49 protein-coding genes (2 of these 49 cut by a window edge) are annotated in these 57,671 nt (G+C 71.1%); 27 read left to right on the forward strand and 22 right to left on the reverse strand.

Annotation, left to right across the window (positions count from 1 at the left end; all coding sequences use genetic code 11):
* Positions 1 to 1,098, reverse strand: the 5' portion of a protein-coding gene (locus IW248_RS06540; RefSeq protein WP_196930072.1) for an ABC transporter substrate-binding protein. It extends 492 nt beyond the left edge of the window; only the first 1,098 of its 1,590 coding nucleotides appear in the window; it begins with the start codon at positions 1,096 to 1,098; the stop codon falls past the left edge of the window.
* A gap of 271 nt (positions 1,099 to 1,369) precedes the next feature.
* On the opposite strand from IW248_RS06540, the gene IW248_RS06545 reads away from it, so the two are divergent.
* Together IW248_RS06545 and IW248_RS06550 are read left to right on the forward strand one after the other, a co-directional pair.
* Positions 1,370 to 2,941, forward strand: a complete 1,572-nt coding sequence (locus IW248_RS06545; protein WP_196926129.1) for a carboxypeptidase-like regulatory domain-containing protein — start codon at positions 1,370 to 1,372, stop codon at positions 2,939 to 2,941.
* A 55-nt stretch (positions 2,942 to 2,996) separates the two neighbouring features.
* Complete coding sequence (locus IW248_RS06550) at positions 2,997 to 3,512, forward strand: signal peptidase II (protein ID WP_196926130.1); 516 nt, start codon at positions 2,997 to 2,999, stop codon at positions 3,510 to 3,512.
* On the opposite strand, the gene IW248_RS06555 is transcribed toward IW248_RS06550, so the two are convergent.
* Genes IW248_RS06555 through IW248_RS06570 form a run of 4 tightly spaced genes read right to left on the reverse strand, consistent with a single transcriptional unit; the run spans position 3,501 to position 7,012 of the window.
* Positions 3,501 to 4,115 carry a LutC/YkgG family protein gene (locus IW248_RS06555; protein WP_307787795.1) on the reverse strand — a complete coding sequence of 205 codons (615 nt, stop codon included), beginning with the start codon at positions 4,113 to 4,115 and terminating at the stop codon, positions 3,501 to 3,503. The two genes, IW248_RS06550 and IW248_RS06555, sit on opposite strands and share 12 nt — an antisense overlap.
* A complete protein-coding gene (locus IW248_RS06560; protein ID WP_196926132.1) occupies positions 4,112 to 5,557 on the reverse strand; it encodes a LutB/LldF family L-lactate oxidation iron-sulfur protein in 1,446 nt (481 codons plus the stop codon). The genes IW248_RS06555 and IW248_RS06560 overlap by 4 nt, the downstream gene beginning before the upstream one ends.
* Positions 5,554 to 6,264 (reverse strand): (Fe-S)-binding protein, encoded by a 711-nt coding sequence (locus IW248_RS06565; protein WP_196926133.1) that lies wholly within the window; start codon positions 6,262 to 6,264, stop codon positions 5,554 to 5,556. The genes IW248_RS06560 and IW248_RS06565 overlap by 4 nt, the downstream gene beginning before the upstream one ends.
* Positions 6,265 to 6,292: 28 nt before the next feature.
* On the reverse strand, positions 6,293 to 7,012 hold the full coding sequence (locus IW248_RS06570) for a GntR family transcriptional regulator (protein WP_196926134.1): 720 nt from the start codon (positions 7,010 to 7,012) through the stop codon (positions 6,293 to 6,295).
* 112 nt (positions 7,013 to 7,124) lie between these two features.
* Here IW248_RS06570 and IW248_RS06575 point away from each other — a divergent pair, with 112 nt between their 5' ends.
* The 6 genes from IW248_RS06575 to IW248_RS32925 all read left to right on the forward strand — a co-directional run bounded on the left by IW248_RS06575 (position 7,125) and on the right by IW248_RS32925 (position 13,192).
* On the forward strand, positions 7,125 to 7,964 hold the full coding sequence (locus IW248_RS06575) for a fumarylacetoacetate hydrolase family protein (protein ID WP_196926135.1): 840 nt from the start codon (positions 7,125 to 7,127) through the stop codon (positions 7,962 to 7,964).
* A gap of 26 nt (positions 7,965 to 7,990) precedes the next feature.
* Positions 7,991 to 8,752 carry an SDR family NAD(P)-dependent oxidoreductase gene (locus IW248_RS06580; protein ID WP_307787796.1) on the forward strand — a complete coding sequence of 254 codons (762 nt, stop codon included), beginning with the start codon at positions 7,991 to 7,993 and terminating at the stop codon, positions 8,750 to 8,752.
* A gap of 12 nt (positions 8,753 to 8,764) precedes the next feature.
* Positions 8,765 to 9,676, forward strand: a complete 912-nt coding sequence (locus IW248_RS06585; protein ID WP_196926137.1) for a hypothetical protein — start codon at positions 8,765 to 8,767, stop codon at positions 9,674 to 9,676.
* 177 nt (positions 9,677 to 9,853) lie between these two features.
* Positions 9,854 to 11,185: a carbohydrate-binding domain-containing protein gene (locus IW248_RS06590; protein WP_307787797.1), complete on the forward strand. Its 1,332-nt coding sequence runs from the start codon at positions 9,854 to 9,856 to the stop codon at positions 11,183 to 11,185.
* Between the two features lie 259 nt (positions 11,186 to 11,444).
* Positions 11,445 to 12,446: an RNA polymerase subunit sigma-70 gene (locus IW248_RS06595; protein ID WP_372432756.1), complete on the forward strand. Its 1,002-nt coding sequence runs from the start codon at positions 11,445 to 11,447 to the stop codon at positions 12,444 to 12,446.
* Between the two features lie 5 nt (positions 12,447 to 12,451).
* Complete coding sequence (locus IW248_RS32925) at positions 12,452 to 13,192, forward strand: DUF6069 family protein (RefSeq protein ID WP_231396205.1); 741 nt, start codon at positions 12,452 to 12,454, stop codon at positions 13,190 to 13,192.
* An 80-nt stretch (positions 13,193 to 13,272) separates the two neighbouring features.
* On the opposite strand, the gene IW248_RS06605 is transcribed toward IW248_RS32925, so the two are convergent.
* Positions 13,273 to 16,527, reverse strand: coding sequence for a glycoside hydrolase family 97 N-terminal domain-containing protein (locus tag IW248_RS06605; RefSeq protein ID WP_196926140.1), 3,255 nt, complete (start codon positions 16,525 to 16,527; stop codon positions 13,273 to 13,275).
* Positions 16,528 to 16,909: 382 nt separating this feature from the next.
* Here IW248_RS06605 and IW248_RS06610 point away from each other — a divergent pair, with 382 nt between their 5' ends.
* The gene (locus IW248_RS06610; RefSeq protein WP_231396206.1) at positions 16,910 to 17,884 is read left to right on the forward strand and encodes a metallophosphoesterase; all 975 of its coding nucleotides are present in this window, start codon (positions 16,910 to 16,912) and stop codon (positions 17,882 to 17,884) included.
* A gap of 18 nt (positions 17,885 to 17,902) precedes the next feature.
* Here IW248_RS06610 and IW248_RS06615 read toward each other — a convergent pair whose 3' ends face one another.
* The gene (locus IW248_RS06615) at positions 17,903 to 18,676 is read right to left on the reverse strand and encodes a FadR/GntR family transcriptional regulator (protein ID WP_196926141.1); all 774 of its coding nucleotides are present in this window, start codon (positions 18,674 to 18,676) and stop codon (positions 17,903 to 17,905) included.
* A gap of 135 nt (positions 18,677 to 18,811) precedes the next feature.
* On the opposite strand from IW248_RS06615, the gene IW248_RS06620 reads away from it, so the two are divergent.
* The 8 genes from IW248_RS06620 (at position 18,812) to IW248_RS06655 (ending at position 26,220) form a co-directional block, all read left to right on the forward strand.
* Positions 18,812 to 20,101 carry an ABC transporter substrate-binding protein gene (locus IW248_RS06620; RefSeq protein WP_307787799.1) on the forward strand — a complete coding sequence of 430 codons (1,290 nt, stop codon included), beginning with the start codon at positions 18,812 to 18,814 and terminating at the stop codon, positions 20,099 to 20,101.
* A 147-nt stretch (positions 20,102 to 20,248) separates the two neighbouring features.
* Positions 20,249 to 21,130, forward strand: a complete 882-nt coding sequence (locus IW248_RS06625; protein WP_231396207.1) for a carbohydrate ABC transporter permease — start codon at positions 20,249 to 20,251, stop codon at positions 21,128 to 21,130.
* Entirely contained in the window at positions 21,127 to 21,942 is an 816-nt protein-coding gene (locus IW248_RS06630; RefSeq protein ID WP_196926143.1) for a carbohydrate ABC transporter permease, read from the forward strand. Before IW248_RS06625 ends, IW248_RS06630 begins: the two co-directional genes overlap by 4 nt.
* A 7-nt stretch (positions 21,943 to 21,949) precedes the next feature.
* Positions 21,950 to 23,098, forward strand: coding sequence for a galactonate dehydratase (gene dgoD / locus IW248_RS06635; protein ID WP_196926144.1), 1,149 nt, complete (start codon positions 21,950 to 21,952; stop codon positions 23,096 to 23,098).
* Between the two features lie 31 nt (positions 23,099 to 23,129).
* Positions 23,130 to 24,359, forward strand: coding sequence for a D-mannonate dehydratase ManD (gene manD / locus IW248_RS06640; protein ID WP_196926145.1), 1,230 nt, complete (start codon positions 23,130 to 23,132; stop codon positions 24,357 to 24,359).
* Positions 24,349 to 24,918: a gluconokinase gene (locus tag IW248_RS06645; RefSeq protein WP_124818169.1), complete on the forward strand. Its 570-nt coding sequence runs from the start codon at positions 24,349 to 24,351 to the stop codon at positions 24,916 to 24,918. The genes manD and IW248_RS06645 overlap by 11 nt, the downstream gene beginning before the upstream one ends.
* A gap of 178 nt (positions 24,919 to 25,096) precedes the next feature.
* Complete coding sequence (locus IW248_RS06650; RefSeq protein ID WP_307787802.1) at positions 25,097 to 25,675, forward strand: sigma-70 family RNA polymerase sigma factor; 579 nt, start codon at positions 25,097 to 25,099, stop codon at positions 25,673 to 25,675.
* A gap of 83 nt (positions 25,676 to 25,758) precedes the next feature.
* Positions 25,759 to 26,220 (forward strand): hypothetical protein, encoded by a 462-nt coding sequence (locus IW248_RS06655; RefSeq protein ID WP_196926147.1) that lies wholly within the window; start codon positions 25,759 to 25,761, stop codon positions 26,218 to 26,220.
* Positions 26,221 to 26,304: 84 nt separating this feature from the next.
* Here the strand turns inward: IW248_RS06655 and IW248_RS06660 are convergent, their stop codons facing one another.
* On the reverse strand, positions 26,305 to 31,767 hold the full coding sequence (locus tag IW248_RS06660) for an ATP-binding protein (RefSeq protein WP_196926148.1): 5,463 nt from the start codon (positions 31,765 to 31,767) through the stop codon (positions 26,305 to 26,307).
* A gap of 335 nt (positions 31,768 to 32,102) precedes the next feature.
* Between IW248_RS06660 and IW248_RS06665 the strand changes: the two genes are divergently transcribed.
* From IW248_RS06665 to IW248_RS06675, 3 genes are all read left to right on the forward strand, one after another.
* Positions 32,103 to 33,359 carry a phosphodiester glycosidase family protein gene (locus IW248_RS06665; protein ID WP_196926149.1) on the forward strand — a complete coding sequence of 419 codons (1,257 nt, stop codon included), beginning with the start codon at positions 32,103 to 32,105 and terminating at the stop codon, positions 33,357 to 33,359.
* Between the two features lie 136 nt (positions 33,360 to 33,495).
* Positions 33,496 to 34,593: a winged helix DNA-binding domain-containing protein gene (locus IW248_RS06670; protein ID WP_196926150.1), complete on the forward strand. Its 1,098-nt coding sequence runs from the start codon at positions 33,496 to 33,498 to the stop codon at positions 34,591 to 34,593.
* A 222-nt stretch (positions 34,594 to 34,815) separates the two neighbouring features.
* Positions 34,816 to 35,550: a cellulose binding domain-containing protein gene (locus IW248_RS06675; RefSeq protein ID WP_196926151.1), complete on the forward strand. Its 735-nt coding sequence runs from the start codon at positions 34,816 to 34,818 to the stop codon at positions 35,548 to 35,550.
* A 55-nt stretch (positions 35,551 to 35,605) separates the two neighbouring features.
* On the opposite strand, the gene IW248_RS06680 is transcribed toward IW248_RS06675, so the two are convergent.
* Positions 35,606 to 36,403 carry an SAM-dependent methyltransferase gene (locus IW248_RS06680; RefSeq protein ID WP_196926152.1) on the reverse strand — a complete coding sequence of 266 codons (798 nt, stop codon included), beginning with the start codon at positions 36,401 to 36,403 and terminating at the stop codon, positions 35,606 to 35,608.
* A 303-nt stretch (positions 36,404 to 36,706) separates the two neighbouring features.
* Between IW248_RS06680 and IW248_RS06685 the strand changes: the two genes are divergently transcribed.
* The gene (locus IW248_RS06685; protein ID WP_196926153.1) at positions 36,707 to 37,072 is read left to right on the forward strand and encodes a hypothetical protein; all 366 of its coding nucleotides are present in this window, start codon (positions 36,707 to 36,709) and stop codon (positions 37,070 to 37,072) included.
* Between the two features lie 55 nt (positions 37,073 to 37,127).
* On the opposite strand, the gene IW248_RS06690 is transcribed toward IW248_RS06685, so the two are convergent.
* Positions 37,128 to 37,784 carry a response regulator gene (locus IW248_RS06690; RefSeq protein WP_196926154.1) on the reverse strand — a complete coding sequence of 219 codons (657 nt, stop codon included), beginning with the start codon at positions 37,782 to 37,784 and terminating at the stop codon, positions 37,128 to 37,130.
* A complete protein-coding gene (locus IW248_RS06695; protein ID WP_196926155.1) occupies positions 37,781 to 38,314 on the reverse strand; it encodes a sensor histidine kinase in 534 nt (177 codons plus the stop codon). The genes IW248_RS06690 and IW248_RS06695 overlap by 4 nt, the downstream gene beginning before the upstream one ends.
* Before the next feature lie 163 nt (positions 38,315 to 38,477).
* Here IW248_RS06695 and IW248_RS06700 point away from each other — a divergent pair, with 163 nt between their 5' ends.
* Entirely contained in the window at positions 38,478 to 40,559 is a 2,082-nt protein-coding gene (locus IW248_RS06700; RefSeq protein ID WP_196926156.1) for a PQQ-dependent sugar dehydrogenase, read from the forward strand.
* A 25-nt stretch (positions 40,560 to 40,584) separates the two neighbouring features.
* Here IW248_RS06700 and helR read toward each other — a convergent pair whose 3' ends face one another.
* From helR to IW248_RS06720, 4 genes are all read right to left on the reverse strand, one after another.
* Positions 40,585 to 42,720 (reverse strand): RNA polymerase recycling motor ATPase HelR, encoded by a 2,136-nt coding sequence (gene helR / locus IW248_RS06705; protein WP_307787804.1) that lies wholly within the window; start codon positions 42,718 to 42,720, stop codon positions 40,585 to 40,587.
* Between the two features lie 153 nt (positions 42,721 to 42,873).
* Positions 42,874 to 43,254, reverse strand: a complete 381-nt coding sequence (locus IW248_RS06710; RefSeq protein WP_196926158.1) for a YccF domain-containing protein — start codon at positions 43,252 to 43,254, stop codon at positions 42,874 to 42,876.
* 48 nt (positions 43,255 to 43,302) lie between these two features.
* Positions 43,303 to 43,917 carry an STAS domain-containing protein gene (locus tag IW248_RS06715; protein ID WP_196926159.1) on the reverse strand — a complete coding sequence of 205 codons (615 nt, stop codon included), beginning with the start codon at positions 43,915 to 43,917 and terminating at the stop codon, positions 43,303 to 43,305.
* On the reverse strand, positions 43,914 to 44,243 hold the full coding sequence (locus tag IW248_RS06720) for an STAS domain-containing protein (RefSeq protein WP_196926160.1): 330 nt from the start codon (positions 44,241 to 44,243) through the stop codon (positions 43,914 to 43,916). Before IW248_RS06720 ends, IW248_RS06715 begins: the two co-directional genes overlap by 4 nt.
* Before the next feature lie 153 nt (positions 44,244 to 44,396).
* On the opposite strand from IW248_RS06720, the gene IW248_RS06725 reads away from it, so the two are divergent.
* The 4 genes from IW248_RS06725 (at position 44,397) to IW248_RS06740 (ending at position 47,714) form a co-directional block, all read left to right on the forward strand.
* Positions 44,397 to 45,086: a response regulator transcription factor gene (locus IW248_RS06725; protein ID WP_124818135.1), complete on the forward strand. Its 690-nt coding sequence runs from the start codon at positions 44,397 to 44,399 to the stop codon at positions 45,084 to 45,086.
* Positions 45,083 to 46,438 carry a sensor histidine kinase gene (locus IW248_RS06730; RefSeq protein WP_196926161.1) on the forward strand — a complete coding sequence of 452 codons (1,356 nt, stop codon included), beginning with the start codon at positions 45,083 to 45,085 and terminating at the stop codon, positions 46,436 to 46,438. Before IW248_RS06725 ends, IW248_RS06730 begins: the two co-directional genes overlap by 4 nt.
* On the forward strand, positions 46,435 to 46,995 hold the full coding sequence (locus IW248_RS06735; protein WP_196926162.1) for a GerMN domain-containing protein: 561 nt from the start codon (positions 46,435 to 46,437) through the stop codon (positions 46,993 to 46,995). The genes IW248_RS06730 and IW248_RS06735 overlap by 4 nt, the downstream gene beginning before the upstream one ends.
* A 122-nt stretch (positions 46,996 to 47,117) precedes the next feature.
* Positions 47,118 to 47,714 (forward strand): hypothetical protein, encoded by a 597-nt coding sequence (locus IW248_RS06740; protein WP_196926163.1) that lies wholly within the window; start codon positions 47,118 to 47,120, stop codon positions 47,712 to 47,714.
* Between the two features lie 48 nt (positions 47,715 to 47,762).
* Here the strand turns inward: IW248_RS06740 and IW248_RS06745 are convergent, their stop codons facing one another.
* The 7 genes from IW248_RS06745 to IW248_RS06775 form a co-directional block, all read right to left on the reverse strand.
* Entirely contained in the window at positions 47,763 to 49,679 is a 1,917-nt protein-coding gene (locus IW248_RS06745; protein ID WP_196926164.1) for a glycerophosphodiester phosphodiesterase family protein, read from the reverse strand.
* 102 nt (positions 49,680 to 49,781) lie between these two features.
* Positions 49,782 to 50,519, reverse strand: coding sequence for a cellulose binding domain-containing protein (locus tag IW248_RS06750; RefSeq protein WP_196926165.1), 738 nt, complete (start codon positions 50,517 to 50,519; stop codon positions 49,782 to 49,784).
* A 74-nt stretch (positions 50,520 to 50,593) separates the two neighbouring features.
* Complete coding sequence (locus tag IW248_RS06755) at positions 50,594 to 50,974, reverse strand: DUF742 domain-containing protein (protein ID WP_196926166.1); 381 nt, start codon at positions 50,972 to 50,974, stop codon at positions 50,594 to 50,596.
* A complete protein-coding gene (locus IW248_RS06760; RefSeq protein ID WP_196926167.1) occupies positions 50,952 to 51,401 on the reverse strand; it encodes a roadblock/LC7 domain-containing protein in 450 nt (149 codons plus the stop codon). The genes IW248_RS06755 and IW248_RS06760 overlap by 23 nt, the downstream gene beginning before the upstream one ends.
* Complete coding sequence (locus IW248_RS06765; RefSeq protein WP_196926168.1) at positions 51,398 to 53,371, reverse strand: nitrate- and nitrite sensing domain-containing protein; 1,974 nt, start codon at positions 53,369 to 53,371, stop codon at positions 51,398 to 51,400. Before IW248_RS06765 ends, IW248_RS06760 begins: the two co-directional genes overlap by 4 nt.
* On the reverse strand, positions 53,368 to 55,932 hold the full coding sequence (locus IW248_RS06770; protein ID WP_196926169.1) for a LuxR C-terminal-related transcriptional regulator: 2,565 nt from the start codon (positions 55,930 to 55,932) through the stop codon (positions 53,368 to 53,370). Before IW248_RS06770 ends, IW248_RS06765 begins: the two co-directional genes overlap by 4 nt.
* A gap of 5 nt (positions 55,933 to 55,937) precedes the next feature.
* Complete coding sequence (locus IW248_RS06775) at positions 55,938 to 57,197, reverse strand: Hsp70 family protein (protein WP_196926170.1); 1,260 nt, start codon at positions 57,195 to 57,197, stop codon at positions 55,938 to 55,940.
* Between the two features lie 300 nt (positions 57,198 to 57,497).
* On the opposite strand from IW248_RS06775, the gene IW248_RS06780 reads away from it, so the two are divergent.
* Positions 57,498 to 57,671: the 5' portion of an IniB N-terminal domain-containing protein gene (locus tag IW248_RS06780; protein WP_124822038.1), read on the forward strand. It continues 714 nt past the right edge of the window; only the first 174 of its 888 coding nucleotides appear in the window; the start codon lies at positions 57,498 to 57,500; the stop codon falls past the right edge of the window.

Here is a 57,671-nt window from a genome sequence, read left to right on the forward strand (position 1 = left end):
GAACCGGGCCGGTCGGCCGTCCTTGACGCGCACCCCGCCGGGACCCGGGGTCCAGCCGGCAGCGTCGAGCAGCGCTCCCGCCGCCGTCGGGTCGGCGGTGGGCTTGCCGACGATCGACGGATCGGCGAACTCGGAGGTCGGCGGGATCGGGCCGAACGCCGGTTCGCCGGCGCCACCGAGGAGCCCGGACACCATCGCGGCCCGGTCGACACCCAGGTTGAGTGCCCGCCGGACCGCCGGGTCGGCGAGGACCGGGTTGCCCGTCGGCAGCATCACGCCGCGGTAGTCGGCGGTCGGCACCCGCTGCACCCGGTACGTGGCGTCGGCGTCGAAGCCGGAGGCCAGCTTCGGCGGCAACTCGGCGGCGTCGAACTCGCCGGCCCGCATCCGCTGGGCGCGGACGTTGTCGTCGGCGACGAACGCGACCACCACCCGGTTGTTCTTCGGCCGGCCGCCGAAGTAGCTCTCGTTGGCCGTGAGCACCAGGCGGTCGCCCGGCGTCCAGGACTCGACCCGGTACGGCCCGGTCCCGATCGGCTTGCGATTGAACCCGGCGGTGTTGATGTCCTGCCCGCTGAGCAGCTTGGCCGGCACGATGCCGAGGGTGAGTCGCTGCAGGAACGGCGCGTACGGGTAGCGCAGCCGGAACACGACGGTGGCGGCGTCGGGCGCGGTCACCGATTCCACCATGTCCAGGTCGGAGCGGAGCGTCGAGTCGACAGTGGGATCCAGGACGGCCTGGTACGTGAAGACCACGTCCTGGGCGGTCAGCGCGGTGCCGTCGTGGAACTGCACGCCGTCGCGGAGCTTCGCGGTCACGGTGCGCCCATCGCGTGACAGCTCCGGCAACGCCGTGGCCAGACCGGCGACGAGGCGGTTGTCGTCGTCCCGGGTGACGAGGCCGTCGAAGATCAGCGAGGCGCCGTCGACGCCGTAGTTGAGCACTGGGTTCAACGCGTCCGGCTCGTCGGAGGTGGCGACGACGAGCGTCGCGCTGCCGGATGTGCCGTCGGGCGTGGCCGGGGCCGAGCATCCGGCGAGGACGAGCATCCCCGCCGCCGCGGTCGACGCCACGAGGCGTCGGAAGGTCGGACGCATCCGGGTCACAGAGGGCTCCTGTGGTGTGGGGAGGAATCAATGGTTGGGTGGGCGCGGCGCCGCAACCGTTGATCAACACGGTCGCACAGTTGCAAGTCTTTGGCAATTACCAGAGCCATGCATTATGGCGTTTCCGCGCCTCACGCAGATGCCTCGAAAACCGACACTGTCCGTGTTCGTCACCTGACATGCAGTGGTGAGAGCCGTGGTTAGGCTGCCGTGATGTGCGCGAAGCGAGCCGGGCTTCGCCGATTCCGGAGGTGCCAGCACGATGGACAGTCGAGTAGCACGTCCCACCAGATATACCGGAACTCTCCTGCTGGCGGCGCTGACCGCGCTGTTGCTGCTCGGGGTCGACGCGGTGCTGGGTCCGGTCGCGCCGGTCCGGGCCGGTGGCGCCGCCGCGACCGTCAGCGGCACCCTGACCGAACGTTCCGGCCGACCGGCCGGCCAGGTCAGGGTCACCCTCGCGCCGGACTCCGGCGCCCAGCAGCCGACCTACTCGACCACCACCGACCGGGCCGGCCGGTGGCGGGTGTCCGGGGTGTCGGCTGGGCGCTACCGGATCACCAACCAGCTGCCCGGCGTGTTCCGGCCCCGCTACTACCCGAGCCGGCTCGGATTCCCCTGGGGAGCTGTCACCGTCCCGGCCCGTGGCCGGCTCGTCGTCAACGACGTGCTACCTCCGGCCGGCCGGATCCGGTTCGTCGCGGCCGACGCGGCCACCGGCGCCGAGGTGCGGGACTTCTGTGTGCAGGACCCGCTGGAGCTCGGCTTCACCTGCACCAAACCCGCCGGAGCCTTCCCGAACGGGTACCTCGACCTGGAGGTGCCGCCCGGCCACTACCGGTTCACCGGCACCGCGAACGACGGCGTACACGAGGGCGGGATGGTCGAGGCGACCGCGGTCGCCGGGCGGGTGACCCACGCGACGCTGCCGGTCCAGCCGCCCGGCAACGAACTGCGCGTGACGCTGCGGGACCGGGCGACCGGCGCGCCGGTGCCCAACACGGGAATCATCGCCATCTCGGTGGACAAGCGGTTCCCCGACATCTATGACGCCAACGAGATCTCCGACGAGAACGGGGTGGTGCGGTTCCGGAGCCTCTACCCGGACCGGTACAACATCTGGGCCGGCGGCTCGGCCAACGGGCACGGCGCGCAGTGGGTCGGCCCGAAGGGTGGCACCGGCGACCGGGCCAAGGCACTGGTGGTCGAGCCAGGGCCCGGGATCACCACACTGCCCGACATCCTGCTGGACCGGGCGGGGTCGATCACCGGGTCGATCACCGACGCGGTCACCGGCCAGCCGGTGTCGGTGACCGTCGCGCTGACGACCTACGACCCGTTCTGGTACGAGACCACCTGGAAGGTTTCCGGCAACGGCTCGTACACCTTCAACGGGCTCGGCCCGTACGAGTGGTCGCTGGCGTTCATCCCACCGGGCAACGGCGGCGCCAACAGCGTCTACGCCACCCAGTGGTCCGGTGGGGCGCCGAACAGCGTCAAATCGACCCGGGTCAAGGTCGTCGCCGGCGGCACTACCGTGGCGAACGAGCGGATGCGCGCCGGCACCGCCGTCTCCGGCCAAGCCAACGGCCTTCCGGTGTACGGCTACAGCTACCCCGTCTACGTCTACAACGCCGACACCGGCGACATCGTCGCGGTCGACGAGAACGTCGAGGACGGCCGGTACGACGCCCGACTCCTGCCTGGCCAGCGGGTCCGCTTCTGCCTGCACGCCGACCGCTGCTACCCGGACTACGTAAGGCAGGTCGACGCGTCCGCCATCCGGGTGGGCACCTCGCCGTTCACCGTCGACTTTCCCGGCCGGCGGGGCTGAGCCGGGCCGGGCGCCGGCGCCGCCCGCGCACCAAACCGTGAGCTAGGGTTCCGGGATGTTCCGCGCCGTCGTGTTGATCGCTGCTGTGGTGCTCGCCGCGGATCAGCTCACCAAGTACTGGGCCGAGTCCGCGCTCTCCGACGGGCAGACCATCACGATTCTCGGTGACCTGCTGCAACTGCGGCTCCTGTACAACCCGGGTGCCGCCTTCTCGATCGGTTCCGCGTACACCTGGATCTTCGCGGTGTTCGCGGCGGCGGCGGTGGTCGCGGTGACTGTCGTGGCGTGGCGGGTCACGTCGCGCGCCTGGGCGGTGGCGTTGGGCCTGGTGCTCGGCGGGGCGGCGACGCACCTGCTGGACCGCCTCTTCCGGGAGCCGGGGTTCGCTCGCGGGCACGTGGTGGACTTCATCGACTACGCCGGGTTCTTCGTCGGCAACGTCGCCGACATCGCCCTGGTGGTCGGCGTGGGCATCGTCATGCTGCTCAACGTGCGCGGCGTTCCGCTGCGCGCGACGGCCGGGCCGGGCGAGACCCGCAGCGACGAGCAGGTGTCGTCGTCAGGCGCCTGAGCTGCCCGGCGGGCTGATCAGGACGACCTCCAGCCGGCGCGGGCCGTGCACTCCCTCGACACGGTTGAGCTCGATGTCGCTTGTCGCGGACGGACCGGAGATCCAGGTCAGCGGGGCGCGCGGGTCCAGTCGGGTGAACGCCTCCGGCAGCAGACCGACGACCTGGTCGGTGCGGACGACGCAGATGTGCCGGTCGGGCACCAGGGTGAGCGCGCGCCGCCCCTGCGCCGGGCCGGCGTCGAGGATGATCGTCCCCGTGTCGGCGACAGCGACGGCGCAGCCGGTCAGGACCGCGTCCAGGTCGTCGAGGGCGGCCGGTGACAGCGGGGGAGCGTCGCGGTGCAGCTGCCCGGCGTAGCCGGCCAGCCAGTCGGCGGGGACGTCGGTGGGGACGGCGAGCCGATCGACCTCGCCGAGCAGCCGGGGTAGGGCGCCGATGCCGTGGTGGACGACCGCCCGGTAGTCCTCCAGGCGGTCGACGAGGGCTGCGATCAGGTCGGGTCGGTCGTCGACCCGGCGGTACCCGCGGGGCACCTGCACCGGCGGCGGGCTGTCGGCCAGGGCCGTCCGGAGCCGCGCCAGGATCTCGTCACGTGCGCTCACTGCTTTCCCCACCATTCCCGGAAGGTCTGCGGCGCGGGCAGCGGCAGGTCTCGCGACCGGGTCCACGCCGAGGCGGGCCAGGGCAGTCGCCGCAGCGTCCGGGCGCCGGTGCGCCGCTCACGGTACGCCCCGAGCGGCCCCGCGCCGGCCCGGGCCAGCCGCAGGGCGACGGCCCAGCGTCGAGGGCTGCGCATCACCCAGGACAGGACGCGCATGGTGGCCCGTTCGGCCGGCGGGTGCGGTGCCTGCTGGCGGAGGTGGACCAGGATCTCCGGAATGTTGATCTTCACGGGGCACACGTCGTAGCAGGCGCCGCAGAGGGTCGACGCGTACGGCAGCGAGGCGTTGTCGGCCACGCCGGTCAGCTGCGGCGACAGGATCGCGCCGATTGGCCCCGGGTACACCGAGCCGTACGCGTGCCCGCCGGCCCGCTCGTACACCGGGCAGACGTTGAGGCACGCGGAGCAGCGGATGCAGGACAGCGCGGGCCGCCCGACCGGGTCGGCGAGCACGGCGGACCGGCCATTGTCGACAAGCACGACGTGCACGTCCTGCGGGCCGTCGCCGGGGGTGACGCCGGTCCACATCGAGGTGTACGGGTTCATCCGCTCGCCGGTCGATGATCGCGGCAGCAGTTGCAGGAAGACCTCCAGGTCGGTGAAGGTCGGCAGCAGCTTCTCGACGCCGACGACGCTGATCAGCGTCTCGGGGAGGGTGAGGCACATGCGCCCGTTGCCCTCGGACTCCACCACCACGAGGGTGCCGGTGTCGGCGACGGCGAAGTTGGCGCCAGAGACGGCGACCCGGGCGGAGAGGAAACGGCGTCGCAGGTGGACGCGGGCGGCCTCGGCCAGCGCGGCCGGTTCGTCGCTCAGGTCGGCCGGCGCGTCGGACATGCGACGCTGGAAGATCTCCCGGATCTGGGCCCGGTTGTAGTGGATCGCCGGCACCAGGATGTGCGAGGGGGTGTCCTCGCCGAGCTGCACGATCAGCTCCGCGAGGTCGGTCTCGTACGCGGCGATCCCGGCGGCCTCCAGCGCCTCGTTGAGTTCGATCTCCTGGGTCGCCATCGACTTGACCTTCACGACCTCGTCGGCACCGGCGGCCCGGGTCAACGCGACAACGATCCGGCACGCCTCGGCCGCGTCGCGGGCCCAGTGCACTGTGGCGCCGGCAGCGGTGGCGGACGCCTCGAACTGCTCCAGCAACTCCGGCAACCGACGTTGGACGTCCGCCTTGATCGCCGAGCCGGCGTCCCGCAGGGCCTCCCAGTCGGGTACCTCGTCGACCACCCGCGCTCGCTTGGCGCGGATGGTGCGGGTGGCCCGGTGCAGGTTGGCTCGGAGTTGCGTGTCGGCGACGGCCGGCTTGGCTGCGGTGGGGAAGGGTAGCGGCGTGCGGATCCGCCCGCTCCCGGTGGCGGGTGCGACCGGATGGCTCATGAGGTGGCTCCCGTCTCGGCGAGAATCTCGGCGTAGTGCACGGCCCGGACACCAGAGCGGTGGCGGTCGAGGCCGCCGCCGATGTGCGCCAGGCAGGAGTTGTCGGCAGCGGCGAGCACCCGTGCGCCGGTGTCGCGGACCCGGGCGCACTTGTCGGTGAGCATCGCCGTGGAGACGTCCGGGTTCTTCAGGGCGAACGTGCCGCCGAAACCACAGCACTCCTCGGCGTCGCCCAGCTCGACCAGCTTGATCCCGCGCACCTGGCGCAGCAGGGTCAGCGGCCGGTCGCCGAGGCGCAACATGCGCAGGCCGTGGCAGGTCGGGTGGTAGGTGACCGTCTCCGGGAACTCGGCGCCGACGTCGGTGACGCCGAGAACGTCGACGAGCAACTCGGACAGCTCGTACGTGCGGGCGGCCACCGAGGTGGCGGGCGGGTGCAGACGCGGGTACTGGTCGCGGATCATCGCGGTGCACGACCCGGACGGCACGACGATGGCGTCGTAGGAGTCGAAGACGTCGACGTAGTTGCGCACCATCGGCATGGCCTCGGCCCGGTAACCCGTGTTGGCGTGCATCTGCCCGCAACAGGTCTGGTCGGCGGGGAAGTCGACGGTGTGGCCGAGTCGCCGCAGGATGCGGGTGACCGCGATGCCGGTGGCCGGGAACGCGAGGTCGTTGACGCAGGTGATGAAGAGGGCGATCCGCACGGCGGCTCCTCGGATGTGTGGGGGTGGGTCACGCCGAGTCGCGCGGTGTTCCGGGGGTGGGTGGCTGGTCGAAGGCGGGCAGGTGGCGCTCCCGGGCGGCGCTGAGGTGGGCGCGCATCGCCTCGGTGGCGGCCGCCGCGTCGCCGGCGACGATGGCGGCGGCGATGCGCTGGTGCTCGGTGTTGGTGTCCGGTGCGCCGGCGACCGGAAAGTACAGCCGGTGCAGGTGCAGGTGTGAGTGCAGCCGCGTGATGGTGTCCCGCAGCAGTGGGCTGCCGGACACCTCGGCGATGAGATCGTGGAATTTCGCGTCCAGCGCGGTGAAGGCGGCGTGCCGGCGATATCCGTCGCCGGCCTCCACGTCGATGCTCGCCGCCGCCTCGGCGCTGATCCGGTGGCGTGCTTCGGCGGAGGCGTGCGTGGCGGCCCGTCCCGCGGTGGCGCCCTCCAACAGTTGGCGGACGTCGAACAGGTCGTCGAACTCGGCGCGGCTCAGCAGCGGCGTGGTGGTGTAGCCGGAGAGCGGGCGTTTACGGACCAGGCCGTCGGCCTCCAGCCGGGCGAGGGCCTCGCGGACCGGGGTGGGGGAGACGTCCAGCTCCCGGGCGAGCGCGTCGATGTTGACCCGCTCGTCGGGGGGAAGGATGTGGTCCATGACCAGCGTCTTTATCGACTCGTAGACGTCCTCGGTGAGGGTGAGCCGACGGGCGGGACGGAGTCGGCCCTCGCGAGGTTCCTGCTGGGCCATCTCGCCTCCTCGGCCACCCCTTGACTGTGCCGGTGTGAGCGAGTACACACTAGCAAGGCAACATCCTATAGGAAATAGGGGCTTTGCGTCCTATGCACTGGAGGTCGGGTTCGTGAGATTCATGCGCGTCGGGCCGGTGGGGCGGGAACGCCCCGTGCTGTACGTCGACGGTCGGCACTTCGACCTCTCGTCACTCACCGCCGACATCGACGGCGAGTTCCTCGCCGGCGACGGCGTCCGGCGGGCCCGCGAAGCCACCGACCTGCCCGAGATCGACGTCACCGGTCAGCGGGTCGGCGCACCGATCGCCCGGCCCGGGGTGGTGCTCTGCGTCGGGCAGAACTACGCGGCGCACGCCGCCGAGTCGGGTGCCACGCCGCCCACCGACCCGATCATCTTCTACAAGGCGCCCAACACCGTCGTCGGCCCGTACGACGAGGTCCTGATCCCGCGCGGATCGACGAAGACCGACTGGGAGGTCGAGTTGGCGGTGGTGATCGGCCGACGGGCCCGCTACCTCGCCTCGCCGGCCGACGCTCTCGGGCACATCGCCGGGTACGTGCTGTCCAACGACGTCTCCGAACGGGACTTCCAACTCGCCGTCTCCGGCGGCCAGTGGTCGAAGGGCAAGTCCTGCGAGACGTTCCAACCGCTCGGCCCGTGGCTGGTCACCGCCGACGAGATCGGCGACCCGCAGGCGCTGCGGCTGCGCTCCTGGGTCAACGGCGAGCCCCGCCAGGACTCCAGCACCAAAGACATGATCTTCGACGTGGCGTACCTTGTCTGGCACCTGTCCCAGTTCACCGTCCTGGACCCGGGCGACGTCATCAACACCGGCACCCCGCAGGGAGTGGCGCTCTCCGGCCGATTCCCGTACCTCACCGCGGGCGACGTGATGGAGATCGAGATCGACGGCCTCGGCCGGCAGCGCAACCCGCTCCGGGACGCCTGATGCGGTGTGACGGTCTCGTGGCGGTGGTGACCGGAGGCGGATCGGGGATCGGTCTCGCCTGCGTGCGGGCGTTCACCGCTGCCGGCGCCCGAGTGGGTGTCCTGGATCTGGAGCTGGCCGGTCTGCCGGAGCATCCCGGCGTACTCGGCGTCCGGGCGGACGTGGCCGACAGGTCCTCCCTCAGCGCGGCCGTCGCCTCGGTCGCGGAGGCGTTCGGCGGCATCGACATCCTGGTGAACAACGCAGGTATCTCGGCCGTGGGCACTGTGGAGGAGGACGACGACGAGCGGTGGAGCAGGGTGCTCGACGTCAACGTCTCCGGTGTGGCCCGAACCAGCGCCGTCGCCCTGCCGTACCTGCGCCGGTCGTCGTCCGCGGCGATCGTCAACATCTCCTCGATCGCGGCGACCGTCGGCCTGCCCCGACGCGCCCTGTACTCGGCGTCGAAGGGCGCCGTGCACGCCCTCACCCTCGCCATGGCCGCCGACCTGGTGACGGAGGGCGTCCGGGTCAACTGTGTCGCCCCCGGCACCGTCGACACGCCCTGGGTGACCCGCCTGCTCGCCGGCGCGGCCGACCCGACGGCGGAGAAGCGGCAGTTGGCGTCCCGGCAGCCGACCGGCCGCCTGGTGACCGCCGACGAGGTGGCCGCCGCCGTCGTCTACCTCGCGTCGCCCGCGACCAGGTCGGTGACCGGTTCGTCGCTGCCGGTGGACGGCGGCATGTCCGGCCTGCGCCTACCCGCCCGGGTCCCGCCCGCGGCCGATCCTGGCGAACCGGGCGCGTGACATGATTGCGCCATGGGGAAACAGCAGGACGTCGGCGCGGCCGACAGTCACAGCGAGTCCGGCACCACCGCCCACCGTCCGATCGGTGGCGGCGATGACGCTCGGCTCGCCCTCGCACAGGACCCCACAACGCCACAAATGACCCTTATCGACCTGGCCTCCGACCCCTCGGCCCTGGTCCGCAAGGCGGTCGCCGCTCGGGCCGACGCTCCCGCGCAGGCCCTGCGCCCCCTGACCCGCGACCACGATCGTCAGGTCCGTGAGGCCGTGGCAAGGAACCCCTCCACCTCGGTCGCCAACCTGATGCGCCTGGTCAAGGACGCCGACCGGTGGGTCCGCTGGGCGGTCGCCGGCAACCCGGCCTGCGACGAGTCGATCCGCCAGGTCATGTCGGAGACCTCGGACAAGGAACTTCGTGGTCTCCTCGCGGAGAGTCGGGAGCTGGAGCCGGAGCTGGCCGCCAGGCTGATCGACGACGTCTCACCCGAGGTGCGGGAACGACTCGCCACCCACACCCACGACCCCGACGTGATCACCGCCCTGCTGGCCGATCGCACCGCTCGCGTACGCAAGGGGGTTGCCCGCAACCCGCGGACCACCGACGAGCAGCGCAGCGCACTCGCCGCGGACCCGGTGGTCGACGTCCGTGCCGCGCTCGTGCGGGCCGTCGAGCTGAGCGAGGCGGACCTGACCCGACTGGTCGACGACCGCGCGGTGCAGGTTCGAATGGCGATGGCGACGTCCGAGTTCGTTCCGTCGCACATCCGGCAGGCGCTCGCCCGCGATGCCGACGAGATGGTGGCCAGCGCGGCTCGGGACTACCGCCCCGGCGCCGGCAACGCCTCCGCCGTGCGGGCGCCCCGCATCGCGCACCGGCCCTCCGCCGCCGGCGCGAATCGATCGGGTGGCGGCACCAACCGGTAGGACCGCGCCGCGTCCCGGGCCGTGCAGAACGGAACGTACAGCTCGGGTACTCAGGCTGGCCTCGAAGCATTCACATGCGTCGTCCCGATCCTCTCTACGCTGCGAATGCCCAGCTTGTGGGCAGATGTCGGCAAGGGAGGATCAGCAGTGCGCATCAGGAGATCCAGGTCCAGGTTCGTGGCGACGGCCGCGGCGCTGATGGTCGCCGTGGCTGGCGGAACACTCACCGGGGGTACGGCGAGCGCTGCCGAGCCCTCCCAGTTCACAGTCGTGGACGGGGCGATCCGTACGGCGACCGGCACCCCAGTGCCGTCCTCCGGCACACACGCCTCGCTCTGGGGCAACTCCAGCTACGCCACCACCAGCATCAGCGGCTCCGGGCGTGTGCTGATCGGAGCCATCGGGGACAACTGCCAGGGCTGGCCGACCGTCCGGGTGACGGTCGACGGTGTCGCCGTCGGCCAGACCACCATCGTCAGCGCGACCAGCTACGGCACGTACCCGGTCGGCGCGGCGGTCGGCGGCGGGCAGCACACCGTGCGAATCCAGCTCATCAACGACTTCCGGGCCGCCCCCTGCGACCGCAACGTCCACATCGCGTACGCGCGGATGGAAACCGCGAGCGCCACCGACACGAAGTTCAGCTTCGCCGTCCTGCCGGATACCCAGCAGGAGGTGCTCAACGGCTCGGACACCCGGTTCCGCAACCGCACCAACTGGCTGGTGCAGAACCGTTCCGCGCTGGACCTGCGCTACGTGACGCACTCGGGTGACGTGGTCAACTGGGACACCCCCGACCACTCCCAGTACGTCATCGCCCGCGACGCGATGAGTCCGATCGAGACCGCTGGCCTCCCGTACTCGCTGGCGATCGGCAACCATGACACCCAGGCGACCGGCGAGGGTGGTTCCGCCCGGGACCCCGCCCGCACCCGCGAACTCGTCCGCGACACCACCGTCTTCAACCGGTACTTCACCGCCGGCCAGTACGGCGCGGTGAAGGGCCAGTTCGAGACCGGCAAGGTGGACAACTCGTACTCCACCTTCGAGGCCGGCGGGGTCCAGTGGATGGTGCTCACACTGGAACTCTGGCCCCGGGTCGCGGCCGTGAACTGGGCCAGGAGCGTCGTCGCCGCCAACCCCCGGCACAACGTCATCGTCGTCACCCACGACTACATCGACGGCAGCGGCAACATCGAGCAGAGCGCCTCGTACGGCGCGACCAGCCCGCAGTACCTCTTCGACAACCTGATCAAGCAGTACGCCAACATCCGGTTCGTCTTCTCCGGTCACACGGGCATCGCCGCCAACCGGGTCGACACCGGAGTCAACGGAAACAAGATCTACACGTTCCTCCAGACGTTCCACTCCAACACCACCAACCCGGTACGCCTGGTCGAGGTCGACACCGCCGCCAACTCGCTGCGGACCTGGATCTACGCCCCGTACAACAACCAGTCGTTCACCGAGTACGACAGGTCCTTCACAGGGCTCGGGGTGGTCCGCTGACGCTGAGGTGGCGCTCCGCCGAGCGGCGGATGCGCCCGCGAGCGTGATGACTCACGGGCATCATGACGCCCGTGAGTCATCACGCTGGTCGGGGCGTCCGCCCCACGACGACGACCGTGCGGGTTGGTGAGGCCAGCTACCGTCGGTGGCTGCGGATCAGCTCGGCCGCCACTCACTATCTCGATCAGACCCGGGTGATGAGTCGTCGCGTCCGCGCCCGTCATACCTACGACAGGACATGACGAGGCGGAAGGATGACGTGATGAGTGCGGACACGCGGCTGGAGGAGCTGGGCGTGAGCGGTCTGGGCGAGGTCGACGAGCCGGCGTTCTCGGGGTTGGCGCAGCGGCACCGACGGGAGCTGCACGTGCACTGCTACCGGATGCTCGGGTCGTTCGAGGACGCCGAGGACACCGTGCAGGAGACGTTCCTGCGGGCCTGGCGGCGGCGGGAGACGTTCGAGGGGCGGTCGACGTTCCGGGCCTGGCTGTACCGGATCGCCACCAACGCCTGCCTGGACCTGCTCGCCAAGCGCCGCCCGGAGCCGGCGACCGGCGGCGAGGTGCTGTGGTTGCAGCCCTACCCGGACCGGCTGCTCGACGAACTGCCCGCTGGCGACGCGGACGAGCCGGAGACCCTGGCCGTCGCGCGGGAGACGATCGAGCTGGCGTACCTGGTCGCGGTACAGCACCTCGCGCCACGCCCTCGGGCCGTGCTGATCCTGCGGGACGTGCTCGGCTGGCCGGCGAAGGACGTCGCGGAGCTGCTCGGAGACTCGGTCAACTCGGTCAACAGCGCGCTGCAGCGGGCTCGTGCCGGCATGCGGGAGCACCTGCCCGCCGAGCGGCAGGACTGGACCGGCGGTGAAGAGGACGCCGGGACGCGCGAGCTGGTACGCCGCTTCACCGACGCCAGCGTGGCCACGGACGTCGACGCGCTCGCTGGCATGCTGCGCGACGACGTCCGTTACTCGATGCCGCCCACGCCGGGCCTGTACGTCGGCCGCGACGCGGTGGTGAACAACTGGGTCGAGGATGGATTCGACGGCATGACGGGCCTGCGCGCGGTCCCCACCTCGGTGAACCGCCAGCCCGCCGTCGCCTTCTACCACTGGCGGAAGCAGGAGAGCGCGTACCTGCCGCTGACGATCGACGTTCTGCGCATCACCGGCGGCGCGATCACCGAGGTCTTCATCTTCCACGACGACCAGTTCCCGCGGCTCGGGCTGCCGGAGCGCCTGCCGGCGGACGGCACGGAGTAGTCCCGATGTGGACGCTCACGCTGCGCGGTGGCGCGCGTGCCACGGTGGTCACTGCGGAGTGGTACGACGCCTTCGGTGTGGTCACCAGTGGCCGGGTGCAGCTGGAGTTGCGCGACGGCGAGCCCGGGCCGGTCCTCGGACGCGATGCCGGGTTCTGGCTGCGCGGCACCGGCGTCCGCGCGCTGCGCAACCCCGGCCGTCGCACCGCGAGGGTGCGTGTCGTCACGCCCCGGGCCGTCACACGCCAGTCAACACATCCGGTACGCCAGCCTCGAGATGAGGGAGACGACATGAACAGCACGAAGGACACCGAGATCGTCACCGGCCCGGCATCGGGCCGACCCGGCCACACCCACCGATTCCGTGGGCTCGCCGGCACCGGCTTGATCGCCACGCTCGCGGCGATGGTGACCACCACCCTCGCCGCCGCGCTGGCCCGGGCCGTTGGTGTCGACTTCGAGATCCCCGCTGGTGGCGAGACGATTCCGTTGTCGGGGTTCGCCGTGGTGACCGGCTTCTTCTCGGTCGTGGGCGTCGTCATCGCCGTGGCTCTGCTCCGGTGGAGCGCTCGGCCGGCCGCCCGGTTCGTGTGGACCGCGGTGGTGCTGACCGCGCTCTCGCTGGTTCCGCCCCTCATCTCCGGGGCGAACGCGGCCACCAGCACCGCCCTCGTCGGGCTGCACCTCGTCGCCGCGGCGGTGATGATCCCCGTCCTGGCACGGAGCCTGCGTACGAGGACCGACTGACGGCAGGTCGGGCTGGCGGCGACGCCGACGGAAACGGCAGGAGGGCCGGCCCGATGGGCCGGCCCTCCTGCGGAAACTCACTACCGCGTGACGACCCCCAGGTCTGGTTCGAGGGTGATGGCGTCGACGTTGACGTTGCCGTTGTCGGTGGGGCCGAACACGAGGTCGACCGAGTCGCCCCGGGCGATCGGGAGCTTGACGGTCTGCTCCGACCAGGTCGGCCAGGTCGCAAGGGTCGGCATCTGGACCTGCACCGACGCCGATCCGCTGGTCAGGGTCATCGTCTGGGTGGCGCCCATGGCGTTGCCGTAGCGCAGCCGCACCAGGTAGTCGCCGTCGCCGGAGACCGGGGCGGTGAACCGTACGCCGCTGTTCTGGGTCTTGAGGCAGGCCACGAAGCCGCTGCCGGTGTATCCGGCGTGGTTGGTTCGCAGGCAGGCCTCACCGAGCAGTTGCGCGGCCTCCGCCTGGAGGGTGCTCGGCCCGGCGGTGAGCGCGGCCGTGGAGGCGAGTAGCGTCGCCGCCACCGCCGGGGTGATCTGTCCCGCCGGAGCGGCGGTCACGAGGGCGCCGAACCGGTCGAGAGCGTCCCGCATCGAGGCGGTGTCGTTCGCCGACGCGGACCGGGTCGCGGTGGCGATCTCGCCCAGCAGCCGCCTGGACAGCGCGGGGTCGATGCTTCGCAGGTCCGCGGCCAGTCGCACGTTCCTGGCGATGGAGAGCATCCCGCGCGGAGGCCCGAGTCGAACGCTGAGCAGGTCGTCGATCGCGGTGCGCGCCGTCACTGTCACCTCCGTCAGCGGCTGACGATAGAGATCCAGGCGCAGGTTCTGCAGCGCGCGCAGTCGCCCGGTCACGTCGCCGCTGCGCAGCTCGGCCTCGGCCTGGGTCGCCCGCTGCTGCAACGTGTTGAGCGCCGCCGGGGACACCTCGTCGGACCTGTGCAGCTGCTGGAGGAGTCGCTGCTTCGAGCGGGTCTGCGGCACCCGGACCTGCTTGCCGTGCTCGCCGGTCGGTGCGCCGACGGCAACCTTGAAGTCCTGGTCGGGAACCTGGGTCGCCGGCAGAGTCAGCTCGACGGTGGTGCTCGCACCTCCGGCGACGCGAACGGTCCGGGTCTCGCCGACGGCACGACCGTCGACGAACAGCTGAGCGGGGAGGGCCGCCACGGTACTTCCGGTGTTGGTGAGCGGCGCGGTCACGGTCATCCGTTGGGTGGTCTCGTCCAACGTCGCCTCAGCGCCACCGACCTTCGCACGCGGAGCGGCGTACCAGTCGAGGTCGCGCAGGTCCTCGTCGGAGGCGGGTCGGATCCGGACCGCCTGGCCACCGCCGGCGACCAGCGACATGCTGAGATCCGTCGATGGTCGCACGAGGACCTTGCGGATCTCGACGGGCAGCGGGTTGCCGCGCCAGGTCGTCTCGGCGGCGTCGGCGTAGATCTCCGCCACGTACGAGCCGCGGGACAGGAACGACAGCGGCATCGTGAGGGTCCGGTCGTTCTCGTCGGTGATGGCACCGACGTACCAGGTGTCGCCGTGCCGGCGGGCCGTCGTGGTGTAGTCGCCAATGACGCTGTCGAGCACCCGGCTCTCGTCCCAGGTGGTGGGCAGATCCTTCAGGTACGCGAAGCCGGGGTGCGCGGCGTAGTTCTCCGGGGTGTCCGCGAGCATCTGCAGCGGGCTGTAGAAGATCGTGGAGAGTGCCAGCTGGGCGGTGGAGGTGGTCTGGACGCGGGTGCCGAGCTTGGCCGGGTCCCAGGTCACGTTCAGCACGCCGGGGGTGTAGTCGGCCGGGCCGCCCATGAATCGGGTGAACGGCAGGATGGTGGCCTGCGCCGGTGGGTTGCCGTTCGCGCCCTTGTAGTTCTGCTGCTCCATGCCGGCGACGCCTTCGCCGCTCATCATGTTGGGGTAGGTGCGGGCCAGCCCGGTCGGCTTGATCGACTCGTGGGCGTTGATCGTGATGTGGTGCCGGGCCGCGGCGTCGATCACCCGCTGGTAGTGGCGGACCGCCTCCTGGTCGAAGTGGCTGCGGTTGACCCCGCCCAGCAGGAACTTGGTGGCGTAACCGGTCTTGATCGCGTGGATGCCGAGCGCCTCGTACCGGGAGAAGATCTCCTCAAGGTGCTGGTCGTAGTAGTCCACATCGCCGCGGGTTTCGTTGTGCGCGATGTACTCGACGCCGTTCTGCTTGGCGTAGTCGAGCACGGCGGGCAGGTCGAAGTCGGGCTGCGGGGTGAGGAAGTCCTGGTTCGCCCAGTTGCCACCGGCGTTCGTGTTCCAGCCCTCGGCCAGTACGAACTTGGCGCCGGCCTGCTTGGCCAGGTCGATGTACTGCTTGAGGCGAGCCGTGGTGGCGCCGTGGGTCGGCCCGTACGTCCAGGTGGTCTGCCGGCGCTGCAGCTCCCACCACACGCCGACGTAGCTGGCCGGCTTGATCCACGTCGTGTCGTCGGCGCAGATCGCGCACGGGTCGTTGAGGTTTTCGATGAGGTGGGACTCGGCCAGGTCGCCGGGTCGTTCGCCGATGGTCAGGGTGCGCCACGGGGTGGAGAAGTCTCCGCGCAGTTTCGCCTTCGTGCCGTCCGGCAGGCTGATCAGGTCGCTGGAGAACCGTCCCGGCTGACCCGGCACCGCCTTCAGCGTCATGCTCGGGTAGTCGGTGAGATCGGCCTCGTGCACCACCAGGTACGTCTTCCCGGACGCCACGGTGATGGGGGTCTGCGCCGTCGGCACCGTCGACAGGGGCTGGTCGTGGTAGTGCTGCTCGTCGGCGTTCCAGTCCTTGCCGGCGGCGATGGACCAGCTTCGCGCCGCCGGGTCCAGAGTGAACTCGGTGCGCTCGGCGGTCACCGTGTAGTCGTCAACCCCTGGCTGGGCCGGGATGTGGTAGCGGATGCCGACGCCGTCGTCGAAGACCCGCACGACGACGTCCAGGCGGAAGCCCGTGCCCGCCTGCACGGCGTGGACCGTGAGTTCACGAGCGTGGTTGCGGACGGTGCTGGCCGTGCCCCAGAGCGGCTTCCACGTCTCGTCGATGGTGCGGCGTTGCACGGAGACGACGCTCATCGCCTCGGTGAGGCTGGGGCGTCCGGCGAGGTCGAGGCCGAGACCGGAGGCGCCGACGACCGTCTTCCCACGGTTGGTCACGCTGTACGCGAGCCGTCCACCGTCATCGCTGACGGCGACGCCCAACGTCCCGTCGGGAGAGCGGACGGTCTGCCCGCCGTCCAGCGCGGCGACCACCGGCTCGGCGGCGCGCGCAGGTGCCCCGAGCAGCCCGGATGAGATCGCGAGCGCCGCTGTCACCAGCAGGCCCAATCTCCGTGTCAACCCTCGACCAGCTTTGTGCACGTCTGTCCCCATCCTTGCCCGCGGCCGTGATCCGGCCGCAACACCTGGGGACCCTAGATCCGAATGATCATGCTCCGGTCATCGGGTGGTCGTTGCACCCGCTAGCCGGATGGTGAAGAGCGTGCCTCGGCCCGGCTCGCTCTCCACCGCGACCGGGGATATTCGTCAGGTACGCACACCGATCTCGGAGGTGCTGTCACCGCCTCTCCGGAAGTGTGACTCGGGTACACAGGATTGCTGCGAGGTATTCACCTGTGTCGTGCCCATTCCTCCTAGGCTACGAATGCCCAGCTTCTGGGCATACATCGTCAAGGGAGGATCAGCGGTGCGAATCAGGAGATCAGGGTCCACGATCGTTGCCATGGCCGTGGCGACCGTGGTCGTCATCGCGGGGGGAGCGTTCGCCGGCAGTACGGCGAGCGCCGCCGCGGCACGGATGGAGACCGCGGGCACCACCGACACGAAGTTCAGCTTCGCCGTCCTGCCGGACACCCAGCAGGAGGTGCTCAACAGCTCGGACACCCGGTTCCGCAACCGCACGAGCTGGTTGGTGCAGAACCGGTCGGCGCTGGACCTGCGCTTCGTGACCTCCTCCGGTGACGTGGTCAACTGGGACACCCCGGACCACGCGCAGTACGTCATCGCCCGTAACGCGATGCGGCCGATAGAGAACGCCGCCATCCCGTACGCGCTGGCTCTCGGCAACCACGACACCCAGGCGGCCGGCGTCGGCGGCGGCGCCCGAGACCCCGCCCGCACCCGCGAACTCATCCGCGACACCAGCGTGTTCAACCAGTACTTCACCGTCAGCCGGTACCGCGCGGTCAGGGGGCAGTTCGAGGCCGGCAAGGTCGACAATTCGTACTCGACCTTCACGGCCGGCGGCGTGCAGTGGATGGTGCTGACCCTGGAACTCTGGCCCCGGGTCGCGGCCGTGAACTGGGCCAGGAGCGTCGTCGCCGCCAACCCCCGGCACAACGTCATCGTGGTCACCCACCATTACATCGACGGCAACGGCGTCATCGAGCAGAGTGCCGGGTACGGTGCGACGAGCCCGCAGTACCTCTTCGACAACCTGGTCAAGCGGTACGCCAACATCCGGTTCGTCTTCTCCGGTCACACGGGCATCGCCGCCAACCGGGTCGACACCGGGGTCAACGGAAACAAGATCTACACGTTCCTCCAGACGTTCCACTCCAACACCACCAACCCGGTACGCCTGGTCGAGGTCGACACCGTCGCCAACTCTCTGCGGACCTGGATCTACGCCCCGTACAACAACCGGTCGTTCACCCAGTACGACAGGTCGTTCACGGGCATCGGCGTGGTCCGCTGACGCGATCGAGGCGCCCGGTCAGCGAGTGGTCGCCCCGCGGTCGGGCTCACTGGTCTGCTCCCACAGTGACTTCATCTCGTCGAAGGCCTGTTCCATCAGCTGCACCATGGCCTGCCGGGCACGATCACCGTCGCGCCGCTGGATCGCCTGGGCGACATCGGCGTGCATCTGGAGGGCCTGCTCATGGGGGTGGTGCGGCATGAGGTGGTGCTTGTGCCGGCCGGTGAGCACCTCCGCGACCAACTCCTGCAGCCGGACGAACATCTCGTTGCCGGAGGCGAGCAGGACGCGCCGGTGAAACTCGATGTCGAGGTGCAGGAAGCGCTCCTCGTCGCCGGCCTCGCCGGCGGCCCACATCTTCGCCGCCAGCCCGACGAGGTCGCTCGCCTCGTCACGGCCGATCCGGCTGGCGGCCAGGAAGGCCGCGTGCGGCTCGACGGCGGTGCGTAGCTCGGTGATCGAGCGGAGCTGGGCCATCCGGCCGGCCGAGGCGAGACGCCAGCGGATCACCTGCGGGTCGAAGACGTTCCACGCGCTCGCCGGTCGGATCATCACTCCCACCCGTCGGCGCGCCTCGATGAATCCCATCGAGGCCAGCACCCGCAACACCTCGCGGACGACCGAGCGGGACACGGCGTACCTGTCGACCAGCTCGTCGATGTTGAGGACCGATCCGGGTGCCAGCGCTCCGCCGCAGATGGCGGTGCCGAGGTGTTCGAGGACGCGCGCGTGCAGCCCGGACTCGGCGGGGAGGGCCGGAACGGCTGCAACCTCTGTTGAGGACGGTTCCACCCAAAGATCATATCATTTGTATGTACCTCTTGAAGTAGTCGGCTTTATCGGCCTAGCATCCCGATGTTAAGCGGATGTAACGCCGAGGTAGCGGCTCCCTCGGGGGCGGCGGCCACGACAGAAGGAGAGACAAGCGTGCGACGTCGATCGATAATCGGCACTTCTCTGGCTGTGGTCACCGCCATGAGCCTGGCCGCCTGCGGCGGCGGCGACGGCGGCGGCGAGGACTCCAAGACCGTTCGCGTGACACTTGTCAACCACGTGTGGACCGAGAACATCAGGAAGGCCCTGCCGGAGTTCGAGAAGCAGTCCGGCCTCACTGTCGACGTCACCCAGCTCGGTGAGGACCAGCTCTCCGACCAGTACAACGTCAAGCTGAACGCCGGGTCCGACGACCTCGACGTGATGATGTACCGGCCCCTGCAGGAGGGGAAGCTGTTCGCCAAGAACAAGTACCTCGCCGACCTGAGCGAGAGGGTCAAGTCCGACAGCGCCTTCGAGATCGGCGACTTCCAGGCCGGGCCGATGCAGGCGACGACCTATGAGGACAACATCGTCGGGCTGCCGATCATCACCGAGCAGGAGGTCCTCTACTACCGCAAGGACCTGCTGACGAAGTCCGGCTTCACCGCGCCGCCCAAGACCCTCGACGAACTCAAGGCACAGGCCGCGAAGATCGAGGCCGACAACCCGGGCGTCGCCGGCTTCGTCGCCCGCACCGGCAAGGCCGCCGCCGTGACGCAGTTCTCCAGCTTCCTCTTCAGCTTCGGCGGCGACTTCGTGGACTCCAGCGGAAAGGCCACAGTCAACACCGAGCAGGCCAAGCAGGCGTACGCCTACTACGGCGGGCTGCTCAGGGACCACGGCCCGGAGAACATCAGCACCGACATGAGCTGGTCGGAGGCGATGGCGATCTTCACGCAGGGCAAGGCCGCCTTCTACACGGAGGCCAACTCGCTCTACAAGAACGCCACCGACCCGACCAAGTCCAAGGTCGTCGACTCCGTGGGCTTCGCCGCCTTCCCGGCCGGCCCGGCCGGATCGAAGCCGTACAACATCCCGTCCTGGGCGCTCGGCGTGAACGACAGCTCGGAGAACAAGGACAACGCCTGGAAGTTCATCCAGTGGGCCGCCGGCAAGGAGCAGGCGCTGGCGCAGCAGACGGCCGGCGTACCCGGTGCCCGCGCCTCGGTCTGGGCGAACCCGGCGGGTACCGCCTCCTACCCGAAGGACCTTGCCGAGGCCAACACGGTCAGCACCGCCAACGGCGTCGGGCACGACCGTCCGCTGGTGGTCAAGGTGGCCCAGGCGCGGGAGATCGTCGGCCAGCCGATCGTCGACGCGATCACCGGCAAGGACGCCGCCAGCTCGGCGGACACGGCGAACGCGGCGTTCCAGAAGTTCCTCGACGACGAGGCGAAGTAACCCACGCGCTGGGCGGCGGCGCCGACGGGTGCCGCCGCCTCGCCGGGACCTGGCCCCTCCAACCCGGAGATCCCAATGTCAGCCGTTCTCACACCCCGTACCGACTCGCCCGAGACCCCCGCGGCGTCAGTGGATACGACGTCGGTCTTGTCGCGTTGGGCCAACGAACACCGCAAGTGGCTCTTCGCGGCACCCGCCATGGCGTTCGTCGCCGTGCTGATCATCTTTCCGGTGGCGTGGACCGGGTACCTGAGCCTGACCGACGCCGAGGGCTCGGTGCGCGCCGAGTCCGAGTTCATCGGCTTCCAGAACTACCTCGACGTGCTCACCGACACCGACAGATTCTGGCCGGCGGTCTGGCGCACGGTCCTCTTCACAGGCGTCGTGCTGCTCTTCGAGGTCGTCCTCGGCATGGCGATCGCCCTGCTGCTGTGGCGGCCCTTCCGCGGTGAGAAGTGGGTACGCGTCGCGATCCTCCTGCCACTGGTGGCCACCCCGGTGGCAGTCGGCATGATGTGGCGCCTGATCTTCGATCCCAACATCGGGATGGCGAACCAGCTGCTCGGCTGGATCGGAATCGGCCCGCAGCCCTGGCTGGCCGGGCAGCACTCGGCCCTGCCGACGACGATGTTCATCGACATCTGGCAGTGGACCCCGATGGTCGTGCTGATCCTGCTCGCGGGGCTCACCTCGCTCTCCGACGAGCCCCAGGAGGCCGCCCGGATCGACGGCGCCAGCAGCTGGCAGCGGTTCCGGCACGTCACCCTCCCGCTGCTGATGCCCACGGTGATCGTCGCCATCCTGCTGCGCGGCATCGACGCGCTGAAGACGTTCGACATCCTCTACGCCACAAAGGGTCGCGGCGGTGGGTCCTTCCACGAGGTCGAGACCCTCAACGTGTACGCGTACGGCCTCAGCTTCGACTACAACGACTACGGCGTCTCGTCGACAGTCCTCATCATCTTCTTCCTGATCATCATCGGGGTGATGTGGGCCCTCACCTATCGCAAGAAGGGGCTGGGCCGATGAAGCCGAGCAAGCCGTACCGGGTGTTCCGCACCTCGGCTCTCGTCGTCGTGGTGTTCGCGCTGATGGCGCCGCTGCTCTGGATGATCGCCGCGTCCTTCAAGACCAACGTGGACATCTACGACACCGCCAAGGCGTTCGTCTTCTCGCCCAGCCTGAAGAACTACGAGACAGTTCTCCAGCAGGCGAACTACCTCGAGTTCATCGGCAACAGCCTCTGGGTGGCGTTCGCGGCCACCACGCTCTCGCTCCTGCTCGGGGTGCCCGCCGCGTACTCGATGAGCCGGTTCAGCATGAAGAAGTCCGCGCTCGTCGTGCTCATGGCCCGGGTGATCCCCGGCGTCTCGCTGTTGGTGCCCTGGTACTACGTCTTCTCGAACCTGAAGATGGTCGGCGGCTTCACAGTGCTGATCCTCAGCCACATGTTCGTGTCGCTGCCGCTGATCGTCTACATCATGATGGGCTACTTCGACGGGCTGCCGGCCGAGTTGGAAGAGGCCGCGCTCGTCGACGGGCTGACCCACATCGGCGCGTTCCGGCGGATCACCCTGCCGCTGTCGGTGCCCGGCGTCGCGACCGCCGGCATCCTCTCCTTCATCTTCTCCTGGAACAACTTCATGTTCGCCCTGGTGCTCTCCGGCTCGGACACGAAGACACTCCCCGTCGCGATCTTCGACTTCGTCGGCTACGCCAGCATCGACTGGGGCGGCCTGATGGCCGCCGCGACAGTGGTCACCCTGCCGATCATGCTGATCGCCCTGTTCGTGCAGAAGTACGTCGTCTCCGGCCTCACCGCCGGTGCCACGAAGGGCTGACCGGGTCATGACGACTATCGCAACTGTGGAGACCTTCCTGGTCGCGCCCCGCTGGCTGTTCGTCCGGATCGAGACCGACTCTGGCATCGTCGGCTGGGGCGAGGCGACCTGCGAGGGGCAGTCCGAGACCGTGCGCACGGCCGTCCACCAGCTCAGCGAGCTGCTCATCGGGCGGGACCCGCTGCGCATCGAGGACCACTGGCAGGTGCTCACCAAGGGGTCCTTCTACCGGGGCGGTCCGATCCTGGCCAGCGCGGTGTCCGGCCTGGACCAGGCGCTCTGGGACATTGCCGGCAAGCACTACGGCGCCCCCGTGCACCAGCTCCTCGGCGGACCGGTCCGGGACCGGATCCGGGTCTACGGCTGGATCGGTGGTGACGAGCCCGCCGAGATCCGCGACCAGATCAGCGCCCGGATCGAGGCGGGCCTGACCGCTGTGAAGATGAACGCGTCCGGGCGGATGGGCGCGCTCGCCTCGGTCGCCGACCTCGACGCGGTGGTGCAGCGGGTGGCGGCAGCCCGCGAGGTCCTCGGCGACAACCGCGACGTCGCCGTCGACTTCCACGGCCGGTTCACCCTCGCCAACGTCCGGCGGGTCGCCCCACTGCTGGAGCCCTACCGGCCGTTCTTCCTGGAAGAGCCGGTGGTGCCGGAGAACTCGCACCTGATCGGTGAGGTCGTCCGCTGCACCACCACCCCCATCTCGACCGGGGAGCGGCTCTACAACCGGCAGGAGTTCCTGCCCGTGTTGCAGGCCGGCATCGCCGTGGCCCAACCGGACCTCGCGCACGCCGGCGGCATCACCGAGGTCCGCAAGATCGCCACGCTGGCCGAGGTGTACGACGTGCAACTCGCCCCGCACTGCCCGCTCGGGCCGATCGCCCTCGCCGCCTGCCTCCAGGTCGGCTTCGCCACGCCCAACTTCCTGATCCAGGAGCAGAGCATCGGCATCCACTACAACCAGGGCGCCGAGGTGCTCGACTACTGCCTCGACCAGACCCCGCTCACGTTCGTCGACGGGTACGTGCAGCGGCTGACCGCTCCCGGTCTCGGCATCGAGATCGACGAACACGCGGTACGGACCGCGGACAAGCGCGGGCACGCCTGGCGCAGCCCGACCTGGCGGCACCCCGACGGCTCCTACGCGGAGTGGTGAGACCCCGACCGGCAAGAACGAAAGGCATCCCGTGAAGATCGTCGCAGCGGACATCATCGTGTCCAGCCCCGACCGGAACTTCGTCACCCTCAAGATCACCACCGATGAGGGCCTCACCGGTCTGGGCGACGCCACGCTCAACGGCCGCGAGCTCTCCGTCGCCTCGTACCTGCGCGACCACGTCGCCCCGCTGCTGATGGGGCGGGACCCGCACCGGATCGAGGACACCTGGCAGTTCCTGTACCGATCGGCGTACTGGCGGCGTGGCCCGGTCACCATGGCCGCCATCGCCGCGGTGGACGTGGCGCTCTGGGACATCAAGGCCAAGGCCGCCGGCATGCCGCTGTACCAACTGCTGGGCGGCGCGTCCCGCACCGGCATCATGGCGTACGGGCACGCGTCGGGACGGGACATCCCCGAGCTGTTCGACTCGATCCGCCGCCACCTCGACGAGGGCTTCCGGTCGATCCGGGTGCAGACCTCGGTACCGGGGATCAACGCGGTCTACGGCGTGGCCGCGCAGCCCAGCTCCACCGGCCAGCGCTACGACTACGAGCCCGCGCAGCGCACCCCGCTGCCCGCCGAGGAGGACTGGGACACCCGCGCGTACCTGCGCCACCTGCCGTCGGTCTTCGAGGCGGTGCGCGGCGAGTTCGGCCCGGAGCTGCCGCTGCTGCACGACGGTCACCACCGGATGACCCCGATTCAGGCCGCCAAGCTCGGCAAGGCACTCGAACCGTACGACCTGTTCTGGCTGGAGGACTGCACCCCGGCCGAGAACCAGGAGGCGCTGCGGTTGGTCCGCCAGCACACCACCACCCCGCTGGCCATCGGTGAGGTCTTCAACACGGTCTGGGACTACCAGACCCTGATCCGGGAGCAGTTGATCGACTACGTCCGGTCCGCGGTCACCCACACCGGCGGCATCACCGCCATGCGCAAGCTGCTCGACTTCGCCGCCCAGTACCAGATCAAGTCCGGTATCCACGGCCCCACCGACATCTCCCCGGTGGGTATGGCCGCCGCGCTGCACCTGGACCTGGCCATCCACAACTTCGGGATCCAGGAGTACATGAAGCACACCTCGCTGGCCAACGAGGTGTTCCGGCAGTCGTTCACCTTCACCGACGGCTACCTGCACCCGGGCGACCAGCCGGGGCTCGGGGTGGAGCTGGACGAGGAGGCGGCGGCCCGGTTCCCGTACGAGCCGGCGTACCTGCCGTTCAACCGGCTCAAGGACGGCACGGTCCATGACTGGTGAGCGACGCGGCGCCCGGCCGACCCGGCACGTCGTGGTGATGGGCGTCTCCGGGGCCGGCAAGACCACTGTGGCGCGCGGGATCAGCGCGGCGAGCGGGCTGACCTTCGCCGAGGCGGACGAGTTCCACTCCCCGGAGAACGTGGCGCGGATGCGCTCCGGCGTACCGCTGGACGACACCACCCGGTGGCCCTGGCTGCGGGACATCGCGGCGTGGATCGCCGAGCGTGGCGCGGAGGGCCGGTCCACGGTGCTGGCCTGTTCGGCATTGAAGCGGTCATACCGGGACGTGCTGCGCCAGGGCCCGCTCCGAGTGGACTTCGTGCACCTGGACGGGCCGGCGGAGGTCATCCGAGCCCGCTTGGCCCGGCGTCAGGGGCACTACATGCCGGCGAGTCTGCTGGAGTCGCAGCTCGCCACGCTGGAACCTGCCGCGCCGGACGAGTCGGTGCTCGTACTCGATGTCTCGCTGGCCCCGGAGGCCCTCGTCGCGGCGGCCGTCAAGGGCCTCGGCCTGCCCGGCCCGGTGCCGGTGGGGGAGCACCAGGACGGCGCATCCTGAGCGGTCCCGTCGGCATCCTTCCCGTCACCTCGGACATCCGCGAGATCAGCCGAAAGTGGGAACCCCGGGAACTTTTCCGGCCCGGCCGGCGACCACCAGAGTGCGCGGCCGACCGGCGGCGTTCCGACGACGGCATCTCGGCATGAAGGAGCGCCCGTGGCACACAGGACGGTGGTCTGTGCGGAACGGCGTCGCTGACGACGACCAGGTGACCCGGTGGGCACGGGAGGCAGGCCAGGGTGACCGGCAGGCCGCCACGGCGTTCATCCGGGCACTACAGGACCAGGTCTGGCGGTTCCTGTCGCACCTGGCCGGGCCGGGGGAGGCCGACGACCTGACCCAGGAGACGTTCCTGCGGGCGTTTCGCAACCTGCCTGGTTTCGCCGGCCGCTCGTCGGCCCGTACCTGGGTGTTCACGATCGCCCGGCGCGTTGCCGTTGATCATGTCCGGACGGCGGTGGCCCGGCCGAGGATGGCGTCGGTGCCGGACTGGCAGGCCGCGGCCGAGGCCGCCGGTGCGATCACGGTCGGCGCCGACGAGAGCGTGACCCTGCAGCAGTTGATCGCCGGCCTGACCCGGGAGCGCCGGGAGGCGTTCGTCGCCACCCAGGTGCTCGGCCTGTCCTACGCCGAGGCGGCGGAAATCTGCCAGTGCCCCGTCGGCACGATCCGTTCCCGGGTCGCCCGGGCACGCGAGGATCTCGTCGCCGCCTGGCAGGCCGACACCGATCCGAGCCACGAGCGACGAACCGGCTGAGGGTGACAGGAGGGCTGCGGGCGGCGCCCCGTGTGGTCACCCGGATGGGACGAGGCGTGCCGGCGCTTCCTAAGATCACGCCGGTGAACACCGAACCTCTCAACGTCGCCGGCGTAGCTGGCCCGATCGTCGTCACCACCAAGGCTGTCTGGGGCCACCCTGCCGTCACCGTCGGCGGAGTGCCGGCTCCCCGGACGGGCAAACGCTTCGCGTTGCCGACGGTGGACGGTGGTGTCGTCCAGGCCACGCTACGCAGCACCATCGCCGACCCGTACCCGACACTTGAGGTCAACGGTGTCAAGCACCGGACCGGGCCCGTCACGCCGATCCTCCTGCGCATCCTGGCACTGCTGCCGTTCCTGCTGCTCACCGTCGGCGGCATCCTGGGCGGGCTGGTCGGGGCATTGGGCGTCGGGGCGAACCTGACAATTGTCCGCACCCCGATGGCGACCCCCGTCAAGGCGCTCGCCATGGTCGGCGTCGCTATCGGCACGGTCATCGTCTGGCTCGTCGTCGCCGTCGCACTGAACGCGGCATTCAGCTAGACCCCGCAGCACGTCACCCCCCTACGGTCAGCACCACCGGTCGACGACCGGTGGTGCTGACGTGGTGCGGGCGTGCCGGCCGCGCTAACCCAGCCGGGTCTCGATGGCCTCGATGATGCGCGGACGCAGCTCGGCGGCGCGGATGACGGCGTCCACCGAGCCGACCTCGACGGCGCGGTGGATGTTGTGCACCCGGTCGAACTCCGCGGCCACCTCACTGAGCTTCTCCGCGCGCACCGACGAGCGCAGCTCGTCGAGTTCCGCGGTCAGCGCGGCGCGTTCGGTGCCGGCCGAGGCGGCGGTGCGGGCCTCCAGGTCCCGCACCCGCGGGTCGGCCGCCGTACGGGCGTTGACGTCGGCGGAGAACACCACAGCGGCGGCGGGTGCGCCACCGAGCACCGAGGCGAACGAACCCTCCAACGCCAGCACCGTCATGTTCGGGTTCAGCGCCTTCGAGAACACCACGAACGCACCGCCGTGGTAGCGCGAGATCACACAGAAGACGATGGGTCCCCGGAAGTTCACGATCGCCCGGCCGATCTCGGCGCCGTACTCCAGTTGCAGCTTGCGCATCGACTCCGGTGAGCCGTCGAAGCCGGACAGGTTCGCCAGCACGACGAGCGGCCGGTTGCCGCTGGCCGCGTTGATCGCCCGCGCGGCCTTCTTCGACGAGCGGGGGAACAGCGTGCCCGCCGTGTAGGTGTCCGGACCGTCGGTGGGCGGGAAGCCGTGCCGTGGCACCGACCGGGACTCGATGCCGAGCAGGCAGACCGGGATGCCACCGAGGTGGACGTCCTGCACGACCGCGGTGTCCGCGTCCGCCATGCCGGCCCAGCGCTCCAGCACCTGGTGGTCCTGGTCGGAGAGAGCCCGCATCACCGTACGGATGTCGAACGGCTTCTTGCGGTCCGGGTTGGTCTCGACGGAGAAGATCTCCCCGACGGTGGTGAAGGCGCTGTCCGCCACGTCGTGCGGGAAGGTGGAGATGTCGCGGTCGGCCGGGTCGGTGGTGACGGCCCGTCGGGGCGCGTCCTCGCCGGGCGCGACGTACGTGTGGTCGTAGTGCGCCATCACCACGTCCCGTGCGGCCGTCAGGTTCGGCGCCCAGTACTGCGCCTGCCCGTTCGGCCCCATCACCCGGTCGTAGCCGCCGATGCCGAAGTTGTCCTCGGCCGACACACCACCGGAGAAATCGAGGGACTGCTTGCCGGTGAGCACCATCGCCGAGTCGGGCGTCATCACCAGGATGCCCTTGGTGTGCATGAGCATCGTCGCCTCGGCGTTCCAGTACGGCTGCGCGCCGACGTTGATGCCCGCGACGACGATGTTGATCTCACCGCCGGCCTGGGTGAACTCGACGATCCGCTTGAGCGCCGCGGCCACCCAGTCCATGTTCTCCGTACCGGAGGTCATCGAGATCCGTGCCCCGGCGGACAGCGCCCACCACTCCAGCGGCACCTGCATCCGCTCGGCCAGGTCCAGTGCGGCGATCACGCGCCGGCACTCCGGCTCGGACAGGGCGCCCAGCGACTTCGTCGGGTCGCCGAGCAGCACCACCCGGGTGACACCCTGCGGGTAACGCTCCGTCGGGGTCGTGACCACCCCGGCCACGATGGCGGCGCTGTTGCGCCCCTTCGGCCGATCCACCGGCACCAACACGTGGGCGTCGTCGAGGTCGTGCTCGACGAAGTCACCGAGCCGACCGGTCAGCTCGTACGGGTACACGGTGTTGCGGCTGCTGGCCCGCAGGACCTTGAGCCGGTACTCGTCGAGCGGTTCGATCGGCTCGACCGGCGGTTCCCCGACGGCCAGCTCGGCCCCGCCCGCGGCGTCGAACGAGATCCGTACGGCGATCTTGGTCAGCTCGCCGGTGCGGCGGTCGCGCTGCCGCGCGATGAACAGGATCTCCTCCAGGCCGGCGCCCGCGGTCGTCGGGCGGACGCGCCCGGCGATCATCTCCATCTCCTCGCGGGTCAGCTCGCTCGGCGGCCACACGTAGACCACGATCCGGTTGGTGTTGAAGCGCGTCTTCGACGGCCGCCGCGACTGGGCGCGGCGGATCGAGTCGAGGCAGGTGGCGATGGCGTCCTCGGCCGTCGGCAGCGCGACCAGGCGGCCGTCCTGCTCGCGAAGCTCGGTCAGGTCACGCACCTGCGCGAACGCCACGAGGCGCTCGTCGGCCCGGTTCTCCCGCGCCACGCACTGGAAGAGGTAGACCTCCTCGTCCGACGACGGCAGCCGGGTCAGGTCGAACTTGTGCAGCCGCTCCAGCTGCATCCGCTGCGCGATGTACGGGTGCAGCCCGCGGATCAGCCGGTCCTCGGTCAACTGGGCGCCGGACGGGCGGAAGGTGAAGTGGTGGTGCATCACCGACCCGCCGCGGCCCGCGACGGTGGTGGTCACCCGACGGACCTGGGACGGCAGCGGGTGCGCGGCGATGACCTCGGCCAGCGCGTCCGCCATCGCGTCGAAGTCCTCCGGCTGGTTCTCCCAGCCGAGGTAGATGTCGGCGTCCACGGAGTCCTCGCCGGTGGCCAGCTCGGCCAGCCCACGCAGGGCGCTGCCCAGCGCGTCGAAGCTCACCGCGGCGGAGACCACGCTCGAGTCGGCGCGCTCGGCGACCACGAACGTGCAGTCCGCGACCTGGCGGGTACGCACGCTGGTGAGCGCCCGGTTGCCGTAGTAGCGCCGGGTCAGCACCTCCAACATGACCGCGTTGTCGAGGTGGTCGCGGACGAGCCGCTGGCCGAGCAGCCGGACCAGAGGCTCGGTGCTGCGCACCATCTCGGCGATGCGCTCGGCGCGGTCCGCGGCGTCCGGGTGCGCGTCCAGGTGTCGCAGGTGCCCGCGGACCTCGGCGTAGACGCGGGCGCGGTTGCGGCGCAGCAGCGGCTGGGCGAACCAGGCGAACACCACGCCACGGGCAAGGTCCGCGACCACGGGGAAGCGCACCTGCGTCGCGGCGATCAGCCGCTCCAGCGCGAGGCCGGCCGGTTCGCGCAGCGTCTCGTCCGGCGGGGTCTCCTGCAGCCAGGCCCGCAGCAGCGTCGCGATGACCTGCGCGTCCGCGGTCGCGCGCTGCTGGGCGAGGAAGATCCGGAAGACTGCGGCTTCGAGGGCGGGGGAGCGTTCCAGGTCGGTGACGCCGTACCGGCCGAGCGCCTTGCCGAGCCTGGTCTGGAAGGCGTCCGGCAGCCCGGCCCGCTCGACGTCGAGGCTCTGCAGGTAGGTGTGGAAGTACTCCCGGGCGCTGTGCACGTGCGCGGCGCCGCCGTCCTCGCCCGTCGGCCGGTTGCGGCTCAGCTCGGCGAGATCGGCGAACACGTCGATGAGGTCGAGCTCGGCGGCGAGCGGCCGCTGGCCGTCCTCGATGGCCGCCCGCCGTGCGGTGAGGTAGCCGTCGAGCACCCGGCTGTCGTCGTGCGGGTCGACGTCGAAGCCGAGCAGCAGACCGCGCAGGTCCTCCTGACCGCGCCTGCTGCGCTCGTACGCCGGGATGTCCGCGGCGGCGGTGGGCAGGTCCAGTTCGACGGTCTCGGCGGTCGGGTCGTCCGCGGTCTCCTCGGCGTCGTCCGCGAGCGGCTCCAGGCGCAGCAGCGGCGCACCCGCCTCCACCTGGCTACCCACCGAGACGGCGCACTCCTTCAGCCGCGCCTTGAACGGCGCCCGCAGCACCGTCTCCATCTTCATCGCTTCCAGCACCAGCACCGGCGCGCCCGCCTCGACCTCTGCGCCGACCTCCAGTGGCGTGGCGACGACGAGCGCGGGCATCGGGGAGCGCAGGACGCCACCCTCGTCCCGGCTGACCCGGTGCGTCACGCCGTCCACCTCGACCAGGTGGGTCGGCCCGTACGTGCCGGTGAGCAGGCGGTAGCGGATGCCGTTGACGACGATCTGACCGGTGTGCCGGTCGAAGCGGTCGAGTTCGACGTCGGCGGTGCGCACGACGGGGCCGGTCTCGATGCCGACCCGGAACCGGTGCGCGCCGACGCGTGCCACCCGTGTGCGGTAACCGACGCCGCGCAGCTTGAGGTCCAACGGTCGGCCGCTGGCGTGCTGCACCTGCGGACGTCCACCGGCCGCCGTCGACAGCAGCCGCTGCCGCTCGACGCGCTCCTCCTCCTCGTACGCCTCGATGGCGGCGGCCGCCAGGGCGACCGCGGAGTGGCGGTGCGTGACGAGCCGGCCCTCGCCGCGGACGCGGTCGATCCAGCCGGTGTCCGCGCTGGCGTCGATCACCTCGGGCTGGTCGAGCAGGTCGAGCACGAAGCTCTTGTTCGTCGCCCCACCTTCGATGATCACGGTGGTGTTCGCCATCGCCCGACGCAGCTTGCCGAGCGCCTCGTCGCGGTCGCGGCCGTACGCGATGATCTTCGCGATCATCGAGTCGAAGTCGGCCGGGATGGTGTCGCCCTCGCTGACGCCGGTGTCCACCCGGATGCCGGGGCCGCTGGGCAGGTCCAGCCGGGCGATGCGGCCGGGCGACGGCGCGAAGTCGCGGTCGGGGTCCTCGGCGTTGAGCCGCGCCTCGATGGCGTGCCCGCGTTCGGCCGGCGGCGCACCTTCGAGGCGCCCGCCGGAGGCGACGTGCAGCTGGGCCTTGACCAGGTCGAACCCGGTGGTCAGCTCGGTGATCGGGTGCTCGACCTGGAGGCGGGTGTTGACCTCGAGGAACGCGAACAGCCGGTCGCCCGGGTGGTAGAGGAACTCGACGGTCGCCGCGCCGCGGTAGCCGACCGCGATGGCCAGCCGCTCGGCCGACGTCTTCAGCTCGGCGGCCTGCGCCGCGTCGAGCACCGGCGACGCCGACTCCTCGATGACCTTCTGGTTGCGTCGCTGCACCGAGCAGTCGCGGACGCCGAGCGCCCACGCGGTGCCCTGCCCGTCGGCGATCACCTGGACCTCGACGTGCCGGGCCCCGGTGACCAGGCGCTCCAGGAACACGATGCCGCTGCCGAACGCCCGTGCCGCCTCCTGGCTGGTGCGCTCGTACGCGTCGACCAGCTCGGCTTCGTTCCTGATCACGCGGATGCCGCGCCCGCCGCCGCCCGCTGTCGCCTTCAGCATCAGCGGGTAGCCGACCTCGGCCGCCGAGGCCCTGGCGGCGTCCAGGGTTTCGACGGCGCCGCGGCTCCACGGCGCGACCGGCACGCCGACCTTCTCGGCGATCAGCTTCGAGCCGATCTTGTCGCCAAGTTGGCGCATGGCGTCCGGGCTCGGCCCGACGAAGGTGACGCCGATCTTCTCGCACAGCTCCGCGAACGCCGGATCCTCGGCGACGAAGCCCCAGCCGACCCACGCGGCGTCGGCCCCGGTCTCGGTCAGGGCGCGCTCCAGCACCGCCAGGTTGAGGTACGGGCGGGCGGATGCCGGGCCGAGATCGTAGGCGATGTCCGCTTCGCGGACGAATGTGGCGTTGCGGTCGACATCGGTGTAGAGAGCCACGGTTTCAAGCTGGATGCCGGTCTCCGCGGCCAGCTCGCGGACCGCGTGGATGAGCCGCATGGCGGCTTCACCACGGTTGACGATGGCGACACGGTTGAACACCCGAAAAACCCCTTAGCTAGACCTCGACCTGCGTGCCGCGAGACGACGGCTCCCAGCAGTGATCACCTTTCCGCGTGGCGGCGGCCAGCGCTATGGCGCAACCACCGAACCCACCGTCCCTCAGTTGTAGGAAGTGCACAAAACTTTTTGGCGCCCCCGGGGGCGGCGCCGCTCCGGCAGTTGATCAAGACGGTGCGGGCGGTTCACGTCCGCAGCCTTCCGCGTTCACCCCCGGGTGATCGGCTGGCCAGGTAGATCATCGCTGGTCCGGTCAAGCGCCGGCCCGGCTCGACCATCCCGGCCCAGGCCAGGAACGCATCAGGAAGGGAGCGGCAATGAGGTCACCGCACCTCGTACGCCCACGTCTGGCGCTGCTGCTCGCGGCGGGGCTGACCACGCTCGTGGCACCGGCCGGCGTCGCCCACGCCGCGACCGTCACGGTACCCGCGACCGACAGCCCGATCACCATCACCTCGACCGAGCAACTCGCCCCGGGCGTCACCTACGGCTCGTTCGAGGTGACCACGCCCCGGGGCGTCACCGTCGGTTACCTGCTCACGGCCGACCTCAAGAAGAACAAGGTCTCCCTGGACCTGCTGCACCCCGACGCGGTGGCGCAGCGCACTGTCGTCTCGGCGATGACGAACGAGCAGGGTGCCGTCGCCGGCGTCAACGGCGACTTCTTCAACAACAGTGAGACGCACGTCGGCGTCACCCCGACCTACTCGTCGTCCGGTCCCGAGATCGCCGACGGCGAGGAGCTGAAGTTCGCGGTACCGACCGCTCAGCGTTTCGGCCCCGGCCTCGCCCCCGGCACCTCGACCCAGGACGTGTTCGGCGTCGGCGTGAACGGCAAGGCGCGCGTCGACACCCTGAGCCTCGACGGCGAGGTGCGCAGCAGGAAGGGCACGATCGCGCTGGGCGGCCTCAACCAGTACGCGCTGCCGGTGGACGGCGTCGGCCTGTTCACCGCCGACTGGGGGACCGCCTCCCGGGTCCGGTCCACCTGCGGCACCGACACGAACCGCAGCGACCCGTGCAGCACCCACACCTACGAGGTGACCGTCCGTGACGGCGTGGTGACCACCGTGGGCCAGACGCCCGGTGCGGGAGCGATCCCGGCCGACACCCAGGTGCTGGTCGGCCGGGAAAGCGGCGCGGACGCGCTCGACGACCTCGCCGTCGGCGACCGGGTGCAGGTGCGCGAGAAGCTCGTCTCCGCCGGCAAGCCGAAGCTGACCTTCGCGGTCGGTGGCGCGCCGATCCTGCGCGACGGTGCGCCGCTGGCCGGCCTGGACGCCAAGACCGCCGCGGTACGCAGCGCGGCCGGTGTCAGCCCCGACGGGCGGACCGTGTACCTGGTCGCCCTGGCCGGCCGCGCCCCGGCCAGCGCCGGGTTCACGATCGCCGAACTGGCCGACCTGATGCGCTCGCTCGGCGCGGACGCCGCCGTGAACCTCGACGGCGGCGGCTCGAGCACTGTCGCCGTCCGCGAGCCGGGCCAGGCCGCAGCCACCGCCCGCAACAGCCCATCCGACGGTACGGAGCGAATGGTCGCCAACGGCATCGGGATCTTCCTGGGCAGACACTGATCGGTGCACGCCGCTCCACTTCGCCCCGCCCGGCACTGCCGGACGGGGCGAAGCCGCGTACCGCGCGCAGGGGCGATCCGCTCGCGCCCGAGACTGTCACTCTCGGTCGGACAATGAGGTCGACCGAGAGGATCCGATGACAGTTCTCGACAGCCGGGCGCTCAACCGCGCGACGCTCGCACGGCAGTTGCTGCTCGACCGCGCCGACCTGCCGGCGCTCGATGCCGTCGCCCACCTGGGTGGCCTACAGGCCCAGGAGCCGCAGGAGCCGTTCGTCGGGCTGTGGTCGCGGCTGCGCGCGTTCGACTCGGCGGTGCTCTCGACCCTGCTGACCCAGCGACACGTGGTGCGTACCCACCTCATGCGCCGCACCGTCCACCTGCTCGTCGCCGCCGACGTCGTGGCCTGGCGCGCCCGGCACGACGCCATGCTGCGCCAACGCGTGCTCGGGGTCTACCGCAGCGAGCTCGACGGGGTGGACCTCGACGATCTCGCCGTTGCCGCGCGGGCGGTGGTGGCCGACGGTGAGCCCCGCTCGATGCCCGAGATCGGGCGGGCGCTCGGCGAGCGCTGGCCGACGCCGGGGCCGCGGGTGCTGGGCGAGATCGCTGTCGCGCTGCTCCCGATGACACAGGTGCCGCCGCGCGGGGTGTGGCGGGCGAAGGCGGGCGCACGCTACGTCCTGCTCTCCGCGTGGCTCGACCGGGAGATCGCCCCGCCGGCCGCGGAGGGCGCCGATCCGGTCGGCCAGTTGCTCGTACGCCGCTATCTCGCCGCGTTCGGCCCGGCGACCACGGCCGACCTGCGGGCCTGGTGCGGCCTCGCCGGGCTGCCGGCCGCGGTGGCCGCTCTGCGCGATGAGCTGGTGACCCTCCGCGACGAGCGTGGCCGGAAGCTGATCGACCTCCCCGACGCGCCGCGCCCCGACCCGGAGACACCCGCCCCGGTGCGGTTCCTGCCGGCTTTCGACAACGCGATCCTCGGCTACGACGACCGTAGCCGGATCATCGACGACGCCCACCGTGGCCTCTCGGTGGCCGGCGAGCGCGTGGTGCTCGTCGACGGCCGGGTCGCGGCGACCTGGACCGTCGAGTCGGGCACGGTGACCGTCAGCCCACTGCGTGGATTCTCCGCAGCGGACCGGGCCGCCGTGACCGAGCAGGGGCAGGCGCTGGCGTCCTTCCTCTCCGACAACGAGAGCGACCGGGTGCGGGTGGAGTCGTCTCCCCGGTGACGGACCGGCGGGATCGGGATCGGGTTGTATCGATGTTCATCGACTGCCATGCTGTGGTTCGGTCGTGCTCGGGGAGCCAGCGCGCACCAGATCTCCTCCGGCCCACGGGGCGCGCGAGGTGACCATGTCACCCGTGCCGGGCAGCCTCGTCGGCGACCGGAACCCGAGCGCGGCACCGGCCACCACCTCGGTCATCGGTGCCCGGTAATCACGGAGGCACCAATGCTTCGCATGCTCCTCGCTGTCACGACCATGGCGGTGGCCGCCTGGGCCGGGACGGCCACCGCCACCGAGGCGACGCCCACCCCCACGCTGTCGGCCACGCCGTCGCCGTCGCCGACCCTCACCTGCCCGCCGGCTCTGCCGATCACCGGAAGCGTCGCAGGGGTCACCACTACGAGCGTGACCATCTCGTACTCGATCTTCTTTCGGCCGCCCTGCGGTTACGACCCGCCGATGACCATCAGCCTCTTTGCCAGCCGCGAGGACGCCCAACAGTGGCGGACGCCGGTGGCCGAGGCCGTCTCGGGGCCGGAGCGCACCGGCACGGTGACCATCGGGGGTCTGACACCCGACACGGAGTACTGGTACCGGTTCAGCGACCCTGACGGTAAGCGCGACCCATACATGATCTGGTCGGCGCGGACCGCCTCGCTGACCTCGTGCCGCGCGACGGCCACGATCGACGCCCGCTGGGGCGGCGGCTTCGTCGCGACGGTCACGGTCCGCAACACCGGAACGCTGCCGCTGGACCAGTGGCGCGTCTCCTGGCGGTGGTCCGGTGACGAGCGGGTCCAGACGGCCTGGGGTGGGGTGGCCGAGACGGCCGGCGCCGACGTCACCGTCCGCAACGCCTCCTACAACGGGACGCTGGCGCTGGACGGGGCGACAACGTTCGGTCTGCTCGTGGCGAGCAGCGCGGTGCCCGACGGCCTGACCCTGGCGTGCGCGCGGTGAACGACGTCCGCCCCGCTCCGGCGCGATAACGGGAGCGGGGCGGACGTCGTGTCGGTCAGGGCTTGCGGGCCACCGCTCCGTAGGCGTCGATCCCGACGGCGTCGGGATTCTCCGGTCGCCACAGGGGGATGGGCACCAGGCCCGGCTCCACCATCGTCAGCCCGTCGAAGCAACTCTCGAGCTCTTCCGGGCTGCGCAGGATGTACGGGACGCCGCCGCTCTGCGCCAGCCGGTCGGCACCGGAGACCACCGCCGGGCTGGTGTCGGTGCCGTCCCAGAGCACCAGGTGGGAGCCGGACGGCACCGCGTCCATCGTGCGTCCGACGATCGAGCGGACCACGTCCAGGTCGGGCTCGTAGCCCATCACGCCCATGTACATGACGGCGATGGGCTGGTCGAAGTCGAGCGTCTGCGCCGCCTCGGCGAGGATCTTCTCCGGGTCGTGGTAGTCGGCCGGGACGTAGGTGGTGACACCCTCCGACGTCGTGCTGGCCAGCAGTGCCCGCGCGTGCACCAGCACCATCGGGTCGTTGTCCACGTAGACGATCCGCGAGTCGGGCGCGATGCCCTGGGCGACCGCATGCGTGTTCTGCATGGTGGGCAGGCCGGTGCCGATGTCCAGGAACTGCCGGATGCCCGCCTCGGCCGCGAGGTAACGCACGGCCCGCACCAGGAACACGCGTGACTGCTGTGCCATGAGGACGATCTCCGGGTAGACCTCGGCGACAGCGTCGCCGGCCGCCCGGTCGGACTGGAAGTTGTCCTTGCCGCCCATCCAGTAGTTCCAGATCCGTGCCGCGTGCGGCACGTCGGGCTGAAGCTTCGCGGCGAGTTCGGCGTCCGGGCCGGCCATGCCAGGCTCCTATCGAGGGGTCGTCAGCAGGAGGTCACCACAGCGGTACGCCCGGGATCGTACTCCCGAGTTGTCCACTCTCGACGCTGGGTGGGTGGCTGACGGGGCTTCACCCCACCCGAGGGCTTGAAATCCCTACCCAGTCGCGCTGAGCAGGTTCATCAGTTGCTCTGGTAGACCCGCACCGGAGGTCTGTTCGGGGTTGTGCGGGCCTGTTCGAGGTGGTTCCCACAGGCAGCGCGCTCGTCCAGGCTGAGGCCGGAGCCGGGTGCTCCACCGGACAGTCGACGGCAGGAGAGATCGATGAAGTTGCTCAGAACGTTGGCCATCTCGGGCGCGATGGTCGCGGCGCTCGTGACGGGAACGGCGGCCCCGGCGAGCGCCGACGCCTACTCGTACAACGGTTACGGGTCGGTCAGTTTCGAGAGCGCGGGGGACTACATCGTCCTCACTCACTACACCTACGACCCCTATCCGGGCCACTACGCCTCCTACGGCGAGTGGTACACCGACTACGGCCGGACGGGCATCTGCGGCGACAACCAAGGTGGCCGGGTCGCGTGCAACGAGGACGTGGCGGAGAAGCGGTGGATCACGATTCGGGTGTGTACCCGCTACGGCGTGTTCAACAACGTCACGTGCGGCGCCTGGGCGACCTCCCGCACCTGACCGAAACCGAGATCCGGACGGTGACAGCCGCGCCTGCCGCACCGGGGCGCGGCTGTCACCGGTGGACCACCCCGTTCTGGTACGCCCACACCACGGTCTGCAGCCGGTCCCGTGCGCCGATCTTCGCCATGGCCCGCCCGAGGTGCGACTTGACAGTGCTGGTCTCGATGAAGAGCTGCTCGGCGATCTCGACGTTCGACAGGCCCTGCGCGAGCAACTCCACGATCTCGGTCTCCCGCGCGGTCAGCTGGTGCGCCGCCGCCGCGTCGGAGCGGGGAGCGGGCGTGCGCCTGCCGAACTCCGAGATCACCCGACGGGTGACGGCCTGGTCGACGAGCCCGTACCCGCTCGCGAGGCGGCGGATCGCCTCGATCAGGTCCTCCGGCTCACAGTCCTTGAGGATGAACCCGCTGGCGCCGGATTCCAACGCGCCGAAGACGTACTCGTCGAGGTCGAAGGTCGTCACGACCAGCACCGCCGGTGGCGTCCCGGGCGCCTCGGCGACGATCTGCCGGGTCGCGGTGAGCCCGTCGCCGTGCGGCATCCGGACGTCAATGCAGATGACGTCCGGTTGCAGCCGGCGGGCCAGTTCGACTGCGGCGGACCCGCTCGACGCCTCCGCCACGACCTCGATCTCGCCGGCCTGCTCCAGGATGACGCGGAAGCCGGCACGGACGACCGCCTGGTCGTCGACGAGCATCACTCTGATCATGCTGGGGCCTCTTCCTTCAATCGCGAGGTGGCGGGACCGTTCGTCGGGAGTGTGGCGGCGACGGACCAGCCACCGGCCGCCGTCGGGCCGGCCGTGAACGTCGCACCGATCAGCTGCGCTCGCTCGCGCATGCCCACCAGACCGACCCCACCGGTCCGCGCCGCCGGTACGCCTCGCGGCGCGGCGGGTTCGTTCACCACCTCCAGCGACACCGAGCGGGGCTCGAAGCGGAGCACCACCCGCGCCGGAGCGCCCGGGGCGTGCTGGCGGGCGTTGCTGAGCGACTCCTGCGCGATCCGGTAGAGCGCGACGTCGGCGATCGGCGACACCTCGCGCTGCTCGCCCTCCCGGACGAACTCCACCGGGCCGGCGAGGTCGCCCGCGGTGCTGACGAGGTCGTCGAGCATGCCCAGCCCCGGCACCGGGGCGGCGCCGTCGCCGCCCTCGTGCCCCGGCCTGCCGCGCAGCACACCGACGACCAGCCGCAGGTTGTCCAGGGTCTCCTTGCCCTGGCTCCGGATCCAGGCCACGCCGGCCTTCGCGGCCGCAGGGTATGCGGGTTTTGCCCCCTGATCGAGGGACATCGTTTGACATGGGCGCGGGGTGCATCTTTGATGGTCGATGTGCACGTTCGGTTGGTCGGGCGCTTCGCCGTCGGGCTGGGCCGGTCGATGCCCTGAGCCTGGAGGACGGATGCGAGTCATCGCGCGGAGAAACCCACGCCACCGTCGACGTCGGCTGTTGCCGGTGGCGATGGCGGCGGTGACGCTGCTGAGCCTGGCGGTCGGTGTGCCGGCTACCGCTGCGGCACCGTCGACAGTGGTGGGCGTGGCCAGCGGTCGCTGCCTGGACGTGGTCGGCAACGTCAGGACCGCCGGCGCCGGCGTCAACATCTACGACTGCAATGGCCAGGCCAACCAGGCGTGGACCCTGACCTCGGCCGGGGAGCTGCGGGTCTACGACGAGACGATGTGCCTCGACGTGGTCGGCCAGGACACCACCGCTCCCGCCGCGGCGCAGATCAGCGGCTGCACCGGCGGCGCCAACCAACGCTGGCGGATCACCACCTCCGGGACCATCGTCGGCGTCCAGTCCGGCCTGTGCCTGGACGTGTCCGGCGCGGGCACCGCCAACAGCACCACCGTCGGTCTCTGGACCTGCAACGGGCAGTCCAACCAGCGGTGGACGACGTCTCTCGGCAACGCCGACAGCCAGCCGCCGTCGGCGCCGGGCAGCCCACGGGTGAGCGGCCTGACCTGCAACTCGGTGACCTTCGCGTGGAACGCCTCGACGGACAACGTCGTGGTGGCGTTCTACGACATCTACCACGACGGCCAGCTGATGACGTCGGTGAGCGGCACGACGCTCTCCACCAACCTGACGGTGGTGGCCGGGGCGACCTGGGGCCTGTACGTCAACGCCCGCGACGCCGCCGGCAACGTGTCACAGGCGAGCACCACCGTGTCGATCACCCCGCCGGCCTGTCAGGCGGACACCCAGGCACCGACCGCGCCGCAACAGCTCACCGGCACCGCCTCGGGCACCACTGTGACGCTGCGCTGGACGGCGTCGACCGACAACATCGGAGTCCGGGCGTACGACATCTTTCGCGGCGGCGTGAAGGTCGGCACGGTCACCGGCACGCCGCCGGCGACCACGTTCACCGACAGCGGTCTGGCGGCGAACACCGCGTACCAGTACTACGTGGTGGCCCGGGACGCGCAGGACAACGGCTCCTCGCGCAGCGGCACCGCGACGGTGACCACCGGCACGGCGTGCGCCAACCCGGTGTGCGGGGTGCGGCAGGTCACCACCGACACCGACATCCCGTGGGGTCTGGTGACGTTGCCCGACGGCAGCGTCCTCTACAACCGCCGCGACGCGCACGACATCATCCAGCTCAACCCGACCACCGGCGCCAAGACCAACCTGGGCACGGTGCCGAACGTGCAGAGCACCGACGGTGAGGGTGGCCTGTTGGGACTCGCCGTCTCGGCCAGCTACTCCAGCGACCGCTGGCTGTACGTCATGCACACCTCGCCGAGCGACAACCGCATCGTCCGGATCAGGCTGGAGAACGGGCGACTCAACACCGCCAGCGAGCAGGTGCTCCTCAGCGGTATCCGGCGGAACAAGTACCACGACGGTGGTCGCCTGCGGTTCGGCCCGGACGGCAAGCTGTACGCCAGCACCGGCGACGCCCAGAACGGCAACTACGCCCAGGACCGGTCGAGCCTCGAAGGCAAGATCCTGCGACTCAACCCGGACGGCACCGTCCCCTCGGACAACCCGTTCGGCAACTACGTGTGGAGTTACGGCCACCGCAACCCGCAGGGGCTGGCGTTCGACTCGCAGGGCCGGCTGTGGGAGCAGGAGTTCGGCAACTCGGTCATGGACGAGACCAACCTGATCACCAAGGGCGGGAACTACGGCTGGCCGGCCTGCGAGGGCACGAGTGGCACCTGCGGCACGGCCGGATTCATCGCGCCGGCACGCACCTATCCGACCGCCGAAGGGTCCTGCTCCGGCATCACGATCGTGCGCGACGCGCTGTACGTGGCCTGCGCCCGAGGCGCTCGGATGTACCGCGCGGTGATCAGCGGCAGCAGCCTGACGAACGTGCAGACCTACTTCAGTGGCACCTACGGTCGGTTGCGGACGGTGGAGCCGGCTCCCGACGGAGGGCTGTGGCTGACCACCACCAACGTTGGTGACAAGGACAGCACCCCGAACAACAGCAACGAGAAGATCCTCCACGTCACGCTCGGCAACTAGGCACTGATCGATGTGCGGCACGCCCTCAGCCGCTGGTCAGGAGCACTAGTTGCTGGGTGGCCCGGGTCATCGCGACGTAGCGGTCGACCGCCCCTTCGATGCCGGTGCCGAACGTTTCCGGGTCGATGAGGACGACCAGGTCGAACTCCAGCCCCTTGGCCTGCTCCGGGCTCAGTGACCGGACGCGGGCCGTGGGCGGGAACGTCGGGTCGCCGATCACGCAGGCGATCCCGTCGGCGTGCGCGGCGAGCCAGGTGTCGAGGATCGACAGCAGGTCGGCGACCGATCCGTGGACGACGGGAAGCCCGTTGCCGCGGATGGAGGTCGGCACGTTCGCGTCGGGGAGCACGGCCCGGATGACCGGCTCGGCCTGCGCCATGACCTCCGCCGGCGTCCGGTAGTTGATGCTCAACGAGGCCACCGTGACCCGGTCGAGCCCGACCCGCTTGAGGCGTTCCTGCCACGACTCGGTGAACCCGTGCCGGGCCTGGGCGCGGTCGCCCACGATGGTGAAGCTGCGCGACGGGCAGCGTGCCAGCAGCATCTGCCACTGGGCGTCGGTCAGCTCCTGCGCCTCGTCGACGACGATGTGCGCGAACGGGCCGGCCAGCAGGTCCGGGTCGGCGTCCGGCAGTCCGGACTCGTCGACCAGGGCGTCGCGCAGGTCGGGCTGGCGCAACATCGTCAGCAGGCCCTCGCCGTCGTCGTAGGTGTCGGCCGCGAGCAGTTCGTCGACGACCCGGGCCATGTGCTCGCGTTCGACGGCGGCGGCCGGGTCACGCCGGCTGGTGCGCCCCGACCGCTCCGGGTCGCCGACGCGCTGCCGGGCCGCGTCGAGCAGCGGCAGGTCGGAAACGGTCCAGGCCCGGGGCTCGTCGCGTTGCAGCTTGCGGACCTCAGCCGGGCTGAGCCACGGCGCGCACCTGCGCAGGTACGCGGGCACCGACCACAGGTCACCCACGAGTTCGGCCGCGTCGAGCAACGGCCAGGCGCGGTTGACAGTCGCCCGCAGTTCCCGGTTACGCAGCAGCGAGTCGCGGAGCACGTCGTCCGGGTCGTCGCCGTCGTACCTGTCGACGAGGATGGTGAGCAGTTCCTCCCAGATCTCCTCGCGCGCCTCGTTGTGCGGCGTGCCCGGACCGGGCGCCTGGAACGCGTCGGCCCAGTCGTCGGCGCTCAGCCGGACGTCGGAGTCGCCGACCGTGATAGTCATCGGGGCGACCGGCGGGTCCTCGTAGAACCGGACGGCCGCGTCGATCGTCCGGACCAGCTCGGCCGAGGACTTCAGCCGAGCCACCTCCGGGTCGGTGTCGACGGTTGCCGTTGCCCCCTCGGGCACGAGGTCGCGCAGGGTGCAGGTCTGCACGTCCTCCTCGCCGAGGCTGGGCAGGACGTCGGCGACGTACGCCAGGTAGGGCTGGTGCGGCCCCACGAAGAGCACCCCACCCCGGCGCTGACCGAGGCGCGGGTCGGAGTAGAGCAGGTACGCGGTGCGGTGCAGGGCGACGACTGTCTTCCCGGTGCCCGGACCGCCGTCGACCACGAGGGCGCCGGCCGACCCCGCCCGGATGATGGCGTCCTGGTCCGCCTGGATCGTGCTGAGCACGTCGCGCATCCGGGCCGACCGGGCGCCGCCCAGACTGGCGATGAACGCGGACTGGTCGTCGAGCGCGACGGCGTGCCCCACGAGCCCGTCCGCTGTGAACACCTCGTCCCAGTAGTCGGTGATCCGGCCGCGGGTCCAGCGGTAGCGGCGGCGGCTCGCCAGGCCCATCGGGTTGGCGTGGGTCGCGCCGAAGAACGGCTCGGCGGCGGGTGAGCGCCAGTCGAGCAGGAGCCGCCGACCCGTGCTGTCGGTGAGGCCGCGACGCCCGATGTACACGGGCTCGGGGTTGTCCGCCGCGACCACGTGGCCCAGGCACAGGTCCAGCCCGTAGCGGCTCAGTGAGCGCAGGCGGGCGGTCAGCCGGCGGACCTCCTCGTCCCGGTCGACGGCCTGCCGGCCCTTGCCGCCGGGCGCCCGGCGCGCGGTGTCCAGACGGTCGGACAATTCGGCGCTCAGCTGCGCGAGGCCCTGCGCCATGGCGGCGAAGTGCCCCTCGTCGTGGGCGATGAGCGCCGGGTCGGCCTTGGGGGAGAGGTGATCGGGGAGTTCGAACACGGAGGTAGGCAAGGAATCCAATTCATGACTTCCATTTCGGCAGAATCTGGCCTCGGCCGACGATTCTGCGTCATAAATGGGGTCTTGCCGCAAGCCCCCCAGTGCGGTATAAGTTAGAAGTGGCGGGAGACGGGTGTCTCCCGTTTTCCGTGTTCAGGGCACGTCCACGACGTCGCGGCCGAGGGGCCAGAACGCGGCCGGAACGAGCTTGAAGTTGGCGATGCCGAACGGGATCCCGATGATCGTCACGCAGAGGGCGATGCCCGCGAGGATGTGGGAGAGCGCGAGCCACCAGCCGGCCAGCACCACCCAGAGGATGTTCGCCATGCCGGAGCCGACGCCCGCGCCCGGCTTGGGCACCACTGTGCGGCCGAAGGGCCACAGCGAGTAGACCGCGAGGCGCAGCGACGCGACGCCGAACGGGATGGTGATGACCAGGACGAAGCAGATCAGCGCGGCGATGCCGTAGCCGACCGCCAGCACGATGCCACCGCCGAAGACGAGCCAGAGCACATTCAGTACGAAACGAATCACCACTTCAGCATGAAACATGCTCGCCACCCGGCCGGCCCGCCGGTGCCCTCAGCGCGGAACGGCCACCGCGTGACCCTCGGGGAGTGTCCTCGCGCCACCGTCGGACAACTGGGCGAGGGCGTCGTCGCGGCTGTCGAAGATCGGGAAAGCCCCGTCCAGACGCATGGTGTGCAGAACGGTGCGGATGAATCGCGACGGAGCGGCGAGGCAGAGCGTGACACCGCGTTCGCGGGCCTCCCGGTGGGCGCGGACCAGCAGGCCGAGACCTGTCGAGTCGATGATGTGCACCCGGCTCAGGTCGACGACCACGTGCCCGCCCACCTCGGCCACGTGCCGCAGCGCCGTGCGCAGGTTGTCGCCGGTGTCGAGGTCGATGTCACCGGTGGCGGCGATGACTGTCGTTCCGTCGAGGTGGTCGATGCCGAGGATGCCACCCGGGCCATGGTCGTCGCAGGACGCGTGGCCGCCGGTCGAGGCGGGCAGAAGGCTGCAGTGCGGGCAGCGGTGCGGCCCGGTGGCGAAGGGGGAGCCGCTCCAGCCGTGCTCGGCCACCAGGGTCCAGACCACTTCGGCGTCGGGGAGCACGCACGCGGTGCCTCGGATGGTCTCGCCGCAGGTGTCGCAGATCAGGGTCATCAGGTGCTCGTCCGGGACGACGGTCATGCTGCTGGTCCTTCCTCGCTTACGATCGAGAGCACCTGATCCAGGTGGGTGGTGTGCAGGATGCGCCGAACCCGAGGGTTCGGACTGCGGACGGTGAGGGCCGCGTCGGCGCGAGCCAGCCGCCGGTGCACGTCGAGAAGCAGCCCGATGGCGGCGGCGTCGAGGTGCCGGCAGTCCGACAGGTCGAGCACGATCTGTGCGGGGCGCAGCGCCAGCAGCCGATCGAACACCGCGCCGACCTCCGGCAGACAGCCCAGATCGAGTTCGGTGACACGAACCTCGACCAGCGGCAGCGTGTACCTCGCGGGCAGCACCGGCGTCGCCATTGCCGTACCCCTCTCCGTCAGCTCTCGGTCCCTTCCCCCACCGTGCTGGGTGGGGTTGGCGATCACTGCAAGGCTCTGTGACAGTTGTGTGACAAAACCGCCGGCCGGCCCGCGTGGTTGGCCGCCCGACGGCCGGCCGAGCATGATTCCGGGATGACGGCCGTACTGGTGATCGAGGACGACGACCGCATCCGGCTCGCGCTGCTGCTCGCTCTCGAGGACGAGGGCTACGACGCGCTCGGCGCGGCCACGGCCGAGGAGGGCCTGCGCGCCCAACGCCACCACCCGGCCGACTACGTGCTCGTCGACCTGATGCTGCCCGGCCTCGACGGTTTCGAGTGCATCCGGCAGCTGCGCCGTGACGACGACGTCCCGATCGTTGTGGTCAGCGCCCGGGACGGCACCGACGACATCGTCGCCGCCCTCGAAGCCGGCGCCGACGACTATGTGGTCAAACCGGTGGCCATCCGGGAGTTGACCGCCCGACTGCGGGCTCTGCGCCGTCGCGCCCGGCCGGTGGTCACGACATCGGCGCCGGAGCCCGTGCCGGCGGTCGCCTTCGGCGAGTTGGAGATCAGTCCGGAGGCGGGGGAGGTGCGCCGCGCCGGCCAACAGGTCACTGTCACCCGTACCGAGTTCCGGCTGCTCTGTGAGCTGGCCGAGCACGCCGGCCGGGTGCTGTCCCGTCAGCAGTTGCTGCAACGGGTCTGGGGGTACGACAGCGGCGACGAACGGCTCGTCGACGTGCACGTGGGCCGCCTGCGCCAGAAGATCGAGTCGGACCCGGCGAACCCCCGGCACCTGGTCACCCTGCGGGGCCTGGGCTACAAGCTGCAGCGATGAGACGCCTCGGACTGCGTACCCGGGTGACCGCCGCGTTCGCCGTCGGCGCGCTCCTGCTCTCGGCGTCGATGGCCCTGATCTCCTACGAGTTGACCCGCCGCTCCCTGCTCGACGATCGGGAACGCATCGCGCTGCGGGCCGCCTACTTCGACGCCGCCGTGGTGCATGCCGGCCTGGACACCGACACCCCGGACGTGGTGGAGGTGCTCCGGTCGTTGGACACCGGCGGGAACCGGCGACCGGTGTTGCACCTCAACGGCGAGTGGTACGCGCGTGCCGCCGATCCGGGCACCACTGCCGCCATCCCCGCCGAGCTGCTACGGGTCGTCGCCGCCGGGGTGCCGGCCGTGCAGCGGGTCCGCGTCGACGGGCAACCCGCCCTGGTGGTCGGTGTGCCCCTGTCCGCGTCCGCGACGTACTTCGAGGTCAACTCGCTGCGCGAGCTGGAGCAGACCTTCCGCGTCCTGGCCCTCGCGCTGACCAGCGTCGCGGTGCTGGTCGCCGGATCCGGGGCCACCCTCGCCTGGTACGCCACCCGGCACGGGCTGCGGCCGCTGACGGCGGTCGCCGACGCGGCCGAGAAGATCGCCGCCGGTGACTTCACCGCCCGACTCGACCCGGCCACCGACCCCGACCTCACCCGCCTCTCGTCCTCGTTCAACCAGATGGTCGACCGCCTCGCCCGGCGCATCGAGCGGGACCGCCGCTTCGCCGCCGACGTCAGCCACGAGTTGCGTTCCCCGTTGCAGACCCTCGCCGCGGCGGCCAGCGTCCTGGCCCGCCGTCGGGAGCACCAGGACGAACGGACGGCCACCGCCGCCGGGCTCGTCGCCGACGAGATCGACCGTTTTCAGCGGCTCGTCAACGACCTGATCGACCTGGCCCGCAGTGACCAGCCCGCCCACCGTGTCCCGGTGGACGTGGTGACGTTGGCCCGGGAGACCTGCGACGCGTACGACCTGCCGGCCGGCCTCGTCCGCCTGACGCCGGAGGTCCCCCCGACGTGGCAGGTCGAGCGGCGACGGATCGCCCAGGTCCTGGCGAACCTGCTCGACAACGCGGTCACCTACGGTGGTGGCCCGGTGGCTGTTCGCCTGGGCCGCGACGGTGACTGTGGCGTCATCGAGGTCGACGATGACGGTCCCGGTGTTCCCGTCGAGGATCGCGAGGCGATCTTCGACCGGTTCGTCCGAGGGCGAGCCGCCCACACCCGAGGCGCCGGTGACGGGACCGGTCTCGGGCTGGCGTTGGTCGCTCAGCACGCCGCCGCGCACGGGGGGCACGTGACGGTCGCCGACCGCCCCGGCGGGGGCGCGTGTTTCCGGGTCGTCCTGCCCGGGAGCCTGTCGTGAGGCAGCGTCGTCTCGTCCCGTTGGCGCTCGCCGTGCTGCTGACCGGTTGCGGCATCCCCACCGACGACGCCCCTCGAACGGTGCCGCCACCAGGGCCGCTGCGCAGCGCCGCTCCCGCCGACACCACCGCGCCGGCCGGCAGTGCCGCCGAGACACTCTGCCTGGTCCGGGACAACCGCATCGTCCCCGTGGTCCGGCGCGTCGACCACCCACCGACCATCGCGGACCAGTTGCGGCATCTGCTCGTCGGGCCCAGCGGGGCCGAACGGGACAACGATCTGACCAGCGCGCTGCCGGGGGCGGTCAACGCGGCCGGCGCGACAGTGACCGGGACGCAGGCCCTGGTCGCGGTGGACGAACCCGCCGACGATGGCGGCCGCAGCGACGAGGTCCTGGCCTTCGGGCAGATCGTCTGCACCCTCACCAGCCGCGAGGACGTCACCACGGTGGCCTTTCTGCGCGACGGCAAGCCTCTCGGCGTACCCCGAGCAGATGGTTCCCTGTCCAGCAGACCGCTCACCCGCGGCGACTACGCCCCCCTCATCAGCGAACGCTGAGCGCGCGTGTGGAGGTCGGCGGTTCTCGGGGTAGCTCGGTGGAAGACCTGAGAGGAAAGCCAGGGCGACCCGAGGGAACCTCCCGGAGTTCGGCAGTCATCGGCGGCCACATGCTGGCTGGCATGAAACGCGCTGCGCTCTACGTGCTCGCCGGACCGGTCGGCATCGTGGCCTACGGCCTGGTCCGTCTGTGGGGAAGATCCGACGGGGTGTACGGCCCCGGGCTCGACTGGCAGGCCGCGCACCTGGTCGCTGTCGCCGGCATGGTGTGCTTCGTCCCGGGTGTGCTCGCGCTGTCCCGCCTGCTGCCCCAGAGCCCGTGGCGCACCGGTGTGGTGGCCGCCACGTTGGTCGGCCTCGCCGCGACGATTGTGCAGTTCGGCGCGGACATCGTGGAGGGGCTGCTGGCCGAGGACCGGGCGGAGATGTCGAGGCTCGGCGCGGACTTCAAGGACATCCCCGGCGTGCAGGTGGCCTTCTACGACGTCGTACCCCAGCTCTTCTTCGTCGGCCTGCTCGTCCTCGCGGGCATGCTCGCCGCCCGACGGCTGCTGCCGTGGTGGAGTGTGCCGCTGCTCCTCGCCGGCATCGTCCTGCCGGTGGTCACCCTCGACCTGCTTCCCATCGGTGGCCTGTTCATGGCGTTGGCGTTGGCGCCGGCGCTGCCGCTGCTGCGACAGCAGGGCGAGCGGGTCGAGCCGCCCGCCCCCGTCCACTGAGGACTCCGAGTGGCGCTGGCCCGCGGACCAGCGCCACCCGGAGAGCCGCTACTTCAGGGCGAGGGTGCGGGCGTCGGCGGCGATGACGCTGGCGATCTCGGCCGGCACCAGCTTGCCGGCCTGCCGGTCGGCATAGGTGGCCAGCTCGGCGTACTGGGCGTGGGCCAGCTTGGTGGCCATCGCCGTGACGGCGGCCGGATCCGCGCCGGAGGTGAGGATCAGGTAGCCGAGGCCGGCCTGGCTCACCGTCACGGTGAAGGTGCTGGTCGCGGTGGCGGTGCCCTCGGGCCCGGTCGCCTCGGTGGAGATGGTGTGCCGACCGGCGGTCAGCTTCGTCAGGTCGAGCTTGCGCCCGGCGGCCGACTTCTTACCGTCCAACGTGACGGTGACGGTGTCCGCGTTGGTCGCGGCGATCGCGATCACCGGGGACTGCGCCCGGTCCAGCCGAGCCCCGTCGGCCGGCGAGGTGATCCGCACGGTCGGGTCGGCGGAGGCCCGCTGGACGAACGCCGAGTTCCAGCCGACCAGCTCGGCTGCGCGGTTGGTGATGATCGCGTCGGCGCCGATCCGCTCCAACCGTTGCCACAGGCCGGCGGAGTCCATCGTCCAGGCCATCACGGCGACCCCGGCGGCGTGCAGCGGGGCGACGACCTCCGGCTTGGCAAGCAGCGCGTTGCCGTCCGGGTTGTACGCGGTCAGGTGCAGCTCCTTCGCGATCGCCACCGGATCGGCGTCGAGGGTGCTGCGAAGCAGGCCGAGCGGCAGCTCGGGGGCGATCTCGTAGGTGTACCTCAGGGCGTCGACCTCGAAGCTCTGAATGAAGACCCGGCCCATCATCTGCTCGTCCCGGATCACCTGGATGATCGTGGCGACCTCGTCGCGGGTGTGCTTGCCCTTGATCTCCACGAGTAGGTTGCCACCCCGGGTACGTAGGTCGGCGAGCTGCTCGGCGAGGGTGGGCACCCGCTCGCCGACGTACTGCGGGCCGAACCAGGAGCCGGCGTCGAGCGCCTTGATCTGCGCGGCGGTCAGGTCCCGGATATTGCCGGTGCCGTCGGTGGTCCGGTCGACGGTGCCGTCGTGCAGGATGAACGGGACGCCGTCCTTGCTCGGCTGGACGTCGTTCTCGATCCAGTCGGCGCCGCCCTTACGGGCGATCTCCTGGGCGACGAGGGTGTTCTCCGGGGCGGCTGCCGACGCGCCCCGATGGGCGATCACGCTGAACGGGCTGCCCTCGGGGCGGAGGTAGCCGTTCGGCGCCAGCTCGGTGACTGTGACGTCGTCGTACGACACGGTCGCGCCGTTGACGAACAGCCCCTGGACGCCGTCGGCGGAACGCTGGAGGCTGCTCGTCCGCATCGCCTCCCGCCCGTCGAGGATCCAGCGGGCCTGGTTGCCGTGCACCTCCACGGCGACGCGGACGTCCCGGCCGGTGCCGGCGGCGGACGGTGCGGAGGCGGTGTTCGTCACGACCCAGGCGTTGGCAGTGGTCCGCTGGGCGAATTCGAGCCCGTTGGCGGCGGTGGTGCCGCTGCGCATGGTGGCGATCCACCAGGGGGTCGCGCCACTGGCGGGGACGTCGATGCCGAGCGAGGCCCAGCGGGTGGCGGCCGAGACCGACTCGAAGCGCATGGTCGCCTCGAGGCGGAAGTCGTTCAGGTGCCGACCGAAAGTGATCTTGTTGTTCTCGCTGGAGCTGGCGGAGGTCCCGTACAGCCGGCCGTTCTCGACCTTCCAGGCGCCGTCGACAGCGTGCCAACCGGCGGGCAGCGACCCGGCCGAGAAGTTCTCCGAGACCACGACATTGCCCGGCTCGGCGGTGGCGGGCGACGAGGTCGCGACGGCGACCGCCACGGCGGCGCCGGTGACGGCGAGGACGGCGACGGAGGCGGCGGCCCGGGTACGCAGGGCACCGAAGCGCGACCCGGCGCGACGAAGCGACGGTGGTGCGGGTAGGACAGTCATGGTCGGGACGCTACGAAGCACGTCCGAACTGATGATCAATCAAGCATGGCTGCCGTCGGAACGCCTGGTGTACCGCACTCGATCGGGGCGATCCGGGATTTGTCAGCTCGACAGGCCGGAGCAGGCGGCTCCGTCGATGGTGCACGCCTTGGGGGCGGAACCGGTCAACGAGCCGTTGACCCGGAACGTCACCCGGACCGAGGCGCTGCCGGGAACCTGGCCGGTGTTCGTGTCCGGCACGAACGTCCACACCGCACCGTCCCGGCTGGCCTGTGCTCCCTCGACCCCGCTGACCCCCAGTGACTCCCGGGGCAGGGTGACGACGAGCGTCCATCGCGGCGCCGGGACCGAGCCGGGATTGCTGATCGTCACGGTCGCGCCGTAGCTGAGCAGGGCGTTGTCAGTGATGGCGAAGTCGGCGCCCAGGGCCGCCGGGGTGGGTTCGGCTGTCGCACCGGTCGGCGTGGGCCGGGTCGACGACGCGACGGCCGTTGGGACCGAGGAGGCCGAGGCGGGCGGGGGAGCGGGCACCGCCGGGCTGGTGACCGCCGGTCGCGCCTGCGCCCGGGGCGTACCGGACGGCGACTCGCCCACCTGCTCCACGGACGGCGGCGGGTCGAGGGTCACCGGCGTCAACTTCTCCGGCGTACGCAGCACCCCGACGACCGACACGGCCGTCGCGATCAGCACCCCGAGCGCCGCGACGACGGCCACCCAGGTGGCCCGCGAGACGTCCTCCCGACCGGTGAGCACCCGCCGTGTGGCCGTGACGAGGGCCACGACCCGATCCAGCAGGATGATCGCCACGGTACGGCGTGGCTGGGGTGGTGTTGCCGGCACTGCCTGTCTCTCCTTCAGTTCGTCGCCAGGTGCGCGCTCACGATCCGTGCCGGTCGCGGGCGGCGCCAGCCCGGTCACAGAGCGCGAAGCCCGACGAGTATCGCCTGGAGCAGGTCCTCGGTCGGCAGCTCCGACAGCATCGGCGGTTCGTGCGTCTCGATCAGCCCGGCCGCGAGCAGGTCGCCGAGCAGCACCCGCACGGTCCCCAGCGGGAGGTCCAACTCGGCACCAACCTCAGCCACCGACACTGGATGGTGACACAGCTCGACGATCCGCGCCTGTTCGGGGAAGAGCGGTGTGGGGGACGTGACCCCCCGCCGGGCGACGACCAGCGAGATCAGGTCGAACTGGCCGCGTGCGGGTGCGGTGCGGCCCCCGGTCATCGTGTAGGGCCGGGCGACCGGGCCCGCGTCGTCGTCGTACCACGCCTCGTCAGCGGTGCCGCTGGTGTGCACCAGTGTCCCCGATCGTCACCGAGGAGGCCGGCCCCAGGCTGATCGGCAGGTGCCGCTCGGCCTGCCCCACGAAGAGCGCCACCTCGTACGCCATGTCACCGACCTCGACGTCGTCACCGGCGATCCGCACGGTGAGGATGGTCCCGTTCGGGATGGTGGCGATGAACAGGAACGCTCGCGACATCTGCACCACGACCTGGCGCAGACGACCCGCGTCGCAGGTCCGGGTGGCGGCCAGCCCCAACGCGATCAGGCCGGCGACCACGCCGGAGATCTGCTCGGCAAGCTTTTCGCTCACCCGCCGCGAGCCGCCGAGCGGCAGCCCGTCCGGCGAGAGCACCACGGCGAACTCCGCGCCGTGCACCCGGTCGACCAGGCTGTTCAGGGCGTCGGTCAGGCCGTCCTCGGTGACCACTGCAGACGTCATTGATGTCTCCTTGCTTTTCTCGCGACTGGCAATTCGACCGTGTCGAGGCTGGTCCTGCCGTTTTCCTGGCCGGTCGGCCCGGTGTGGCGGACCCGCGTCGGCAGCGCGCCCTCGCCGCTCGGGTCGGGCAGGTCGGTGCCGGTGCGGGGCGGTGGGTACGGGTTGTCGGGTGGTGCGCTGGCAGGTGCGCGGTCGGTGTCGGTGACCATGACCAGCCGGGACGGAAGGAGCACGATCGCGGCCGTTCCACCGCGCTGGCTGCGGCGTAGCGAGACGTGGGCGCCGCAGCGGCCGGCCAGTACGGCGGCGGCGTACCACCCGGCGAGGCCGGCGGGCGGGCCGTCCGGTGGCGGGTTGCCGAGCAGGTGGTTCGCCTCGGCCAGCGCGGCGGCGCCCAGGCCGGGGCCGTCGTCGATGACGAGGACGGCGCACCCCTGCGGTCGCTGTTCGCCGCTGACCCGGACGGTGGTGTCCGCCCCGGAGAAGGCCAGGGCGTTCTCGACGAGTTCCGCCAGCAGGTGGATGACGTCCGTGACGGCCGGCCCCGCCAGCGACCACGGCCAGTGCGGCGCGATCAGGACACGGTGGTAGTCCGGCACCTCGGCGACCGCGCCGCGTGCCACGTCGAGCAGTGGCACCGGGCGCCGCCAGCGGCGGGCGGGTGTCGCGCCGGCCATGGAGATCAGTTTCTCCACGTTGCGTCGGATCCGGGTGGTGAGGTGGTCGAGCTGGAACAGCTCGCCGGTCTCCTCGGTGGACCGTTCCCGACGTTGCATCCCGTCCAGCAGGCTGAGTTGGTCGCGTAGCAGGACCTGGTTGCGTCGGGTCAGCCCCAGGAACAGCTCCCGTTGGGCGGCACCCCCCGGAGGCGGAGCATCCCGCGCCGGGGCCGGAGCATCCCGCGCCGGCGCTGGAGTGTCCGGCGCAGGAGCCGGCGGATCGACCGCCGGCCTGGTCAGCTCGTCGGTGATGCGTCGCACGGTGCCCGCCCAGCTCAGCAGGAGCACCAGCACGACGATGAGGCCGAGCCCCACCACCGCCCCGGTACGCGCGATGAGCACGGCGGCGCCGGGTGTGGCCCGCTCGACGCTGCTGCGGGCGGTGCTCGTGACAAGTGTCTGCAGCGCTCCGAGAGCGGCGTCCGCCGCGGCCCGCCAGCCCTGGACGGTGAGACCGGCCAGGGCGGTGGTGGTGCCCGCCTGGAGCAGCAGCCGGTCCTCCAGTGCGAGCAGAGCCGCGAACTCGGGCCCGGTGGCCAGTCGCTGGTGCTCGGCCTGGCCGTCGGGCAGGAGCCCGGCCGCTGCCTCGGCACGCGCGTACCGCTGGATGCTGACCAGCGCGGTCAGCCGGCGCCGCTCGTCGACGCCGAGCCGTGCGCCGGTCAGGGCCGCGCTGACCAGTGTGTCCTCCCGAGCGAGCAACTCCCGGGCGCGGGCCAGCGCGATCACCGCGCGGGTGTCGGCGGCCAACCCGCTCTCGTACGCGCCCCACTCCGGGCCGTACACCCCGAAGGCGACGTCGATGACCTCGTCGTACCCGTCGATCGCCGCGGCCTGGTCGAGCCGCCCGGTGTCCATCCGGGACCGGGTCGTGCCGAGGCCGTCGAGCCGTCGGACCAGCTCGCCGGCCCGGTCCCGGACCGCGCCGGCGCTGAGCAGCCGAAGGTCGCGCCCCTTCGAGAACTCGCGGATCTCGGCGGCGGCCCGGTCGGTGCCTTCGCGGGCCCCGGCCAGCTCGGGCGTCGTCTGGCCCGCCCCGGCAATCGTCTCGGCGGTGATCCGGCGTTCCGTCTGCAGGCTCAGGATCAGACGGTCGATGGGCTGGCCCAGCGTGTCCGCCAGCGCCCGGACGCGCAGCAGGTCGACGGCATCCTGGGTGGACACGTAGGCCGCGTACGACCAGAGCGTGATCAGCACGGCGGCCAGCACGGCCAGCCTGGTCCGGATCAGCCGCACATCGTTGCGGGTCATCGGCTCGCCCGCTGCGGCCACGGTTGCCCGGCCGTGTCGCTCGCGCGGTCGGCGACGAGGGTGCGCAGCAGCGCCAGCAGCTCGGTGCGGTTGGCGCAGTTCAGCCGGTTGCGCATCCGTGCCACGTGGTGTTCGACGGTCTTGGCCGAGATGAAGAGCCGGTCGCCGATCTCCCGGTAGGTCAGTCCGGCCAGCACCAGCTCGGCAACCTCGTACTCGCGGTCGCTGAGCCCGTGCTGGGTGGGGCCGGCGACCCGTGCCGTGTTCGCGCCGGTTGTCGGTGTCTGCGCGCCGGGCCCGCCGGAGGGCCGCCCCTGCAACGCTCGGGCGCACTCCAGCAGGGTGGTCATGGCACGCCGGTCCGCGGTGCGGATGGCGGCCTGCCCGGCGAGGCGGGCGCCGTCCCAGCACAGCCCGGTGTCGTGCAGCCCGCGGGCGGTGGCCTCCACCCGGATCGGGTCGACGACCCCCCGGAGGACCTCCACCCAGCTCTCCCCGGCGGCGGCGACGACTGCCGCGTACCGGCTGTGGCCCGCTGCGGCGAGCAACGCCGCGACGTGTTCGTCGGCGACCGTCGGCTCGCCGGTCAGGATGGCGGCGTGCAGCCCGCTCCAGTGCAACGGGACACTCCACAGTGGCGGGTTGCCGAGGCGGTCGAGCAGCGCACGCCCCTGCTGCAGGTACGGCTCCAGCCGGGCCAGGTCGCCCAGCCGCGCGCCCGCGATGGCCAGCTCACCCAGCGGCAGCAGGGTGAACAGGTCGACGGGGTGTCGCACCACCGCCTCCAGCGCCTGCCCCCAACCCCGCTTGAGCGCCCCGAGGTCACTGTTGCGCCGGCCGATGCCCATCCGGATCGCGGCGGCGAAGAGCTGGTCGCGTGACTCCAGTTGCCGCCCGTCGAGCGTCACAGTGGCGAGGCGCTCGCCGGCGGCGTGGATCTCGCCACGGACCATCAGGATCCAGGCCTGCAACAGCCGGTGGCGGCGAGCCATCAGCGGGCCGCCGACACCGGCGCCCAGGGCGCGGTGCAGCACCCGCTCGGCGATCTCCAACTCACCGCAGTGCACCGCCGTCAACGCGGCGAGGGCCGCCGGGCTGTCCGGCAGCAGCGCCGCTCGCCCGTCCGGCTCCAGCAACGCGGCGGCCTGCACGAGCGCGGAGAGCGCGGCGGTCGGCGGGCCGGTCACGCTCTCGCGTACGCCGTTGGCCATCAGTCGGGCGGCGCTGGCGTGCAGGGTGGGTGGCTCGCCCGCCGGGTCACCCGCCGGCGACTCGGTGGTGGCCGCCAGGTCGCCGGTGGCCAGCCCGCCGACGATGGCGAACGCCGCCGCAGAGGCGGTGCCCGACCACCGGAACAGCTCGACGCTGCGACCGACGTGACCACGGTGGGCCAGGGCGGTGGCGGCGACCACTGCCGCCTCGGAGCGGTCCGGGGGAGCGGCCGTGGCCAGCAGTCGGTCCGCCAGCCGGAGCGCGTCGTCGAGGTCACCGGCGAGCGCGGCGGCGAGCGCCTGCCGCGCGTTGGGCGGCCCTCCGGCGGCCGTCGCCGCCGCGAACAGTTCGGCGGCGAACGCCGGCTCGTCGGCCAGCGCCTCGTCCGCCGCGGCGGCCAGGGTCGCGGGCGGGCAGTCGCCGAGCGCGCCGACCGCGAGCAGGGACCGGACCAGCGGCAGCACCGCGCCACCCCGGGCGAGCTGCAACTCGGTGAGCCGGCGCCAGACCGCCGTCCGCTCGGTGGTGGGACTGAGCGTCGCGACGACCCGCCGGACGATCGGCGCGAGCCGGCCGTCGGCGCCCAGCAGCCCGGCCGCCCTGGTCGTGGCGATCAGTTCGTCCACCCCGGCCGGGTCCCGACCCAGCAACGTGCCGAGCATGCTGACCGGCAGCGCCCCGCCGGCCGCGACGGCGAGCAGCAGCCGTCGTACCTCGGTGGGCTGAACGTCCAGGTCCGGCCCGAATTCGAGGATGACGGACCGGGGTGGGTCGACGGTCGCGCCGGTCCGGGAATCCGGGCCGGCCAGGCCGCGGGCCAGCCGTTCGACATCCCGGGGTACGCCGGCGGTCTGCGTGTGGACGAAGTCGACGAGGTCGGCGGGGCGGCCCAGCTGCGGTGTGGCGGCGAGGTAGGCGGCGGTCTGCTCCCGGGTGAACGGCGTGAGCAGCACTGCCTGCCCGTCGCGGCGCAGGGCGTCGACCAGCTCGCTGAACGCCGCCGACCGAGGCCACGGGCGGTGGGCCACCACCAACCGGTGTCGGCGGCCGGCGACCAGACGCAGCAGCGCCTCGATCCGCGCGTCGTCGAGCAGGTGCGCGTCGTCGACAAGCACCACAGTGTCGGGGTCGACCGGCTCATCCGGCTCCGGCGCGGCCGTGCGTACGGCGATCCCGGCGCGCTGGTGAACGCGCTCCAGCTCGGCGAGCAGAGCGGTCTTCCCGTGACCGGCCGGGCCGGCGACGCCGACGGTCAGTGGGCCGGTCGGATCCTGCGCGACCGAGTCCAGCAGCGCCTGCAACCCCTTGTCCACTGTCAACCCTGGGGCGTCGAGGTCATTCATGATCATCGGGGTCATCCTTCGCGTCCGCGGCTGCGGGCCAGCGCCAGGCGGGACGGCTTCGGCAGTTCCAGTGGGAGGATCCGGACCGGCGGCCGCGGTGGCGGATCGCCCGGAACGGTGTGATGGGGGCGGCGCGGTGCCGGGAGGGTGCTCGGCCCGGCACCGCTGACCGGGGCCGGAACACGGGCCGGCGCCGGCTGGCGGGGGCGTGGTGACACCACCTGGCAGGCGGCCATCGCCGCCCCGGTGGCGGCGGTCAACTGTGCGTCCGGTTCCACCTCGACGGGCACCGGGAGGGCCGCGCTGATCAGCTCGGTCACGAGCGGGACCCGGGTGGAGCCGCCGGCCAGCAGGACGCCGTCGAGCTGCGCCGGAGTCAGGTCGGCACCGCGTACGGCCCGGAGCAGGAGGTCGACGGTGGCCTGCACCGTCGGGCGGATCATGGCCTCGAACTGCGCCCGGGTCACCGGCACCCGTGCCGGGCCGCTCGGCAGGGTCAGCACCACGTCGGCAGTGAGGTCGACGGTCAGCACCCGCTTGACCCGGTCACACTCCGCGCGCAGTCCGCGCAGCGCGGCCTGGGCCCCGCGACGTCCGGTCGCGGCCAACTCCCGGGCCAGCATGGTACGTGCATGCTCGGCCAGCGCCTCGTCGAAGTCGGCGCCACCTATCGACTCGAGGCCCTGGGGGGTGCCGACCGTCTCGTACGTGCCGCGCGGGGTGCGGCGCACCAGAGCGGCCTCGAAGCTGTTGCCTCCCAGGGCGTAGACCACCGCGATGTTGCCCGCGAACCCGCGAGCGGCGTGGCTCTCGGCCACGGTGACCGTGCGGGGCAGCAACGTCACGTGCCGTAGGCCGAGGTTCGACAGTGCCCGGTGCAGCACCTCCCGTCGGTAGGGGCGCCACCCCGCCGGGTGACTGAGCACGATCGCCTCGGCCGCCTCGCCCTGCAGGGCGTGGACCCGCTCCACCACCCACGCCGCCAGTTCGGCGGTCAGCGTCTGCGGCGCGCACGGCTCGCCGCCGAGCAGCACCGGCACGTCGTCGCCGATCCGGTGGACGAAGTCGCGGGTGGTGCGGCTGCCGTCGTCGGTCGCGGGCTCGCCGACACGGAGCGAACCGTCCTCGGCCAGGCAGAGCACCGAGGGCATGAGAGGTGAGCCGGCGCTCAGCGGGACGGCCTCGGGGCGTGTCCAGGTCGCGCCGCGTCGCCGTGCGACGGCGGCGGTCGTGTTGCTGCTTCCGATGTCTATCCCCAGGACGTACGGCATCGTCTCTGTCTCTCCCCGTGAGTCGGCCGGTCGGTGGCGATGGCGTCGGCTGTCCGACGACCCACCCCCGGCGAACCCCGCGGGCTCCTACGTTCGTACCAGAGATCAGTCCCTGGTCGGGACCCTAATCTCGTCGGGACGGTTTCCCCCTCTCCCCCTAACGTACGAGGTGGCGGAGCCCCTAGTTCAACCGGCCCGGATGCGGGTTCAGCCCCGATGCCCGGGGGCGAGCCCCGGTAATAGCGTCGTCACCGTCGACGTACGACACCCGCCAATGCCACATCCGAGGAGAACCGGCACATGGACTCGCAGCAGACCCTCCACGACTTCGTGCTCGACCTACTGACGAACCCGGACGCGCGGTCGGCCTTCGACCTCGACCCCGAGGGTGCGTTGCGGGGGGCGGGGCTCACCGACATCACCGCTGCGGACGTGCAGGACGTCGTGCCGCTGGTCGTCGACTACGCGCCGGGG

It is taken from the genome of Micromonospora ureilytica, from assembly GCF_015751765.1.
In the GTDB taxonomy this organism is placed as follows: Bacteria; Actinomycetota; Actinomycetes; order Mycobacteriales; family Micromonosporaceae; genus Micromonospora; species Micromonospora ureilytica.

What these genes read in the sequence shown, in the direction of transcription:
- IW248_RS32925 (WP_231396205.1), top strand. Translation starts at nt 12,452, where the DNA reads ATGTGGACGCTCACGCTGCGCGGTGGCGCGCGTGCCACGGTGGTCACT.
- IW248_RS06760 (WP_196926167.1), bottom strand. Translation starts at nt 51,401, where the DNA reads ATGACGTCTGCAGTGGTCACCGAGGACGGCCTGACCGACGCCCTGAAC.
- IW248_RS06545 (WP_196926129.1), top strand. Translation starts at nt 1,370, where the DNA reads ATGGACAGTCGAGTAGCACGTCCCACCAGATATACCGGAACTCTCCTG.
- IW248_RS06550 (WP_196926130.1), top strand. Translation starts at nt 2,997, where the DNA reads ATGTTCCGCGCCGTCGTGTTGATCGCTGCTGTGGTGCTCGCCGCGGAT.
- IW248_RS06585 (WP_196926137.1), top strand. Translation starts at nt 8,765, where the DNA reads ATGGGGAAACAGCAGGACGTCGGCGCGGCCGACAGTCACAGCGAGTCC.
- IW248_RS06730 (WP_196926161.1), top strand. Translation starts at nt 45,083, where the DNA reads ATGAGACGCCTCGGACTGCGTACCCGGGTGACCGCCGCGTTCGCCGTC.
- IW248_RS06715 (WP_196926159.1), bottom strand. Translation starts at nt 43,917, where the DNA reads ATGACCGTCGTCCCGGACGAGCACCTGATGACCCTGATCTGCGACACC.
- IW248_RS06745 (WP_196926164.1), bottom strand. Translation starts at nt 49,679, where the DNA reads ATGACTGTCCTACCCGCACCACCGTCGCTTCGTCGCGCCGGGTCGCGC.
- IW248_RS06765 (WP_196926168.1), bottom strand. Translation starts at nt 53,371, where the DNA reads ATGACCCGCAACGATGTGCGGCTGATCCGGACCAGGCTGGCCGTGCTG.
- IW248_RS06775 (WP_196926170.1), bottom strand. Translation starts at nt 57,197, where the DNA reads ATGCCGTACGTCCTGGGGATAGACATCGGAAGCAGCAACACGACCGCC.
- IW248_RS06680 (WP_196926152.1), bottom strand. Translation starts at nt 36,403, where the DNA reads ATGGCCGGCCCGGACGCCGAACTCGCCGCGAAGCTTCAGCCCGACGTG.
- IW248_RS06720 (WP_196926160.1), bottom strand. Translation starts at nt 44,243, where the DNA reads ATGGCGACGCCGGTGCTGCCCGCGAGGTACACGCTGCCGCTGGTCGAG.
- IW248_RS06630 (WP_196926143.1), top strand. Translation starts at nt 21,127, where the DNA reads ATGAAGCCGAGCAAGCCGTACCGGGTGTTCCGCACCTCGGCTCTCGTC.
- IW248_RS06675 (WP_196926151.1), top strand. Translation starts at nt 34,816, where the DNA reads ATGCTTCGCATGCTCCTCGCTGTCACGACCATGGCGGTGGCCGCCTGG.
- IW248_RS06685 (WP_196926153.1), top strand. Translation starts at nt 36,707, where the DNA reads ATGAAGTTGCTCAGAACGTTGGCCATCTCGGGCGCGATGGTCGCGGCG.
- IW248_RS06570 (WP_196926134.1), bottom strand. Translation starts at nt 7,012, where the DNA reads ATGGCCCAGCAGGAACCTCGCGAGGGCCGACTCCGTCCCGCCCGTCGG.
- dgoD (WP_196926144.1), top strand. Translation starts at nt 21,950, where the DNA reads ATGACGACTATCGCAACTGTGGAGACCTTCCTGGTCGCGCCCCGCTGG.
- IW248_RS06725 (WP_124818135.1), top strand. Translation starts at nt 44,397, where the DNA reads ATGACGGCCGTACTGGTGATCGAGGACGACGACCGCATCCGGCTCGCG.
- IW248_RS06610 (WP_231396206.1), top strand. Translation starts at nt 16,910, where the DNA reads ATGGCCGTGGCGACCGTGGTCGTCATCGCGGGGGGAGCGTTCGCCGGC.
- IW248_RS06770 (WP_196926169.1), bottom strand. Translation starts at nt 55,932, where the DNA reads ATGATCATGAATGACCTCGACGCCCCAGGGTTGACAGTGGACAAGGGG.
- IW248_RS06700 (WP_196926156.1), top strand. Translation starts at nt 38,478, where the DNA reads ATGCGAGTCATCGCGCGGAGAAACCCACGCCACCGTCGACGTCGGCTG.
- IW248_RS06690 (WP_196926154.1), bottom strand. Translation starts at nt 37,784, where the DNA reads ATGATCAGAGTGATGCTCGTCGACGACCAGGCGGTCGTCCGTGCCGGC.
- IW248_RS06645 (WP_124818169.1), top strand. Translation starts at nt 24,349, where the DNA reads ATGACTGGTGAGCGACGCGGCGCCCGGCCGACCCGGCACGTCGTGGTG.
- IW248_RS06665 (WP_196926149.1), top strand. Translation starts at nt 32,103, where the DNA reads ATGAGGTCACCGCACCTCGTACGCCCACGTCTGGCGCTGCTGCTCGCG.
- IW248_RS06670 (WP_196926150.1), top strand. Translation starts at nt 33,496, where the DNA reads ATGACAGTTCTCGACAGCCGGGCGCTCAACCGCGCGACGCTCGCACGG.
- IW248_RS06740 (WP_196926163.1), top strand. Translation starts at nt 47,118, where the DNA reads ATGAAACGCGCTGCGCTCTACGTGCTCGCCGGACCGGTCGGCATCGTG.
- IW248_RS06560 (WP_196926132.1), bottom strand. Translation starts at nt 5,557, where the DNA reads ATGAGCCATCCGGTCGCACCCGCCACCGGGAGCGGGCGGATCCGCACG.